General features: G+C 50.8%; 50 protein-coding genes, 1 tRNA gene, 1 pseudogene and 1 riboswitch (1 of these 53 running past the window's edge). Of the genes and pseudogenes, 7 read left to right on the forward strand and 45 right to left on the reverse strand.

Annotated elements, in window-relative coordinates; all coding sequences use genetic code 11:
- Positions 1-203: 203 nt before the first annotated feature.
- A complete protein-coding gene (locus QJ036_RS07145) occupies positions 204-725 on the reverse strand; it encodes a pyridoxamine 5'-phosphate oxidase family protein (RefSeq protein WP_331487507.1) in 522 nt (173 codons plus the stop codon).
- Between the two features lie 28 nt (positions 726-753).
- Here QJ036_RS07145 and QJ036_RS07150 point away from each other — a divergent pair, with 28 nt between their 5' ends.
- Positions 754-957 carry a hypothetical protein gene (locus tag QJ036_RS07150; protein ID WP_283230701.1) on the forward strand — a complete coding sequence of 68 codons (204 nt, stop codon included), beginning with the start codon at positions 754-756 and terminating at the stop codon, positions 955-957.
- Between the two features lie 40 nt (positions 958-997).
- Here the strand turns inward: QJ036_RS07150 and QJ036_RS07155 are convergent, their stop codons facing one another.
- From QJ036_RS07155 to QJ036_RS07170, 4 genes and pseudogenes are all read right to left on the reverse strand, one after another.
- On the reverse strand, positions 998-2176 hold the full coding sequence (locus QJ036_RS07155) for a phosphoribosylaminoimidazolecarboxamide formyltransferase (protein WP_283230702.1): 1179 nt from the start codon (positions 2174-2176) through the stop codon (positions 998-1000).
- A gap of 23 nt (positions 2177-2199) precedes the next feature.
- A complete protein-coding gene (locus QJ036_RS07160; protein ID WP_283230703.1) occupies positions 2200-2913 on the reverse strand; it encodes an IMP cyclohydrolase in 714 nt (237 codons plus the stop codon).
- A 542-nt stretch (positions 2914-3455) separates the two neighbouring features.
- Positions 3456-3537, reverse strand: a riboswitch (ZMP/ZTP riboswitch).
- Positions 3538-3663: 126 nt separating this feature from the next.
- Positions 3664-5130, reverse strand: coding sequence for a sortase B protein-sorting domain-containing protein (locus QJ036_RS07165; protein ID WP_283230704.1), 1467 nt, complete (start codon positions 5128-5130; stop codon positions 3664-3666).
- A 210-nt stretch (positions 5131-5340) separates the two neighbouring features.
- Positions 5341-5628: pseudogene (locus tag QJ036_RS07170) on the reverse strand (sigma-70 family RNA polymerase sigma factor); the annotation flags it as partial.
- Between the two features lie 212 nt (positions 5629-5840).
- On the opposite strand from QJ036_RS07170, the gene QJ036_RS07175 reads away from it, so the two are divergent.
- Positions 5841-7220, forward strand: coding sequence for an MATE family efflux transporter (locus tag QJ036_RS07175; RefSeq protein ID WP_283230705.1), 1380 nt, complete (start codon positions 5841-5843; stop codon positions 7218-7220).
- Positions 7221-7294: 74 nt separating this feature from the next.
- On the opposite strand, the gene aspS is transcribed toward QJ036_RS07175, so the two are convergent.
- The 5 genes from aspS to QJ036_RS07205 form a co-directional block, all read right to left on the reverse strand.
- The gene (gene aspS / locus QJ036_RS07180) at positions 7295-9040 is read right to left on the reverse strand and encodes an aspartate--tRNA ligase (RefSeq protein WP_283230706.1); all 1746 of its coding nucleotides are present in this window, start codon (positions 9038-9040) and stop codon (positions 7295-7297) included.
- 369 nt (positions 9041-9409) lie between these two features.
- Positions 9410-10777 (reverse strand): amino acid carrier protein, encoded by a 1368-nt coding sequence (locus QJ036_RS07185; RefSeq protein ID WP_283230707.1) that lies wholly within the window; start codon positions 10775-10777, stop codon positions 9410-9412.
- Positions 10778-11106: 329 nt separating this feature from the next.
- Complete coding sequence (locus QJ036_RS07195; RefSeq protein WP_283230708.1) at positions 11107-11247, reverse strand: hypothetical protein; 141 nt, start codon at positions 11245-11247, stop codon at positions 11107-11109.
- Positions 11248-11356: 109 nt separating this feature from the next.
- Entirely contained in the window at positions 11357-12076 is a 720-nt protein-coding gene (locus tag QJ036_RS07200) for a hypothetical protein (RefSeq protein WP_283230709.1), read from the reverse strand.
- The gene (locus QJ036_RS07205) at positions 12073-13455 is read right to left on the reverse strand and encodes an MATE family efflux transporter (protein ID WP_283230710.1); all 1383 of its coding nucleotides are present in this window, start codon (positions 13453-13455) and stop codon (positions 12073-12075) included. The genes QJ036_RS07200 and QJ036_RS07205 overlap by 4 nt, the downstream gene beginning before the upstream one ends.
- 369 nt (positions 13456-13824) lie before the next feature.
- On the opposite strand from QJ036_RS07205, the gene QJ036_RS07210 reads away from it, so the two are divergent.
- Complete coding sequence (locus tag QJ036_RS07210; protein ID WP_283230711.1) at positions 13825-14850, forward strand: aldo/keto reductase; 1026 nt, start codon at positions 13825-13827, stop codon at positions 14848-14850.
- A 92-nt stretch (positions 14851-14942) separates the two neighbouring features.
- Here the strand turns inward: QJ036_RS07210 and QJ036_RS07215 are convergent, their stop codons facing one another.
- The 19 genes from QJ036_RS07215 to mtaB all read right to left on the reverse strand — a co-directional run bounded on the left by QJ036_RS07215 (position 14943) and on the right by mtaB (position 33378).
- Complete coding sequence (locus tag QJ036_RS07215; protein WP_283230712.1) at positions 14943-15356, reverse strand: EamA family transporter; 414 nt, start codon at positions 15354-15356, stop codon at positions 14943-14945.
- A 68-nt stretch (positions 15357-15424) separates the two neighbouring features.
- Positions 15425-16207, reverse strand: coding sequence for an aminotransferase class IV (locus QJ036_RS07220; protein WP_283230713.1), 783 nt, complete (start codon positions 16205-16207; stop codon positions 15425-15427).
- A complete protein-coding gene (locus QJ036_RS07225; protein WP_283230714.1) occupies positions 16204-16971 on the reverse strand; it encodes a GNAT family N-acetyltransferase in 768 nt (255 codons plus the stop codon). Before QJ036_RS07225 ends, QJ036_RS07220 begins: the two co-directional genes overlap by 4 nt.
- A 15-nt stretch (positions 16972-16986) precedes the next feature.
- Complete coding sequence (locus tag QJ036_RS07230) at positions 16987-17124, reverse strand: hypothetical protein (RefSeq protein ID WP_283230715.1); 138 nt, start codon at positions 17122-17124, stop codon at positions 16987-16989.
- Positions 17125-17211: 87 nt separating this feature from the next.
- Positions 17212-19194 (reverse strand): aminodeoxychorismate synthase component I, encoded by a 1983-nt coding sequence (pabB, locus tag QJ036_RS07235; protein WP_283230716.1) that lies wholly within the window; start codon positions 19192-19194, stop codon positions 17212-17214.
- A gap of 199 nt (positions 19195-19393) precedes the next feature.
- The gene (locus tag QJ036_RS07240; RefSeq protein ID WP_283230717.1) at positions 19394-20782 is read right to left on the reverse strand and encodes a glycine--tRNA ligase; all 1389 of its coding nucleotides are present in this window, start codon (positions 20780-20782) and stop codon (positions 19394-19396) included.
- Between the two features lie 27 nt (positions 20783-20809).
- Positions 20810-21448 carry a hypothetical protein gene (locus QJ036_RS07245; protein WP_283230718.1) on the reverse strand — a complete coding sequence of 213 codons (639 nt, stop codon included), beginning with the start codon at positions 21446-21448 and terminating at the stop codon, positions 20810-20812.
- Positions 21449-21538: 90 nt separating this feature from the next.
- Positions 21539-22228, reverse strand: a complete 690-nt coding sequence (gene recO / locus QJ036_RS07250; RefSeq protein ID WP_283230719.1) for a DNA repair protein RecO — start codon at positions 22226-22228, stop codon at positions 21539-21541.
- Between the two features lie 14 nt (positions 22229-22242).
- On the reverse strand, positions 22243-23142 hold the full coding sequence (gene era / locus QJ036_RS07255; protein ID WP_283230720.1) for a GTPase Era: 900 nt from the start codon (positions 23140-23142) through the stop codon (positions 22243-22245).
- A 34-nt stretch (positions 23143-23176) separates the two neighbouring features.
- On the reverse strand, positions 23177-26119 hold the full coding sequence (locus QJ036_RS07260; RefSeq protein WP_283230721.1) for an insulinase family protein: 2943 nt from the start codon (positions 26117-26119) through the stop codon (positions 23177-23179).
- Positions 26120-26146: 27 nt separating this feature from the next.
- Complete coding sequence (locus QJ036_RS07265; protein ID WP_283230722.1) at positions 26147-26899, reverse strand: YdcF family protein; 753 nt, start codon at positions 26897-26899, stop codon at positions 26147-26149.
- 12 nt (positions 26900-26911) lie between these two features.
- Positions 26912-28150 (reverse strand): peptidase U32 family protein, encoded by a 1239-nt coding sequence (locus QJ036_RS07270; protein WP_283230723.1) that lies wholly within the window; start codon positions 28148-28150, stop codon positions 26912-26914.
- 3 nt (positions 28151-28153) lie between these two features.
- The gene (locus QJ036_RS07275) at positions 28154-28801 is read right to left on the reverse strand and encodes an O-methyltransferase (RefSeq protein ID WP_283230724.1); all 648 of its coding nucleotides are present in this window, start codon (positions 28799-28801) and stop codon (positions 28154-28156) included.
- Positions 28798-29163, reverse strand: coding sequence for an endolytic transglycosylase MltG (locus QJ036_RS07280; RefSeq protein WP_283230725.1), 366 nt, complete (start codon positions 29161-29163; stop codon positions 28798-28800). The genes QJ036_RS07275 and QJ036_RS07280 overlap by 4 nt, the downstream gene beginning before the upstream one ends.
- A gap of 24 nt (positions 29164-29187) precedes the next feature.
- Positions 29188-30882: a ribonuclease J gene (locus QJ036_RS07285; protein WP_283230726.1), complete on the reverse strand. Its 1695-nt coding sequence runs from the start codon at positions 30880-30882 to the stop codon at positions 29188-29190.
- A gap of 69 nt (positions 30883-30951) precedes the next feature.
- Positions 30952-31209, reverse strand: a complete 258-nt coding sequence (locus QJ036_RS07290; protein ID WP_283230727.1) for a DUF1292 domain-containing protein — start codon at positions 31207-31209, stop codon at positions 30952-30954.
- A 36-nt stretch (positions 31210-31245) separates the two neighbouring features.
- Complete coding sequence (gene ruvX, locus QJ036_RS07295) at positions 31246-31665, reverse strand: Holliday junction resolvase RuvX (RefSeq protein ID WP_283230728.1); 420 nt, start codon at positions 31663-31665, stop codon at positions 31246-31248.
- Positions 31666-31672: 7 nt separating this feature from the next.
- Positions 31673-31936: an IreB family regulatory phosphoprotein gene (locus QJ036_RS07300; RefSeq protein ID WP_283230729.1), complete on the reverse strand. Its 264-nt coding sequence runs from the start codon at positions 31934-31936 to the stop codon at positions 31673-31675.
- Positions 31937-32004: 68 nt separating this feature from the next.
- On the reverse strand, positions 32005-33378 hold the full coding sequence (mtaB, locus tag QJ036_RS07305) for a tRNA (N(6)-L-threonylcarbamoyladenosine(37)-C(2))-methylthiotransferase MtaB (RefSeq protein WP_283230730.1): 1374 nt from the start codon (positions 33376-33378) through the stop codon (positions 32005-32007).
- A 155-nt stretch (positions 33379-33533) separates the two neighbouring features.
- Here mtaB and QJ036_RS07310 point away from each other — a divergent pair, with 155 nt between their 5' ends.
- Positions 33534-33764, forward strand: a complete 231-nt coding sequence (locus tag QJ036_RS07310) for an HPr family phosphocarrier protein (protein ID WP_283230731.1) — start codon at positions 33534-33536, stop codon at positions 33762-33764.
- Between the two features lie 39 nt (positions 33765-33803).
- Here the strand turns inward: QJ036_RS07310 and thiI are convergent, their stop codons facing one another.
- The 4 genes from thiI to prmA all read right to left on the reverse strand — a co-directional run bounded on the left by thiI (position 33804) and on the right by prmA (position 37987).
- On the reverse strand, positions 33804-35000 hold the full coding sequence (gene thiI, locus QJ036_RS07315; RefSeq protein WP_283230732.1) for a tRNA uracil 4-sulfurtransferase ThiI: 1197 nt from the start codon (positions 34998-35000) through the stop codon (positions 33804-33806).
- A 17-nt stretch (positions 35001-35017) separates the two neighbouring features.
- Positions 35018-36172: a cysteine desulfurase family protein gene (locus tag QJ036_RS07320; protein WP_283230733.1), complete on the reverse strand. Its 1155-nt coding sequence runs from the start codon at positions 36170-36172 to the stop codon at positions 35018-35020.
- Positions 36173-36274: 102 nt separating this feature from the next.
- Positions 36275-37012, reverse strand: a complete 738-nt coding sequence (locus QJ036_RS07325) for a 16S rRNA (uracil(1498)-N(3))-methyltransferase (RefSeq protein ID WP_283230734.1) — start codon at positions 37010-37012, stop codon at positions 36275-36277.
- 18 nt (positions 37013-37030) lie between these two features.
- Positions 37031-37987, reverse strand: coding sequence for a 50S ribosomal protein L11 methyltransferase (gene prmA / locus QJ036_RS07330; RefSeq protein WP_283230735.1), 957 nt, complete (start codon positions 37985-37987; stop codon positions 37031-37033).
- Positions 37988-38191: 204 nt separating this feature from the next.
- Here prmA and QJ036_RS07335 point away from each other — a divergent pair, with 204 nt between their 5' ends.
- The gene (locus QJ036_RS07335; protein WP_283230736.1) at positions 38192-38833 is read left to right on the forward strand and encodes an orotate phosphoribosyltransferase; all 642 of its coding nucleotides are present in this window, start codon (positions 38192-38194) and stop codon (positions 38831-38833) included.
- A gap of 67 nt (positions 38834-38900) precedes the next feature.
- On the opposite strand, the gene QJ036_RS07340 is transcribed toward QJ036_RS07335, so the two are convergent.
- From QJ036_RS07340 to QJ036_RS07360, 5 genes are all read right to left on the reverse strand, one after another.
- A complete protein-coding gene (locus tag QJ036_RS07340) occupies positions 38901-39383 on the reverse strand; it encodes a heme-degrading domain-containing protein (protein WP_283230737.1) in 483 nt (160 codons plus the stop codon).
- A 173-nt stretch (positions 39384-39556) separates the two neighbouring features.
- Positions 39557-39628, reverse strand: a tRNA-Gly gene (locus QJ036_RS07345).
- 94 nt (positions 39629-39722) lie between these two features.
- Entirely contained in the window at positions 39723-40487 is a 765-nt protein-coding gene (locus QJ036_RS07350) for a nitroreductase family protein (RefSeq protein WP_283230738.1), read from the reverse strand.
- A gap of 90 nt (positions 40488-40577) precedes the next feature.
- Positions 40578-42422 carry an oligoendopeptidase F gene (gene pepF, locus QJ036_RS07355; RefSeq protein ID WP_283230739.1) on the reverse strand — a complete coding sequence of 615 codons (1845 nt, stop codon included), beginning with the start codon at positions 42420-42422 and terminating at the stop codon, positions 40578-40580.
- 3 nt (positions 42423-42425) lie between these two features.
- On the reverse strand, positions 42426-43316 hold the full coding sequence (locus QJ036_RS07360; protein ID WP_283230740.1) for a DMT family transporter: 891 nt from the start codon (positions 43314-43316) through the stop codon (positions 42426-42428).
- 208 nt (positions 43317-43524) lie between these two features.
- Here QJ036_RS07360 and QJ036_RS07365 point away from each other — a divergent pair, with 208 nt between their 5' ends.
- Entirely contained in the window at positions 43525-44388 is an 864-nt protein-coding gene (locus QJ036_RS07365; protein WP_283230741.1) for a GNAT family N-acetyltransferase, read from the forward strand.
- Positions 44389-44500: 112 nt separating this feature from the next.
- Here QJ036_RS07365 and QJ036_RS07370 read toward each other — a convergent pair whose 3' ends face one another.
- From QJ036_RS07370 to QJ036_RS07400, 7 genes are all read right to left on the reverse strand, one after another.
- The gene (locus QJ036_RS07370; RefSeq protein ID WP_283230742.1) at positions 44501-45988 is read right to left on the reverse strand and encodes a glutamate synthase subunit beta; all 1488 of its coding nucleotides are present in this window, start codon (positions 45986-45988) and stop codon (positions 44501-44503) included.
- A gap of 1 nt (position 45989) precedes the next feature.
- Entirely contained in the window at positions 45990-50573 is a 4584-nt protein-coding gene (gene gltB, locus QJ036_RS07375; RefSeq protein ID WP_283230743.1) for a glutamate synthase large subunit, read from the reverse strand.
- 376 nt (positions 50574-50949) lie between these two features.
- The gene (locus QJ036_RS07380) at positions 50950-52143 is read right to left on the reverse strand and encodes an acetate kinase (protein ID WP_283230744.1); all 1194 of its coding nucleotides are present in this window, start codon (positions 52141-52143) and stop codon (positions 50950-50952) included.
- Positions 52144-52281: 138 nt separating this feature from the next.
- Positions 52282-52917 carry an epoxyqueuosine reductase QueH gene (locus QJ036_RS07385; RefSeq protein ID WP_283230745.1) on the reverse strand — a complete coding sequence of 212 codons (636 nt, stop codon included), beginning with the start codon at positions 52915-52917 and terminating at the stop codon, positions 52282-52284.
- A gap of 89 nt (positions 52918-53006) precedes the next feature.
- On the reverse strand, positions 53007-54134 hold the full coding sequence (gene rpoD / locus QJ036_RS07390) for an RNA polymerase sigma factor RpoD (protein WP_283230746.1): 1128 nt from the start codon (positions 54132-54134) through the stop codon (positions 53007-53009).
- A gap of 116 nt (positions 54135-54250) precedes the next feature.
- The gene (locus tag QJ036_RS07395) at positions 54251-55162 is read right to left on the reverse strand and encodes a diacylglycerol/lipid kinase family protein (RefSeq protein ID WP_283230747.1); all 912 of its coding nucleotides are present in this window, start codon (positions 55160-55162) and stop codon (positions 54251-54253) included.
- A gap of 125 nt (positions 55163-55287) precedes the next feature.
- Positions 55288-56565, reverse strand: coding sequence for a homoserine dehydrogenase (locus QJ036_RS07400; protein WP_283230748.1), 1278 nt, complete (start codon positions 56563-56565; stop codon positions 55288-55290).
- A gap of 258 nt (positions 56566-56823) precedes the next feature.
- Between QJ036_RS07400 and QJ036_RS07405 the strand changes: the two genes are divergently transcribed.
- On the forward strand, positions 56824-57671 hold the 5' portion of the coding sequence (locus QJ036_RS07405; RefSeq protein ID WP_283230749.1) for a citrate/2-methylcitrate synthase. 532 nt of this gene lie beyond the right edge of the window; the window shows 848 of its 1380 coding nt (coding positions 1-848); it begins with the start codon at positions 56824-56826; its stop codon lies beyond the right edge, outside the window.

A 57671-nucleotide genomic window follows, 5' to 3' on the forward strand; every position in this document is an offset into this window, starting at 1 on the left:
CCAAACCCCGGCCGAGATATCCCAAAATGATATCTGAGCCGGGGTTTCTGAGCTAAAAACGAAGGAGCGTTGCTCCTGACCTACAATCGTTCAGATTTTAGGTCATTCTGCAACACTCCCTTACTTGTTTTTTCTGTTTCAATCTGGCTGTAGTTCAATAAAGTTCTGTGAAATTCTATCTTTTTCGCCAAATGACTATGGAACTACATTTTAATAACTTTGGGTTCCTCTGTGAACGAATAAATGGTTGCCGTTCCACCTTCAAAATACAATACAGTCATTAAATTATCATCTACAGAATACATACTACTAAGTGCAGCTGTATTGTTCTCCATCATTGCAACTCTGGCTTCACGACGCAAATCTTCTTTTACAGTTCCTTCTACACGTATCCATTTTCCATTATTCATACCGCAAATTTCCACTTTTCCATTCTTCAACATTTGCCGATATACTTTTTTCTGATTGTTTGTTACAATATATAATTTTCCTTCAAACTCACATACTGCACCAAACGGGCGAACATGAGGCTGGCCATTCTCCTCAGTTGCAAGATAAAACGTCCCACAATTCTTTAAAAACTCATATACTTCTTTCATAATAGTCATTTCCTTAGCAGAAAAATGGTTAATCCCCATATTTCTGATCGTCGCCTCACGGATGACAAAGGTTTTGAGGCAGGAAAACGGGGGCCCCAAGAGAATACCGGACAGCTTCTCCTTCATAGACTGAACCATCCGGGGAGGTTTTGATATGGGCAGAACAGGTGCTCCGATCCATGTGATTGTTTACGATCCGAAAACAGAAACGGGCAGACAGGAACTGGCCGAGAGAGCTGCTCATGTACATGCAGATATGATCATAGAATCTGTCAAAAAACTGAATTGTCCTTCTGAGCAGAAGGGGCGCCTTTTGAACTCGGTGATCAAAGCCGCATCTGTGCAGGAAGAACTCTGAAATTTAAAAGCCTGTCGGAGTGAACCGACAGGCTTTATATTTAGTGATGGAACAAACGGATTCCCGTGTATACCATCGCCATGCCATACTTATTGCAGGCATCGATTACCAGATCATCACGGATGGAACCACCAGGCTGAGCGATATACTTCACGCCGCTTCTTTGAGCCCGATCAATATTATCTGAGAAGGGGAAGAATGCGTCCGAACCCAGAGTAACATCCTGAAGCTGATCTAACCATGCCCGCTTTTCTTCTCTTGTAAACACCTCCGGCTTCTCCTCAAAGATCCGCTCCCAGGCACCGTCTGCCAGAACGTCCATATAGTCCTCTCCGATGTACAGGTCAATCGCATTGTCGCGATCCGCACGGCCAATGGTATCCTTAAACTTCAGTCCCAGTACCTTCGGACACTGGCGAAGGAACCAGTTATCAGCCTTGGAGCCTGCCAATCGTGTGCAATGAATACGGGACTGCTGACCGGCACCGATACCGATGGCCTGTCCGTCTTTTACAAAGCATACGGAGTTGGACTGTGTGTACTTAAGGGTAATCAGTGCAATCGCCATATCGATCTTTGCAGACTCCGGAATCTCTTTGTTCTCAGTCACGATGTTAGCCAGAAGCTCATCATCCACCTTCAGCTCGTTGCGGCCCTGTTCAAAGGTGATCCCAAATACCTGCTTGCGCTCTATCGGATCCGGTACATAATCCGGATCAATCTGAATCACATTGTAATTGCCCTTCTTCTTTGCTTTCAGGATCTCCAAAGCCTCATCGGTATAACCGGGAGCAATCACACCATCCGACACTTCACGCTTGATCAGAAGTGCTGTATCCTTGTCACATACATCAGACAGGGAAATAAAATCACCAAAGGATGACATCCGGTCTGCACCACGGGCTCTCGCATATGCACAGGCTAAGGGGGACAGTTCACCCAGGTCATCTACCCAGTAGATCTTTGCCAGCGTATCTGTCAGTGGCAGGCCGACTGCTGCGCCAGCCGGTGATACATGTTTAAAAGATGTTGCTGCCGGCAGACCCGTAGCTGCCTTCAGCTCCCGTACCAGCTGCCAGCCATTAAAAGCATCCAGAAAGTTAATATAGCCGGGGCGGCCGCTCAGTACCTGAATCGGAAGATCACTTCCATCCTCCATGAAGATCCGGGAGGGTTTCTGGTTAGGGTTACAGCCGTATTTTAATGCCAATTCGTTCATCTCAATCTTCTTCCTTTCCTGTTCTACACATTTTTATTTACAATTCTGGTCTCGTACTTCCCTGTTGCGATGTCAATATAGCGCACAAACAGAGAAACCTTATTATCCTCGTTCAGGCTCTCCCACAGCATCCCGGTGAACTCATCAATGTCCTCCTCGATTGCCACCAGCTTGGGTTCTCCCTCAAAGCTCGGCAGCGGATTGCCGTCATGCATGTACGTATGAATAAAGCGGCCTTCACCAGCCTTCGGATGCTCATAGGCAAATGTGAAACGATTGCAGCAGGACGGATCCCCCTGATCGCTCTTCAGGATCGACATGGCATAATTGTACTTTCCGTTCTCAATGTGCATCACACCGGAAATCCGAGGGGTATAGTTGGGGCCATCCGGTTCAAATTCACGGCTGCGCAGAGACTGTTCAAAGGTCATCTGATGGTCCATTCCCTCATAAATGGTATCCGTCTGATCCCCGTTGGTCACAATCGTCTTGTTGCCCAACACACGAACCGGTGCATAGATGATCAGGCTGGGGTCAGATAATTTGCTCGGATCGAAGGCCTGTGTCCGAATACCCTCGCCATCCTCAACAAATACACGGTTGCGGCTGTTTACACTCCGTCCCATAATGAAATACGCGGTTACAGCTTTCGTTCCGTCCAGAGACTTCCCGATCACGATCCCTCTTCCGGGATAAGCATTCTGACTTAACTCTTCTCTCAATGACAGTTTCTGCATGGTTACCTCCTAAATGTATGATGATTTCATTGCTTCGCATTTCCTCGCCGCCCCGCTCCAATTGCTTCGCATTTCTCGCTTGGGGCGGTCGCCTCGCTTTCTCTCCGCTCCTCGCCGCACTGCTCCAAATGCTTCGCATTTCTCACTTGGGGCGGTCGCCTCGCTTTCTCTCCGCTCCTCGCCGCACTGCTCCAAATGCTTCGCATTTCTCGCTTGGGGCGGTCGCCTCGCTTTCTCTCCGCTCCTCGCCGCCCCGCTCCAATTGCTTCGCATTTCTCGCTTGGGGCGGTCGCCTCGCTTTCTCTCCGCTCCTCGCCGCCCCGCTCCAAATGCTTCGCATTTCTCGCTTGGGGCGGTCGCCTCGCTTTCTCCCCGCTCCTCGCCGCCCCGCTCCAAATGCTTCGCATTTCTCGCTTGGGGCGGTCGCCCCATAGCTCAGAAAGCGAACAGCCTCACCGGTGAGCAAGCTCCCCGTGAGGCCTGTTCACTTTCTGAGCTGCGCGGCTCGTCGCTAACAAAAATACCGCCTGGGTTGCTCCTTTTCTAAGCGCCCAGGCGGTCGACATTCTTTCATAACGTGCTCCCTGTGGTTTCCCCACTGATCCGCCAGTCGCACGCTGCGATTTAACTATATACTACTCTTGCGAACTTTGCAAGTATTTTTTATTCTTTAACAGTAAGCGCCAAATATTCCTGCGGATTTTCTAATCTTCTGGATACCTCTATAATTGCAGGCGAAAGATATTTAGACTATTTTGCTCTTTTCTTCTTACCGTAAACCGTTGTTCCGATTACGCCTGCTCCGCTCACAAAGAGAAGTGCAATCCACAATGCCATGTTGCTGCTATCTCCGGTCTGCGGAGACTTGGTGTCATTATTTGCATTTTCTTCCGCTTTCGCATTCACGGTAAATGTTGTGGAAGCAGTACCGCTCTCGGATACAATGCCGATGCTATGCTTGCCGGCTGAAAGTGTGGCTACATAATCAGCCTTTAAGGTTACAACCGTACTGCCTTCCTTGACGGTATAATTCTTCTCATCAAGGGTTTTCCCGTCAAGCTGGGCACGAACAAAATCGCTGAACGCCGCATTTGATTTGAAAGTAAGCTCTTTCTTATCTCCTGCGGTTATGCTCTGTCCTTTGCCCTCAATGATTTCAGGCGAGAACTTTGAAATTACCGTGTCCTCAAGCTTAATTTCGTTTGTGCCTTTTTCATCGGCGAAGTATTTTCCGCAATCTTTACAATGCCAATACTCCTTGTTTCCTGCTGCGGTTACGGTTGCATCCTTTGCAGGAATCTTTTCAAGATTATGATTTGTGCTGTCAAGCTCATCGTACTCTTCGCCACAGGTATCGCAGACCGCCTTGCTTATGCAGGTGGCTGTGCCGCCGGTGTGCTGGGATAATATTTTTCTGCAAATGTCACACTTATGATCTTTCGGGTCTTCATCGACACACTCATGACCTGCAGTATCAAAGCTGATTTTATCTACGGCAATAAGTGCCGTATAAGCCGGTACGGTAAAGGTAGAGCCGCTGACCTCGTCAAGCTTTTCTACGCCGGCTGAGACGCCGTTGGCGATTACTACCCACTCGGTAACGGAAGTATCCTTAAGCGTTATCTCGGTAGGAGCGGAATCACTGTTATAGATAACCGCCATCTTACTCCACTCGCCGGGCGTGTCGTTGGCGATAGTGAAGGCGATTTGCTTTGAAGCGTCGGTCATATTACCGTTAAAAATGTACGCATCACTGTACGAATTATCCGCACAGGTCAAAGGAGTAAAGTGTTTTCTTATATTAGAAAGTCCCTTGTAGTATGAAACAACGTCAGCATAATCAACTACATTCTGCCACTTAATCATATTAACTTCAGGATGTGACTTGAAGCTGTTTGTGTCGCCGTCCTTGCTGCGGCACATTTCCTCGCCTGCGAGCATAAATGAAATACCCTGTGATGTGTAAACAATTGCACCGCCGAGCTTGTTCATCTTCACTGCTGTTGACTCACGAACTCCGTAAGAAGCCAGTCCTGTTGAACCGAGAATCTGGTCGTAGAGAGTTGCGTTGTCGTGGCTGGATGCATATGATACGCACTGTGAGGGTGCGCTTGCAAGCCACTTGTTTCCGCCGGATGAGTTGGCGCTTACACCATATCTGATGTCGGGAGCAGAAGTTTCTGCACCCTGAACGAAGCCCTGGTTTGAAATGCTCATACAACCGCCCGTGATACCGTCACGGATTGCATCGTTAAAGAGAGCGATTCTGTCGCTGAGCTTTGCAGCGTTAGCCTGTGTAGCAGGATAGAACTTTTCACCTGTGCATGTATTTGTGGGATGATATGAGGCACCGCCTGCCCAGCCTTCGCCCCATGTTGTGATTCTTGCTCCGGTTTGCTATTCGGGGGGATTGGCTTGGAACCATAAACGCATCTGTGAGAGGATAGCATTATCAATGCACTTGGCGGCGTAGGTTCCCAGCCTGCTCGAACGCTCCGGATTAAAGGTATCCACCGCCTTAATAAGCCCAATGGTTCCAATGGAGATCAGATCCTCCAGCTCGTGATCTGTCTGACTGTATTTTTTCACAATGTGGGCCACCAGACGCATATTTCGCTCGATCAGTACATGCTTCGCTTTCTGTTCCCCCTGTCGCAGCTGATCTAAAAAAATCCGCTCTTCCGAAGCGGTCAGGGGTTTCAGGAAAGTTTTCATGGAAACTGCTCCTGCAGGTTCTTTCTTTATATTTTATGCCGGGACAGCTTTCGCAGTGCTTTTACAACTTTTTTATTTTTTTGACAATCCCTGTCCCTGTTCTGCACTTGTGAAAGGATACTGTCTATGTTTTTTGTCAGTACTCTCTTGTCCCCCTTTCATTTTTCTGCTATACTCCCTTAGGCAGTAAAATGAAAAGAGGAATTCCTATCGTGAAAACACATTCTGATCTTGGAAAGGACCCGGTCTTTTCCCTGGTACTGCATCTGGCCGTACCGGCCATGATTGCAAATTTTGTCAATGTTTTATATAACATCGTAGACCGCATGTTTATTGGAAATATTCCCGGCTCGGGCGGTCTGGCCCTGGCAGGAGCAGGAATCTGCGGTCCCATCGTGACCCTGCTTTCTTCCTTCGGCACTCTGGTTGGCCTGGGCGGCTCCATTCTCTTTTCCATGCGCCGCGGCGAAGGAAAAGAAGAAGAGGCCAAACGGATCCTCGCCAACAGCTTCCTTATGCTGTGCATTTTTTCGTCTGTGCTGACCGTCTTATTTCTTCTTTGCAAAAACAGGCTGCTCATGTGGTTCGGTGCCAGCGCAGAGACCTTCCCCTATGCCAATACCTATATGACGATCTATACTCTCGGCACCTTTTTTGCCCTGATGGCTATCGGCCTCAACTATTTTATCACCTGTCAGGGCTTTGCCTCCATCGGTATGATGACCGTGCTGATCGGCGCCGTATCCAATATCCTTCTGGACCCTTTGTTTATTTTTGTCCTGAACATGGGAGTTGCCGGAGCTGCCATCGCCACGGTCCTCTCCCAGCTGTTTTCCTGCCTGTTTGCCGCCGGCTTTTTGTTCAGCAGGCGGGTTCCGATCCGGATCTCCTTTGGCAATTACTCATTTTCCCTGATGAAACGGATCATTGGCCTGGGGCTTTCCCCCTTTCTGATCCTGGCAACGGACAGCGTCATAATGATCGTTTTGAATGCCTCTCTCCAGCGCTACGGCGGACCTTCCGAAGGGGATCTTCTCATCACTGCCGCCGCGATCATCCAAAGCTGGCTCCTGACTGTGACCTCCACAATGCTTGGAATATCCAGCGGGACTCAGGCCATCTTAAGCTATAACTATGGGGCAGGTCGTATTGACCGTATCAAACAGGCAGAAAAATACATTCTGCTCCTCTGCCTCTGCTTCACGGTCTTTATGTTTATCCTGTCCCGGATCGTTCCGACAGTTTTTGTCCGTATTTTTACAAAGGAAACTGCCACCGGGCAGATGGCTGTCCGCGGCATCCGCATTGCTACCCTGGCCATCATCCCGCTGAGCTTCCAATATGCCTTTGTGGACGGACTGACCGCACTTGGCAGGACAAAAACAGCCCTCGCTCTCTCCATGCTCCGAAAAGGGATCTACATTTCGTCTGTTCTGCTCCTTCCAGCCTTTTTCGGTGCCAGAAATACCTTCTTTGCCGAACCGATCTGTGACGGACTCGGGGCCATCGTTTCCACGATCACCTTCCTTCTCGTCTTTCAAAAGCACCTGGACAGGCGGCTTAAAAGCGGCGGTATTGATAAAGCTGCTTAAACAAACCAGCATTTAAAAAACAGGCAGAGAAGCACGATCCGCTCCTCTGCCTGTATTGCGTTTACTCTGAATCATCAATCTCTGATCTTAATATGCACTTCTCTCAGCTGCTGCTCTGTCACTTCATTGGGTGCGCCGCACATCAGATCCTGCGCCGTTCCACTCATAGGGAAGGCGATGACTTCACGGATATTCTCCTCGTTTCTCAGGAGCATGATCATGCGGTCAACGCCGGGAGCCATACCTGCATGAGGCGGTGCTCCAAACTGGAAGGCGTTGTAAAGTGCCCCGAATTTGGACTTTAAGGTTTCCTCATCGTAGCCTGCGATCTCAAAGGCCTTCACCATAATATCCATATCATGGTTTCTCACGGCGCCGGATGAAAGCTCCACACCGTTGCAGACAATGTCGTACTGATATGCAAGGATATCCAGAGGATCCTTCTCGTTCAGTGCCTCCAGACCGCCCTGAGGCATGGAGAAGGGATTGTGGGTAAAGCCGATCTTCTTGGTCTCCTCATCCAGCTCATACATGGGGAAATCATTGATATAACAGAATCTGTAGGCATTCTTTTCGATCAGATCAAGGCGTTCACCCAGCTCATTTCTGATCTGTCCCGCATATTTGGAAGCGCGCTCCTCATTGTCGGCAATGAAGAAGATCACATCGCCGGGAACAAGACCTGCAAGGGAGGCAAGCTCGCTCTTCATCTCATCGGGAATGAATTTATCAATAGGTCCCTTGTAGGACAGATCTTCCTTCACTTCCAGATATCCAAGGCCGCCCATGCCGATGGACTGGGCAAATTTCAAAAGCTTCTCATGGAAGCCCTTGGAAAGCTGTGCATGTACCTTGAGGGCGCGCACGGTCTTCTTGTGGAAGGGCTTGAAGGTACATCTCTGGAAGAATTCCGTCACGTCAAGGATCCGTAAGGGGTTTCTAAGGTCGGGCTTATCGGTGCCGAACTCCAGCATAGCCTGTTTATAGCTGATCACAGGATAAGGCGCCTCTGTGATGGCATATCCTTCCGGAGCAAATTTCTTAAAGGTGCTGGTAAGGACCTCCTCGCCGACCCGGAATACATCCTCCTGGGTGGCAAAGCTCATCTCGAAATCCAGCTGATAAAACTCTCCCGGAGAACGGTCTGCACGTGCATCCTCATCACGGAAGCAGGGAGCGATCTGGAAGTATTTATCGATTCCGGACACCATCAGAAGCTGTTTGTACTGCTGCGGTGCCTGGGGAAGGGCATAGAATTTTCCTTTATATTTTCTGGAAGGAACGATATAATCTCTTGCTCCCTCAGGAGAAGAGGCACAGAGGATCGGGGTCTGAATCTCCACAAAGCCCAGCTCTGTCATTTTTTCTCTCAAATAGCTGATGACCCTGGATCGGAACAGGATGTTTTCCTTTACCTTATGGTTCCGAAGATCCAGATACCGGTATTTCAGACGGACATCCTCCCGGATCTCCTTGGAGGTAGTCACTTCAAAAGGAAGATCCCTGTATACCTTTCCGAGGATCGTGATCTTATGAGCCTCCAGCTCGATGGTACCTGTGGGGATCTTGGGATTGTAGGTTTCCTCATCCCTGTGCTCCACCAGACCCTCAACGGAAATACACTCTTCCTTGCGAATGCCCTTTAACAGGTCTGTATCACGAAGAACCACCTGCATGACGCCATACATATCACGCAGATCAAGGAAGGAAACACCGCCGTGGTCACGGATGTTTTCCACCCAGCCTGCAATTTTAAGCTCGGAGCCCACATCACTCTCGCTGACCTGGCCCATATTTTTCGTACGGTACAAATCTGACATTTTTTTCTCTCCTTTTCTGTAAGCCTGTGCAAATAAAAAAAGCCGTCTCCTGAAAAATTTCTTCAGGACGAACAGCTTTCCATGTCCGCGGTGCCACCTGATTTACCGCCGCTCTCTGCGGCAGTCGCCTCATCGCTGCCGGTTGACGCCCGGCTTACGGCGCACCTACTGCCCGCACAGCGGGGTTCAGATTGCAGCTCGGGAGTGTTATTCATGCGGATTCACTTTGCGGGGTTCTCACTGTCTCCCGCTCACTGGGAACGATAATCCGTACTACTTCTCTCCGTCATCGCTTTTGCCTGTTTCTTACCGTATTTTATACTAGGAAAAACAGTTTGTCAATTCAATTTTTCCCATAATTCCGTCTTTCTATGCCTTTTTTGCAGCCGCATCCTCCTCCAGACGTCCGCCCCAGAGATAATAATCAGTCTCCGCTGCAATGACCCGTTGTAAACCCAAAAGGCAGATCAGATTCGGCACTGCCATAAGTCCGTTCAGAAGATCCGAGATTTTCCAGATCACCCCCATGGAGGCCACGGCTCCGCCAAAAGCTGCCGCCAGATAAAGAAGACGGTAGTATTTCACAGCCGATTCTCCAAACAGATAGGATACTGCCCGCTCTCCGTAAAAGCACCAGCCCAGAATGGTAGCAAAGGCAAAGACGATCAGGGAAACAGCAAATATCACATGACCGTACCGGTTCATCAGCCCAAAGGACTGTTCTGCCAGAGCACCATCTGTAAGACCGGCAAAAAGCTCCGGCTTATGGAGCATGGACGACACGATGACAAGGCCTGTCACCGCGCAGAACACCACCGTATCCCAGAAGGTACCCGTCATGGCCACAAGGGCCTGACGCACCGGATTTCTCGTTCTGGCTCCGGCCGCCGCCATAGGGGCGGTTCCAAGCCCCGACTCATCGGAAAACAGTCCTCTGGCAATGCCCTGCCTGGCCGCCTGTATCACCGTAGTTCCCACGAAGCCCCCGGCTGCCGCCCTCGGAGTGAAAGCCGCCGTGACGATCAGGCGGAGAGCAGAAGCCAGATACCCTCTGTTGATATAAAGAAGGGCAGCGCTCCCGCCCAGATAAAAAACTGCCATAAAGGGAATGAGCTTTTCACAGACTCCCGTGATTTTCTTTGTACCCCCAAGGATCACCACCGCCGCCAGACTTAAGATCACAAGCCCGGTGATAAAGGGCTTCACGTGAAAGGCAGTCTCCATCACTCCGGCAATGGCATTAGCCTGGACACTGCACCCTGTCCCAAAGGCTGCAAAAGCCGCAAACAGAGAAAACACAACTGCCAGTGCTTTCCTGTGGAGCACCTTCTCCATCACATACATGGGGCCACCCATATACCCTCCGTTTCTGTCCCGTTCCCGGTACTTGACGGACAAAAGAGCTTCCCCGTACTTTGTCGCCATGCCAAACAGCCCGGTGAGCCAGCACCAGAGAACCGCTCCCGGCCCGCCCAGGGCGACCGCCATGGAAACGCCGATGATATTGCCGGTTCCGAGGGTGGCCGCCAGGGCCGTCGCCAGCGCTCCAAACTGGCTCATTTCCCCTTCGCTTCCCTCATCCTCCGTCACAGAAAGCCTGAGAGCCTTCCCGATTTTTCTCTGAGGTACCTTCAGGCGCACCGTAAACAAAAGATGAGTTCCGAAAAGCAGAACCATCATCGGGATGCCCCAGACAAATTGATTTAAGGTGTCCAGAAAACTCTTTAATCCGCTCATGGAACAATATATGGAACGGGGAGATTTTCTATTCCTTCGGAAGAGACACTTAAGACTTTCTTGACAGTGTTCCTGGAAACACCGGCGCTTCGCGCGATGTTCCGCTCGCTGAATTCCAGACTGCGAAGTCTGAGAATTTCACGATACTTGGTCATAGTCGTGACCTCCTTTATCTGTAATCACATCGAAAGGTGCGTGATTACAGTATAAAGGAATGATCAGTTATGAGCCTGTCAGAGTGGCTCTCAATCTCTGGATTTACTGGCTCTGAGGCACCGGAATGATGGCGCTCAAAGTCCGGACTGGTGGCTCAAAGGGGGCTGGAATATTCAGTATCCGGTTAGTTGATCAGTCACGACCATAAGATCACAAATTGAATTGACGATGCTTTTCTCCTGATAGATACGCATTTCCATTCCTTGGGTTTGTAGATATGCAATTAAAATTTTTCTTATTTCCTTGTCATTCATATACTTCTCCTCCTACGATACGGCCAGCATAACTATTATACTGTTTGTCATGTGCCAAAAATGGGAGGTTTTTATTCGCGAAAAAAGCAAGTTGTAGTGAAAACAACTGTCATTTTAAATATTCAAATGAATTTTTAAATCTGGAACAGGACGGATGATAAACATAATAAAGCCTCACATTTTTATCTCCAATATTCCCATAGACAAAGTTTCCGTTCCATTTAGATTCTATATTAAATAACTGATCGGCAATCCCATCAAAGCAGCCACAAAATACTACAATTTGCGGATCGTGCAGCTCGATTTGCCGTTTTATAAAATACTTGTATTTATTCACATAGTTTTTCAACTGTTTAGAATCAGTACTGCCAAATCCGCCTCTTTTATTGAGGTTCATATACCCAAAAGGAATTTTTTCTATTTCTTCCTCAGATTTTTCCTTGCTGAACTTTTCCAAAATCATTTTTAGCCTATTTGCATAAGTATCTCTTCTTTTTGAACTTCCAGAATCCGGATCATTAAACCAAAAAGCTTTATCTGATTTGTTGAGTTTCCCATCAGTATTTGCTTCTTTTAAAATGAAAAGCACATCAACCTTCGGATCTATCTTTTCCTGACACACCCTTCCATTTATCGATGTCACCCCATCCCAACAAAAATTATTCTTATATTCTTCTTTATCACCTGGATATTTTCCATCTTTGGGATTTTTAGGAAGAGTTTCTCCAAAATTCTCTTCTGTTTCATGTGCCCTTTTCCAGTAACCAAACAGTTCCTTTAAGGTTTTTGCTTGTATTGCTTTATCTTCCCAATTTTTAAAAGTATTCATATTGTTTTCCCTTTCTCTCCGCCGTTTCGAAACAATCTCCGCACCGTAAAGAGCATTGTGGTAAAGCTGGCCGTACCGCCGATAAAATTGGAGATGGGCTCCGCCAGAAAGACGCCCTGCACTCCCATGCCGGCCAAATGGGGAAGGATCAGAGTCAGCGGCACAACAATGATGATCTTCCGAAAGAGGGAGAAGAAAATGGAATGCTTTGACATTCCAAGCCCCACAAAGGTGGATTGTCCCACAAACTGAAACGCCATCATAAAAAATCCGAAGAAATAAAGATGAAGGGAGGGAATTCCTTTCGTGATCAGCTCCGGATCCGAATTAAAGATCCGCATGATCGGCTCCGGGAACAGAAACAACAGAAGCCATGCCGCCAGCATATACGACACGCCGATGGCTGTCACAAAGGCGATGGCCTTTTTGATTCTCCCGTATTCTCCTGCCCCGAAATTAAAGCCCATCACCGGCTGGGAGGCATGGGTCACCCCCTGGATCGGCAGAGAAACCACATCCCGCACCGAGTTTAACACCGTCATGATTCCCACATAAATATCGCCGCCAAAGCTGCGAAGCGTGGCATTGCAGGCGATCTGCACTGCCCCGTTGGAGGCCGACACCACAAAGCCGGCTGTTCCCAATCCCAGGATCTCCCGCACCAGCTTTGCCTCCGGCTTCAGATAGCATTTTCGGATGGAATACAGCGTCTTCTTTCCGGTGAGAAACCGAAGGACCCACACAGCCGACAGGCACTGGGAAATCACCGTTGCCAGCGCTGCTCCGGAAACACCCATATCAAGGACATAAATAAAGACAGGATCCAGAATGATATTGGTGACAGCTCCGATCAGTACCGTCAGCATACCGGTGCGGGCAAAGCCCTGGGCGTTGATAAAGCCGTTCATTCCTGTCGCCAGCATGGCAAAGGGTGTCCCGATCAGGTAGATTCTCAAATACTGCCAGGCAAAGGGATAGCTTTCATCACTGGCTCCAAAGAGATATAAAAGAGGACGCAGAAAGCCATAGCTGACGGCCATGAGAAGGATACAGCTGATACACAGCAGGGTAAAGGTGTTTCCCATGATCTTTCCTGCCCGCTCCTCCTGCCGCCTTCCTCTGGCAATGGAGAAAAGAGGCGTACCGCCCATACCGAAGAGATTGGTGAAAGCCAGGATCAGGGTGATCACCGGAAAGGTCAGTCCCAGTCCTGTCAGAGCCAGAGAAGAGGCACCCGGCAGGTGGCCGATATAGATCCGGTCCACAATATTGTAAAGCATCTGTACCAGCTGGGCGATGGTAAGCGGAACAGCCAGCGATGTGATATGGCGATACACGCTGCCCTTTGAAAAATCACTTTTATTCTCCTCCTGCCTCACAGCATACACTCCCTTTCGCAAAAGAACCCCGAAGCCTCATACGGCCTGGAGTTCCTCTCAGAATCCGGCTCGCCGGATTTATTTCTTATGATCAATGGCGGGCATCAAAGATACCCTTCCGTACTCCCTGCAGCTACTCCTGACTTCCGCCTGTTGCACGGCTTCCTGTTATCAACTGTATGTTACAATAAAAAACCAAAACGCACAACCGTTTTTTACATTCCGGGAGTCAGGATTGACTTTTCTTCCCACTCTTACTATACTTTTCTTAGGAAAGTAATTCTTCTGTAACAGAGCCGGTTCTCAGAGAGTGTATTATCTCCTGTTCACCGACTCTGATCATCCACAATTATTTACGGGAGGGATCTTATGGTAACAGTAACACTCGGAAAAACAGGTATCACCGTCAATAAAAACGGCTTCGGCGCTCTGCCTATCCAGCGGATTTCCAAAGAGGATGCCGCCTGTCTTCTTCGAAAGGCCTACGACAACGGCATCAATTTCTTTGACACGGCCCGTGCCTACTCTGACAGCGAGGAGAAGGTCGGTTATGCCTTCAAGGGTATCCGGGATCAGCTTTACATCTCTACAAAAACCGGCGCCTCCGATGCGGAGGGCTTCTGGAATGATCTGCACACCAGTCTGAAAAATCTTCAGACGGACTATGTGGATATCCTTCAGTTCCACAATCCGGCCTTCTGCCCCAGGCCCGGCGATGAATCCGGCCTCTATGACGCCATCCTGAAGGCAAAGGAACAGGGGAAGGTCCGTCACATCGGTATCACCAACCACCGGCTTCATGTGGCAAAGGAAGCCATCGAGTCCGGCCTCTATGAGACCATGCAGTTCCCGTTCTGCTATCTGGCTACGGAAAAGGATATTGAGATCGTCGAAGCATGCAAAAAGCAGAACATGGGCTTCATTGCCATGAAAGCGCTGTCCGGCGGACTGATCACCAACTCTGCTGCCGCCTATGCCTTCGAGGCTCAGTATGACAATGTACTACCTATCTGGGGTGTTCAGAAAGAAAAGGAACTGGATGAATTCCTGTCCTACATCGACAATCCGCCGGCCATGACTGACGAGATGGCAGCCTATATTGAAAAGGAAAAGAAGGAGCTGGCCGGAAGCTTCTGCCGCGGCTGCGGATACTGCATGCCCACCTGCCCGGCCCACATCAACATCGCCGACTGTGCCAGAATGTCCCTGCTTCTGCGCCGGTCTCCCTCTGCCGGTCACCTGACTCCGGAAGGACAGGCGATGATGGCCAAAATCGATGACTGCCTCCACTGCGGTGCCTGCATGAAAAAATGCCCTTATGGACTCAACACACCGGAGCTTTTGGCGGAAAATTACAAGGATTACAAAGAGGTTCTGGCCGGAAAGCCCCTCTAAGCTTTCCTGACCGAATATCCTCGGAAATCCCATATAAAGTGTTTTCAGGGGGATTGACCGCCAGTCCGGTCAATCCCCCATATGCTTTTCAATCACAAAACCATCACCAGCGTGCCAGCCGTGATCAGTACCGCACCGATGGCCGACTTGGCCGTAAAATCCTCGTGAAGAAAAACAAAGGCCAGAATCAGGGTGATGACCACACTGAGCTTATCCACAGGGACGACCTTCGATGCCTGACCGATCTGCAGCGCATGATAATAGCAAAGCCAGGAGGCTCCCGTCGCCAGACCGGATAAAATGAGAAACAGCCAGCTTTTCCTGCTGATCCCGGCGATCCCGCTCTGGGTCCCGGTCAAAAACACCATTCCCCAGGCCATGAAAAGGACCACCACAGTCCGGATGGCAGTGGCCAGATTGGAATTGACTCCCTCGATTCCTATTTTAGCCAATATCGAGGTGAGCGCCGCAAACACTGCCGACAAAAGTGCAAAAACGAACCACATAACAACCCTTCTTTCTTTTGTATCGTTACAACCTTCTTTACTGAATGACTCCCGCAGTCATTTTCTTTTTATCGCATCATCTCCTCCCTTTTGACTGCTTCATAGAATCGTCTGATCTGCTCTGTCACCGTTCTCTTTCCAAAGCTTATGACTTCACCGCCTTGGCCGATGATTTTTGAAACCGGCATGATCCCCATGAGAGAATTTGTCAGAAATGCCTCTGAGAAGCTTCCCAGTTCCTCCGGAAGGATCACCGCCTCGCCGGCCATTCCATGCTCCAGAAGCACCCGTCGGACCACCCCCGGCAAAAGACCGCAGGACACCTTCGGTGTTGCCACGGTTCCGTCCTTTCCCACAAAGAAAAGATTGGATACAGCACCCTCGCACAGCTCATTTCTCTCATTTAAAAACAGCGGCTCGTCGATGCCGGTTTCCTTTGCCCGCCGTTTCTCCAGAATGCAGTCCCCGTAATTCAAAGATTTGATATAAGTAAAAGGCGAGGTGGAATTTCGCCTGATTTCCGAAACAGCAGCCTGAAAGCCCTGTACATAATGGGCCTCCGTATACGGATTTCCCCGCTCCAGAAAAAGAATATTTTTCTGCGACACCACAATTTTCAAAGCTCCCCGATCCACAGGATGCGTATCCAGCCAGGAATCCACCTGCCCGGCTGTGACAAAGAGCGCTCCGTTTCGGGCTCCATCTGAAAGGCCCAGGGTTTTGAGCGCCTGTCCGAGGCGTTCCAGATGCTCCTTTAAAAACAGCGGGCGATTTTCTTCCACCGCAATGGTTTCAAAAGCTCCAAGTCCAAAATAATATCCGTCATCCGGCTCGATCATTCCCCTCTTCAAATGTCCGTTCCTCCAAAAAAATCATATGCCCGGTAAGGATGAGCCATATGATATCCCAGCTTTTCGGCAAGTCCCACCGAATAGAGCGTCCTGGCATCCCAGCTGGGGTAAAGCCCCCGGTCCAGGCACGCGAGGATCAGTGCTGCACAGCAGGCATAGGCCAGTCTCTTTCGCCTGTGGGATTCTTCCGTCACAACCTCGATTTCAATTCCATCCAGACAAGTGGAATAGGAAGAAGATCCCGCCGCCGGCTTTCCGTCTTTGAGCGCCAGAACTCCCAGACCCAACCGGCTGAAGGTCTCATAATCCGGATAATTTGCCACAAAATCCCGGCTCCACTCCTCCCTCCGGCACACTTCATAAAGCTCCTCATCAATGAACCTTAATTGATAGCCGGAAGGCAGAGACGCTGCTGCCTTCTTCAGCTTTTCCCGGTCAAAGATCCCCGGCTCTTTTTTTATGGCATAACGGGTCACCGGTTTTACCCGCTCTCCAAAGCAGCTCTCGATAAGCTCTTTCCATCCTTCCGTCACCGGGACCAGAATATGAAATTCTCTGTCCGATTCCAGGCGCAAAAGCTCCTGCTCCGGCTCTCCGGCAAGGAAACTGAAATCTCCCAAAATGGCTCTCGCCGCCGTCGGCTGCAATTGATCATTTCCATAGACCTGACCCATGATACCCTGCAGACAGGAACGCAGGGAACCGTCCTGCCATCCCTCATATAAATACGCCGCATGCTTTGGTTCTTTCAGTCTGGCGATCATATCCGTTTTGCCTCCTCATACCGTTTTTTCGCTGTATTTAAGAAAACCAGGAACAGAACCGATGAAATCCGGTATGAGACCGATAGTGAAATCCCCGAAATTCAGATTAAAATCCAACAGAACAAGCAAAAACCCAACAAAAAGCTTTCCCATACATCTCCTCCCTCACTGGTCCTGGCGTCGGTAGACAGAAAGCAGCAGGCCTCTGTTATCCGACACTGTTCTGTGCCCATTATACCATCACTTGAGCGCCTCCACAAGAGCTCTGGCCTTCTGCCAGGTCTCCTCATATTCAAATTCCGGCTCCGACTCGCAGGTTATGCCTCCTCCTACGCCCAGATGGTAGCTTCCGTCCTTATAGACCAGCGTGCGGATCACAATGTTCAGATCAAGGCAGCCGTCCAGGGTCAGATAACCCATGGAGCCTGTGTAAAGTCCCCTTCTTCCCCGCTCCAGCTCATCGATGATCTCCATGGAGCGGATCTTCGGCGCCCCGGTGATGGAACCGCCGGGGAAGGCTGCCCCGATCAGGTCCATCACATCCCGATCCTTTTGCAGAGTACCGGTAATAGTGGACACCAGGTGAAATACTGTTGCATACTCTTCAATGGCAAAAAGCTCTGGCACCTTCACCGTATTCTTCTCACAGACCCGGCTCAGATCATTCCGTTCCAGATCCACGATCATGAGAAGCTCGCTCCTGTCCTTTCCGGAATCCACAAGCTCTTTTCTGAGAGCCTCGTCCTCTTCCTTCGTGGCCCCTCTTTTTCTCGTTCCCTTGATAGGTCTGGTTTCAATATATCCCTTTTTCATTTTCAGGAACCGCTCCGGCGATGCAGACACCACCTGAAAATCTCCATACTGGAAATAGCCGCCAAAGGGCGACGGATTGATCCTTCGGAGCTTCAAAAAGGTCTCATACGGCTCCTTTTTGCTTTTCAGGACCAGCTGTCTCGTCAGGTTGGTAATGTAAATATCCCCCTCCACGATATAATGCTTCATGTCCTCCACTGCCTTCAGATATTCCTCCTCGGTGGAGTCTGCCTTCACCTCAACAGAAAAACCTTCCGTCTGAATACCGTCCTCCTGTTCCTCATGAAGCGGATCACGCCCCTGTTCCCAGGCCCCGATCAACGCCTCCAGCTCCGAAAGCCCCTGTTCTGCCGGACAGGTACGGCCGCCTGCCACCAGAAATACCTCCTTTGCACTATGATCTTCAATCAGATAATTGTCATAAAAATTCCAGACTGCCTCGGGAATCAGCTCCTGTTCATCGGGAAAACGGCTCGAGATCCCCTCTTTTCGCCTTCCATAATCGTAGGTAAAATATCCGATGGCTCCGGAGATCATCGGAAGAGCCGTAGGATTTTCTTCCCGGTTTTCCGCCAGATAACGCTTCAGGAAGGATTCCAGTGTCTCATCGGCTGCTTCCCCGTTGACATACAGCTTTTTCTCCTTCCGCAGAGTCAGATAGGGCTTTCTTCCGATGATGGAGAATTGTCCCAGTTCATTCTGCAGGGAGGAATCCAGAAAGACCGCCTGATCCTCTTCTTTGAAAATTTCAAACAGCTCTGCCAGAGGACGGTAAGGTTCCAGCTTTTTTATCCTGGTTCTGCCTGATTCCTTCTTCTTTCGCGTTTTCCACTCCTCACAGATCTTCACAAAATTGTGTAAAAGCTCATGACCGTATTCTGTGAGCACTGCTTCCGGATGAAACTGAACCCCGTATACCGGAAGGGTTTTGTGAGAAATGGCCATGATGACCCCGTCATCAGTCCTGGCATCCACCTTTAGCACCTCCGGGAAGCTTTTTTCCGAAACCACCAGGGAATGATATCTTGTCACGGAAAAGGCCAGGGGAAGTCCGGCAAACAATCCCGTTCCGTTGTTTGTGACGGCTGACACCTTTCCGTGCATGGGACAGGTGCCCTTCTCCACAGCTGCCCCGTATACATGACCGATGACCTGATGACCCAGACATACGCCGAGTATGGGAACCCGGCCGGCAAACCGCTCCACCACCTGACAGGAAATCCCGCAGTCCGCCGGACTTTTCGGTCCCGGAGAAATCAGGATTCCGTCAAGCCCGTCCCGGAGCAGCTTTTCAATTTCCTTCAGAGAGATCCTGTCGTTTCGCACCACCAGGACCTCCTCACCAAGCTCCCGCAGATATGCGTAAAGATTATAGACAAAAGAATCATAATTATCGATCATCAGATACATGAACATTCTCCTTTTTATGGAATCCAATCTGTCTCCCTGCAGAGAGAAAAAAAGCCGGAAACAAATGTATGGTCTCTCACCACACATCTGTTTCCGGCAGTCTTCTCTTTCCGTCTGCAGCATCCGGCTGCAGGGCTTCTGCGCTCCGTCACCTCTGACAGCCGCTGGAAAAAGGCACACCTTATATAAGTTTTATCTCTTAAAATGTAAACTTGTCTGCGAAATATGCATCCAGCTCTTCAATGGGAACACGAACCTGCTCCATGGAATCGCGGTCGCGGACGGTCACTGCATGGTCCGTCTCAGAATCAAAATCGTAGGTCACGCAGAATGGAGTACCGATCTCATCCTGTCTTCTGTAACGCTTTCCGATGTTTCCTCTGTCATCAAACTCGCAGTTGTACTTTTTGCAAAGCTGTTCATAAACCTTGAACGCACCGTCGTTTAACTTCTTGGAAAGAGGCAGAACGCCGATCTTTACAGGTGCCAGCGCCGGATGGAAATGAAGTACGGTACGAACATCGCCGCCCTCCAGAGTCTCCTCATCGTAAGCACTGCACAGGAAGGCAAGAGTCACACGGTCAGCACCCAGGGAAGGCTCAATGACATAGGGAATATATTTTTCCTTCTTCTCATCATCAAAATAGCTCATATCCTCACCGGAAGTATTCTGATGCTGCGTCAGATCGTAATCGGTTCTGTCTGCGATACCCCAGAGCTCGCCCCAGCCGAAGGGGAACAAAAATTCCAGATCTGTGGTTGCCTTGGAGTAGAAGCAAAGCTCCTCAGGAGAATGATCTCTGGCTCTCATCTCGTCATCCTTCATGCCAAGGGACTTCAGCCAGTTGATGCAGTAGGATTTCCAGTAGGAGAACCACTCCAGATCGGTGCCCGGAGCACAGAAAAATTCCAGCTCCATCTGCTCAAACTCTCTTGTACGGAAAGTAAAGTTTCCGGGAGTGATCTCATTGCGGAAAGACTTTCCGATCTGGCCGATGCCGAAGGGAATTTTCTTTCTGGAGGTACGCTGTACATTCTTAAAGTTTACGAAAATACCCTGAGCAGTCTCAGGTCTTAAATATACGGTATTCTTGGCATCCTCGGTCACACCCTGGAAGGTCTTGAACATCAGGTTGAACTGACGGATATCAGTGAAATCATGCTTGCCGCAGCTGGGGCATGCAATCTGATGCTCGTCGATATAGGCCTTCATCTCCTCCTGGCTCCAGCCGTCCACGGAGCCCTCGATGGTAATGCCGTTTTCTTCCATATAATCCTCAATGAGCTTGTCGGCACGGAAACGCTCCTTGCAGCTCTTGCAGTCCATCAGCGGATCGCTGAATCCGCCCAGATGACCGGAGGCCACCCAGGTCTGAGAATTCATCAGGATCGCACAGTCCACACCCACATTGTAGGGATTCTCCTGAATGAATTTCTGCCACCAGGCCTTCTTCACATTATTTTTCAGCTCCACACCCAGATTGCCGTAATCCCAGGTGTTGGCCAGGCCGCCATAGATCTCGGATCCGGGGTACACAAACCCGCGGGATTTGGCCAGGGCCACAATTTTTTCCATCGTCTTTTCCATAATCTCTGTCCTCTTTCTATTGTCTTTCTATTTAAATACAATATAGCTGACGCTTCCTGCGGGAGTCGTCACGGTACGCTTTCCGTCCACAGTCACACCGGTGCTCACAAACTGTATCGTTCCCTCCACCTGCATGGTGACAGGGCCCTCCACGATCACTACAGGATTGCTGTCCTTCTTTGTAACCCCATCCAGAGTCACATCCTCCCCCTTGGCGTTTTTAAAGGTTCCCTCAAGGGTCGTTTCGCCGACGGTGGAAAGCTCCAGCCTGTTGATCCCACCTTCCGTTCCGGCAGTTCCCGTAAAGGTCAGGTAATCTCCGCATCCGGCATATTCCAGAAACAGGGAAGCAGTTCCCTTGTCCACCTTCAGAGAATTCACCTTGACAGGAAGGACCGTATCCTTATCCTTTTCATCCGCATAAGCCTCAGCAGGGGCTCCCTTTGCGGAATTGTATGCCTTCACAGCATTCTCCACATATGTTTTCAGTTCATCTTCGCTGTAATTGCTTCCCTCGAAGGGCTCCATATCCGCGCTGATGACCGTTCCGTCCTTCTTTACATAAATACTGCTGGTCTCCGGTTCAAACTTTATCTTTCCGCAGCCGGCAAAAACAGTCATTACCACCGTCATGATCAGCAAAAGACCTGTTACTCTTTTTTTCATGATTCTCCTCCTCATAACAGACTTTAATCATTGTACCTTGTTTCGAGGATATTTTCAATATGTTTTCTTACGGTAAAGTATAAGATTTTATTACGAAACTATTATATTTATGCTGTTCAGCACCTCTTCCGACTTAAAGCTTCTTGTAATATAGCGGGCCTTGTTCTTTGCCGCAGCCTTCAGAAGCTCTTCGAGGACAGGCTCCGACAGGGCAAAGGTAAAAAGCTTTTCCACCGGAGTATTGATGATAAAATCAACGGCATACCTTGCAGTGCCGCTCAGCAGAGCAAACAGGCTGCCGTCAAAATCCCCGTTCATGGCCATCATGCGAAGCTCGTAGACAAGACGGACCAGCCGGTTATCAAGGCTCTCCTTTGGCAGAGCGCGAAGAGCCTGATAAAGAAGCTTCAGGGTCGAAAACTCATCCCCGTTTTCCCTGGAATAATAATCTGCAAACTCCAGAAAATAATATCCCAGATACACATACTCCACGCTGGAGGTGACTTCCTCGAAATAATTGGTGATGGAAAGCTGCTTTAACGTGTAGGAGCTCCTTCCCTCATACAGGGTAAAGGTTCCGAAGCAAAAAGGGCGGATTCCGGCAATCAGCGGACTGTTCTGTCTTCTGGCTCCCCTGGCAAAGGCATGGAGCTTCCCTCTTTCTCTGGTGAGAATCACGACCCGCTTGTCATATTCTCCCACCGGAGACGCCGAAAGGACAATGCCCGTCACCTGTATGAGATTGTCGCCGCCGTCTGCACCGAATCCTCCTGCCACCATTTTCCTCCCCGGCTTTACATATCCTTATGATATCCGTAATTCTTCAGATACGTATCGTTGTCCCTCCACTCTTTTCGGACCTTGACCCAGAGCTTTAAATTCACTCTGGCTTCCATCATCTTTTCAATGTCATAACGGGCACTGCTTCCGATCTTCTTGAGCATAACACCGCCCTTTCCGATGATGATGCCCTTATGGGAATCCTTCTCACAGACGATCTCCGCCTCAATGTCAAAAAGACCGTCCTCCCGCTCCTTCATTTTTTCAATGGTCACCGCGATCCCGTGGGGAATTTCATCCTTCAGACAGCGAAGGGCCTTCTCCCGGATGATCTCCGCTGCGATCTGCCGCATGGGCTGATCTGTCACCGTATCCTCGTCATAATACTGGGGGCCGCAGGGCAGATATTTCATCAGCACCTCCAGCACCGTATCCAGATTGGAATTTTTAAGGGCCGATACGGGAATGATCTCCGAGAAGGGATACACCTTTTCATACGCACCAATATAAGTCAGCACCTTTTCCTTCTCTACCGTATCAATTTTGTTGATAACAAGCACCACCGGCACCTTCACCTGTTTCAGAATTTCCACAATATGCTGCTCGCCTGCACCTATGTAGGTGGTGGGCTCCACCAGCCAGAGGACCACATCCACCTCTTTCAGGGTCCGCTCTGCGGCTCCCACCATATATTCTCCCAGTTTGTTTTTCGCTTTATGGATTCCGGGGGTATCCAAAAATATGATCTGGCCCCTGTCATCAGTGTAGACCGTCTGAATCCGGTTTCTGGTGGTCTGTGGCCTGTCCGAAGTAATGGCGATCTTCTGACCGATCAGATGGTTCATCAGAGTGGATTTTCCCACATTTGGCCTGCCTATGAGCGCTACAAAGCCCGATTTTTTTGTGTATTCCATATTGACTCCTTTTTCCGCATCAAGCTTTTTTTCGTCAGCTTAAACGGACTGTGGTTCCGAAAAGCTCCTGGTTTGCAGAGATCTTCGTGTCGCCTCCCAGAGCGCAGATCACGCCCTCCGAGAGCACCGCACGGACCAGATCCGCCAGTGCCCGGATATCCTCCTTCGTCGCCGTAAGCACCTGTCTTCTCTCCTCATCCAGATCCTTCTGGGTCACGCCGGCCAGATACATCACCATGTTTCTGGCTCCCTTTGCCGAAGGATTCATGGGGGTATCCATACCGCTGATGGTTCCGATAACATATTTTGTCATCTCACGCTCATCGGCATCAAAGGTCTCCAGATATTCGGGAACCCCCTCAAAAACCTGCACCGTCTTTCCGAGATTGGGATCCCTGTAGGAAACAAAATATCCGTCCCCGCTGCGGCCGAAGCCGTTCATCACACCGTAGGCGCCGCCCTGCACGCGGACCTTGATCCACAGGTATTCATATCCCAGGATCACCTGCAGGATCCGAAGAGCTCCCGTATAGGCAAATCCCTTTTTGCGGAAGTTGCCGCACCGTGCCACATACTGCACCTGGGAGGAGGTCCGGATCCCCTCGTTTTTCTTCTCCATAGAAACCTGACCGGCCAGGATCCGGCCAATGGGAAAGCTCTTTTTTTCCCCGCCTTCCGAAAGCTTTGCGGCAAATTCGGAAAACGGCTGTTCAAATGCCAGATACCCTTCCTCATCTCCGGTAAAGCTCACAAACAGATTTTCCTTCCGGAAGATCCGTTCGGAAAGCTCCCGCAGCTTTTCCCTTAGCTTCTCCTTCCCGCCGTCAAAATCCGTTTCCAGCCCCTTTAAAAGCTCATAATACTCCATGCCTGCCGTTGCATCGCCAAAGGCCGACACCGGCGAATAGTAGGAGCCTGCCCGAAGCACCGCTGTGGAGTGTCCTGCACCCAGCAGCCGCTCCTTCGCTCTGGACCGGGCTCTGGCGGCCAGTTCATGAAGACGCTTATCGTCCTCAAACGAGGAGCTGTAAATAATTTCATGGATCAGCTCCAGGGCTTTTCCCAGCTTCCCATAAAATGCCTTGGCAGAGACCTCAAGAGCCGCGCGGAAGGTGCCCACCTCGTCCCCCGTCACAGGATAGGTGCCCAGGTAGGTGTCAATACCGCCGGTCTCAATGTTGATCTCATTGGAAAGCTCTTTATAGCTGTAGTTTTTCGTATTGACAAGGCCCAGCACATATTTGAGGAAGCCGAGATACGGCCAGTCTTCCTGGGAGATTCCGCTCACATCGAAGGCCAGTCGCAGATACCCGATGCGGCTTGTAAAGAGCTCTGTATGAAGCACCGGCACACCGGCCGTCTCCTTATTTATGCCGCCCAGCTTCGCTGCCTCTCTGCCGATATCTTCCCTGGAAAGCATGGGAATGGTTTCCAGAGCCTCTCTGGGCGAGGGCTCCTCCTGATACCGTTCCAGCTCCTCCGTCTTTCTGATCAGCGCCCGGCGCTCGTCTGTAGTCATGGCCGCAAGCTTTTCGGCCAGCTTCTTTTCCAGAGCTTTCTCCCGTTCCTCCTCCAGTCCTTTCTTCGGAGAAAGAATGATGACCGCCTGATGAAGGCTGTTCAGCAGATATTCGCGGATCAGATTTTCAAAATATCCTTCATCCTTCTTTTCCTTCAGATAAGCAAAGGTATCCTCAAATTCCAGATGCATGAAGGGATCGTTTTCTTCATACAGCCAGCTGTCAAAACACTGAAGGCCGTACATCAGTCCCTTAGGGTAAGGGCCGAAATCCGCCTCCCGGTATTTAAATTCGAAATAATTGATTCCGGCTTCCAGCGCCTTTTCTCCGATGCCGTCCCGGACAAGCCGCTCAAGGGTCTCCCGGATCACTGTGAGGAACTGCTCCCTTTTATCCTTGTCCGTATTCTTTGCCACTACGGAAAATACCGGCTGCAAAATGCCGCTGTCATAGCCTCCGTACACATCAGTGCCGATCCCCGCATCCACAAGCGCCTCTTTAAGCGGTGCGCCCGCTGCCGACAGAAGCACGTATTCCAGGATCTGGAATGCCACGTAAAGCCTGGGATTCAGATCGGTTCCCACCACCGTGTTTACCGAAAGGAAGGTCTTTCCCTTCTCCTCCTCCTCTTCGGCAATGGGATAAAAGATCTCATACTCCTCTTTCGGAACAAACGCCTTCTGCATGGGAATTTCCGAATCGACCGTGCATCTGTCATAGTGACTCAGGTATTCCCGGTCCAGAAATGCAAGCTTCTCCTCCATATCCATATTTCCGTAGAGATAAATATAGCTGTTGGAGGGATGATAATAAGTCCTGTGAAAATCAAGGAACTGCTCATAGGTCAGGGAAGGGATCTCCTCCGGGTCCCCGCCGGATTCATTGCAGTAAGGGGTATCCGGGAACAAAACCCTTCTCGTATACCGGTCCAGAACGCTTTCCGGCGAAGAAAAAACGCCCTTCATTTCATTATAGACCACACCGTTGATGGCGAGAGGGCCATTTTCCTCCTTCAGTTCATAATGCCAGCCCTCCTGCATGAAGATCTTTTCATTCAAATAAATATTGGGATGAAACACTGCATCCAGATAGACATCCATCAGATTCTGAAAATCCTTATCGTTGGTGCTGGCCACCGGATAGACCGTCTTGTCCGAATACGTCATTGCATTCAGAAATGTATTTAAGGAGCCCTTCACCAGCTCCACAAACGGATCCTTCACCGGAAATTTCCGGGATCCGCAGAGTACCGAATGCTCCATGATATGGGGCACCCCGGTGCTGTCGCTGACCGGTGTCCGGAATCCGATGGTAAACACCTTGTTCTCATCGTCGTTTTCCATGAGAAAGATCCTGGCACCGCTCTTTTTATGGCGCAGCACCGTGGCAGTAACCTGGAGTTCTTTGATCTCCCGGGCTTCCACCTTTTCATATGCTTCAAAAACAGTTTCCCTCATTATTAAAGACTCCTTTCCGAAAAACCGTCAGATATTCCCCAAAAACTTATCCTTCATCACTGCAAAAAATTCCCGAACCAGCATATTGGGAAACAGCAGGCCGTCCGAAGGAGCTGCAATTCCCGTCGCCTTTGACATTCCCAGTTTATTCGCCAGACTGACGGAGCGGAACACGTGAAAATTATTGGTCACGATCCCCACCGATGCCTCCGGATCGCCGATGAGCGCTCTGCTGTAGTTAATGTTTTCCCTTGTGTCGGTGGCGAACCTCTCCACGATGATCCGGTCCTTCCCGATCCCCAGCTCCATCAGGTATCTTCGCATGGCAATTCCCTCGGCCACATCCTCCCCGGCGCCCTTTCCTCCGGTGACAACGACCTTCGTGTCCGGATGGGTCTCCAGATAATCGGCGGCTTCATCCAGCCGGTAACGCAGGGATTTGGTGATGGTCTCTCCCCTCACCTGGGCTCCCAGCACCACGAGATAATCCAGATCCTCCTCCGGTTCGGAAAACATGTGAAAAACAATGAACCCTTCCACCAGAAGAAACAGGAAGATTCCCAGAGCCACGGTGGTCCGGACCGGGATCTTTACCCACATAGGAAGACCCCTAAGAAACAGCCGGAACCGCTTCATACTGAAAAGGACCGCAAGAATGCCGCAGAAAACGGAAAGGGCCAGCCAGAATACAGAAAAAGAGGCCTGGAAACCGGCATAGCCCACGATCACAATGTAATAAACCAGAGATAAGAGTGCAATCACTCCAAATAGTATGTTCACTCGCTCACCTTCCTATGCGGATACGCCCTTTTTTCTCAGTATATCATATTTCTCAGGACTGTGGGACAGTTTTATCTGAAGCCTCTGTCTGGCATGGGGCGCACTTTCCTGAGAATTTCCTTCCTCATCAAAAATCCCCTCCACAAGGGTCTCGATGTTTTCACCGGAGGGCTTCATGATCTCGATGGTCTCCCCCACGGAAAACTTATTTTTCTGTTCCAGGGAAAATCGGCCATCGGAAAGCAGCTCCCCTGCAATGCCCAGATAAATGTATTCCTGATTATAGGTGCTGTTGTCATAGATCTGGGTGTCGCTGCCCGGCTTTCCATAGAAAAAGCCGGTGGTAAACTGCCTGGTGGTACACTTTCCGATCTCCGCCCGATACCAGTCCAGATTCTTCCGGTAAGTCTCCTCCGATTCAAAATAATCATCGATGGCGCGCCGGTAGGTTCTTGCCACGGTAGCCACATAGAGAGCCGTCTTCATCCTTCCCTCGATCTTCAGGCTGTCGATCCCCGCCGTGAGAACATCCGGCATATGCTCGATCATGCACAGATCCTTGGAATTAAAGAGAAAGGTCCCCCGCTCATTTTCATAGACCGGGAGGTATTCCCCCGGTCTGCTCTCCTCCATGACCGCATACTTCCAGCGGCAGGGATGGGTGCAGGCTCCCCGGTTGGCATCCCTTCCTGTAAAGTAATTACTGAGAAGGCATCTGCCCGAATAGGAAATGCACATAGCTCCGTGGATAAAGGTCTCGATCTCCAGATCGTCCGGAATATGCTCTCGTATTTCCTTAATTTCCTCCAGAGAAAGCTCCCTGGCGGAAACCACCCTCTTCGCCCCCTGTCCGTACCAGAACAGGTAGGTACCGTAATTGGTGTTGTTGGCCTGGGTGCTGATATGACGCTCCAGCTCCGGTGCCTCCTCCTTCGCAATGGCGAAGACGCCGGGATCCGAAATGATCAGCGCATCCGGCCCAATCTCCCGAAGCTCCCGGAAATAACGGCGCACCCCGGGAAGATCCTCATTGTGTGCCAGAATATTGGCTGTCACGTAGACCTTCACGCCGCGCTCATGGGCAAAACGGATGCCCTCCGCCATCTCCTCCATGGAAAAATTCTTTGCCTTGGCCCTGAGCCCGAAGGCCTCACCGCCGATATAAACCGCATCGGCACCGTAACGGACAGCAGTTTTCAAAACCTCCAGGCTGCTGGCCGGGATCAAAAGCTCCGGTTTCTTTCTGTTCATTGTCTACTCCTTTATCTTCACACTGACCGTAACACCGTCTCCGATGGGAACCACAGCCGTCTGAAGACAGTCCATATGCTTGATGGTGTACAGATATTCCCGCATCCTTGCATGGATGGTCCTGTCCCTTCTGGCAACTGCAAAACGGGATTCTATGATGTCTCCGTCCTGCAGCACATTGTCGGAGACCAGCACGCCTCCCACCGGCAGAAGCCGCAGCACCTCCGGCAGAAAATGAATGTACTGGCCCTTGGCCGCATCCATGAAAATAAAATCATAAGGTGCGTCCAGGGTCTTTAAAATATCCGCCGCGTCCCCTTCCAGCAGGGTAATGACCGATTCCTTCCCGGCCCGCTTAAAATTCTCTCTGGCAATGGGGATCCTCTTTTCATATTTTTCTATGGTGGTAATGGTACAGCCCTCCGGCATGCCCTCACTCATAAAAAGAGCCGAATATCCTGTGGCAGTCCCCACCTCCAGGATCCTCTTCGGCTGCTTCATGACCACCAGCGTCCGCAGAAAGCTGGCAGTCTCTTTTCGGATAATGGGAACAAAAGAGGCAGCCGCCTCCTTTGCAATGACGCTTAAGATTTCGCTGTCTCCCTGTTCCAATGAATTGATGTATGTGATAGTTCTCTCGTCTACGATCATGATGCTTCCTCTGTATCGACGGCTGCTCCGGAAAGGATGTCGAGAATGTCGGTCCCCGTCATATTGGAATTGAGCCTGTACTCTCCGGGCAGAAGCTTTGCACTGTAAAAATATTTCTGAACGATGAACACCCATTCGCTGTCGATGAGCATCTCCTCTTTAAGGGCCTCCGCCACCTGCCGGACACCGTCCCCCTCATTGACCGTAAAAGTCACGACCCTGGGATTTTCCGCGGTCCCCGGATTCTCGTCGAAAACCGCCTTTCCAAAATCATAGGCCTTCACCGCGACCAAAAGGAGCACGGACAGAATGGCCGCGGCCACCATAAACTTAACGATCAAGCCGAAAATACGTGTCTTCATGCCCGTCCTCCTCTCTCAAAATTATCAGATCTCCATGATGATCGGCAGAATCATGGGATTTCGCTTCATCTTCTTCCAGATATAATCGCTCAGGCTGTCCCGGATGACCGATTTGATCTTGCCCCAGTCGCTGACACGCTTATCCAGACATTTCCATACAGCCTCCTCCACGACGGCATGGGCCTCTTCCATGAGATTCTCCGACTCCCGCACATAGACAAAGCCTCTGGACACGATGTCCGGACCGGCCATCAGCTGGTTTCCCTTTCTGTCCAGGGTAAGAACCACGATGATGATCCCGTTCTGAGCCAGATTCTGGCGGTCACGAAGCACAATGTTCCCTACGTCGCCCACACCGAGGCCGTCCACCAGCACAGGGCCCGCCGTCACATTTCCGGTGATCTGGGCGCTGTCCTCAGAGAGCTCCATCACATTGCCGGAACGCATAATGAAGACATTGTCCTTGGGGACCCCCATCTCCTGGGCGATCTCCGACTGGGCCATCAGATGGCGGTATTCTCCGTGTACCGGCAGGGCGAATCTGGGCTTTACCAGGGAATAGATCAGCTTCAGATCCTCCTTGCAGGCGTGGCCCGACACATGGGTATCCTGGAAGATCACCTTTGCCCCCTTGGCTGACAGCTCGTTGATGACCTGAGCCACCGCTTTTTCATTGCCCGGAATGGGCGTGGAGCTGAAAATGATAGCATCGTTGGCGCTGATGGAAACCTTTTTATGAATATCTGCTGCCATTCTGGAGAGGGCTGCCATGGATTCTCCCTGGCTTCCCGTGGTGATCAGAACCGTCTTCTCCAGCGGATAATTATTTAACTGGGAAATATCCACCAGTGTGCCGTCGGGGATCTGGATATAGCCCAGCTCGTTGGCAATTCCGATGATATTTACCATACTGCGGCCTTCCACCACCACCTTCCGCCCGTATTTATAGGAGGAATTGATGATCTGCTGGACCCGGTCCACATTGGAGGCGAAGGTGGCCACAATGATGCGCCGGTCCTTATTCTCCTCAAAGAGCCGGTCAAAGGTCCGCCCCACAGCCCGCTCGGACATGGTAAAGCCCTCGCGGATGGCGTTGGTGCTGTCCGCCATGAGGGCCAGCACGCCTTTCTTTCCCAGCTCTGCAAACCGGGGCAGATCCACCGGGTCACCAAACACCGGCGTATAATCGATCTTGAAATCCCCCGTATGGACGATGGTGCCCACCGGAGTGAAAATGGCAAAGGCCGCTGCGTCGGCAATACTGTGGTTGGTGCGGATAAACTCCACCCGGAAACAGCCCAGATTCACCGACTGGCCGTACTTCATCACCTTTCTCTTGGTGGAACGGGTCATTCCCCGCTCCTTTAGCTTATGCTCAATGATCCCCATGGTCAGCTTCGTGGCATAAATGGGTACATTGAGTTCCTGAAGCACATAGGGCAGTGCCCCGATATGGTCCTCATGTCCGTGGGTAATGACAAAGCCCTTAACCTTCTGTATATTGTCCTTCAGATAAGTGATGTCCGGGATAACCAGGTCAATGCCCAGCATATCATCGCTGGGAAAGGCCAGTCCGCAGTCCACCACAATAATGCTGTCGTCGTATTCAAAAACCGTCATGTTCATTCCGATCTGCTCAAGACCTCCCAGCGGAATGATCTTCAGTCTCGGTTCATCTGACTGTCTCTGCTTTTCTGCCTGTTTTAATACTCGTCTCAATCTAACACCTCTAACTTTCCGTTCTAAAAATTCACAAACGGGCCCTTCCTTCCGCCCGCCTTCCGAATGCTACTGAATATCCACATCCTCCAGAAGCTCATTAAAAATCCGTGCGAGATACTGCTGCTCCTTTTCGTCCTCCACGATCTCATACACGGCTTCTGCGTCCTCTGCCTCCGATATGTCCTTCAGAATATAGCACTCACCGTCTCCTTCTTCCGAATCTGTCACAAGCACATAATTACAGCCGGCTACTCTCGTCTCCTCCAGCACGTAGCAGGGAAGCTCCTCGCCGTCCTCCGATGTCAGAATAATCATCTCATCCATAGTTTCACCAATCTTTCTGATTTTGTGCATCAAAAATCACAGGGAATCCAGATATCCCTGCAGGATCAATACTGCTGCAATTTTATCCACGTAGTCCTTTCGGTGTTCCCTGCGGATCCCGGCCTCCATCATGGCACGGTCCGCCGCCACCGTCGTGAGGCGCTCATCCCAAAGCACCACGGGAAGTCCGGTCCGTCTTTCCAGTTTTTTTGCAAACTCTGCCGACTTTTCCGCCCGCTCTCCAAAATCTCCGTTCATGTGCCTCGGACAGCCCACAACGATCTTCTCCACCTGGTATTCGCCAATCAGCTCCTCCAGACGTGCCAGGGTACGCCTCAGCTTATTCTCCTCCGGTCTCCTTACAATCTCCACGCCCTGAGCTGTAATACCGAGAGGATCGCTGACAGCTACTCCGACCGTCTTTGAGCCGAAATCCAGTCCCATAATACGCGTCATGTGGCACTCAGCCTTTCAGCTTGCTTTCAATGTAAACCTGTACCAGTTCCTCCAGGATCTCATCGCGCTCAAGCTTGGTGATCAGGCTTCTGGCGCTCTGATAGCTGGTGATATAGGTAGGGTCTCCCGACATGATATAACCGACAATCTGGTTGATGGGATTGTAGCCCTTTTCCTTCAGAGCTGCATATACCTTTGCAAGGATCTCTCCTGCTTCCATCTTGCCTTCCTGTGATGTATTGAAATATTGTGTTCTGTGTATATCTCCCATGTTCTCACGTCCTTACATGCTTGTATCTCTATTCTAATACAAATCCCACCGACTGTCGAGGCCTTTTTTTAACTGCAGAGGCTTCCCTCCTCCTTCTTTGCCAGAACTGCCTCCAAAGCCTCGCCGCCGGCTGTCACCAAGCTGTCTGTGAATCGTCCCTTCACCAGCTGTCCCGGCACAAGTGCAGCCTTGTTTTCCTCAGTCACTCTTATGGCTGCCTTCACATATTCCCGCGTAAAACCGGTCATAAAGGAACCGGTTTCCGTTTCATGCACCTCCTCCAGAAGGATCGCCTCGGTTTTCCCGGTATAATAGCGCCTGAAATCAGCCGAAAGCTCCGCCTCCAGGGAAAGGGCAATGCGGCTCCTCTCCGTCTTAAGCTCCTCAGGCACCTGATCGGCCATTGCCGCCGCCTTTGTCCCCTGCCTTCTGGAATACTTGAACACATGCATCTCATAGAAACCGATTTTCTTTAAGAATGTCATCGTTTCGCAAAATTCTTCTTCCGTCTCCCCCGGAAAGCCCACGATCACATCGGTGGTAATGGCCGGATGACTGTAATATTTTCTCAAAAGCCCGCAGCACCGGGCATATTCCTCCGTGGTATAATGACGGTTCATGCGCCGCAGCGTCGCATCACAGCCGCTCTGCAGCGACAGATGAAAATGAGGGCACACCTTTTTCATGGCGGAGATCTCTCTCACAAATTCCTCCGTGACGATCCTCGGTTCCAGAGAACCGAGACGGATCCGTTCGATCCCATCCACGCCGCTTGCCAGACGGATGATGTCGAGAAGGGAAACCGGTTCCTCAAAATCCTTTCCGTAGGAGGACAGGTGAATGCCGGTGAGGACAGCCTCCCGGTAGCCTGCCTGGGCAAGCCGCACAAGCTCATTTTGGATATCCTCCGGCTTTCTGCTGCGGATCCTTCCTCTGGTAAAGGGGATGATGCAATAGCTGCAGAACTGGTTGCATCCGTCCTGGATCTTGATAAATGCCCTTGTGTGCTCCGCCGTTTTTTCCAGGGTCAACTCCTCATATTCCTTCGTATGGGCAATGTCAATGACCGATTCCCAGGCTCCTTCTTCCTTCCTGTAGGCTGCAAGGAGTTCCGGCAGCCGGTTTTTCTGATTATTTCCGATGATCAGATCCGCATCCCCGTTTTTCAGGATCTCCTCTGCAGATGCCTGCACATAGCAGCCGGCCGCCACAATGACTGCTTTTGGATTTTTCTTTCTGGCCCGGTGGAGCATCTGCCTGGACTTCCGGTCCGCCATATTGGTCACACTGCAGGTATTGATCAGATAGACATCGGCCTCCTCCTCGAAGGGAACGATCTCGTAGCCATTTGCTTCCAGAAGCTGTCCCATCGCTTCCGTCTCGTAGGCATTGACCTTGCAGCCCAGATTATGGAGGGCCGCCCGCTTTTTCCGGACATCCATAGTTTTTCCTCTTTCCTATCGTCAAATTCACCAATGATTTCCGTAATTCTTTCTGTGCTCCTCTTGACTTTTAACCGGATTCTGACTAGTATTATAGTAAGTGCAGACGACCTGTTTAAAAGGCCGAAATGCAAGAAAAGGAAGGGAGCATTTTCATGAAAACAGTTCAGATTTCTTTAAATTCCATCGATAAAGTTAAATCTTTTGTAAACGATTTAACCAAGTTTGATTACGACTTCGATCTGGTTTCCGGCCGCTACGTCATTGACGCCAAATCCATCATGGGGATCTTCAGCCTGGATCTTTCCAAGCCCATCGATTTAAACATCCATGCGGACGACAATGTGGACGCCATCATGGAGACCCTGAAGCCTTACCTGATCTGAATTGAGCTTTAAGAATCCCGCAGAAGCGGGATTCTTTTTTTATTCCACCCGGATCACTTCTCTTGTTTCCAGTGCCGTCTTTACCATCTCATCGATCTTTTCGGCAAGCTTTTCCTCCGACCGGCGGATCACCTTCCGGTTGGGCTTCGTCACCGGGTGCTTCGCCACAAAAATGGTGCAGCAGTCCTCGAAGGGCTGGATGGAGGTCTCAAAGGTATTGATCTTCAGTGCAATATCCACAATATCCTGTTTATCAAAGCCGATGACAGGCCGGAATACCGGAAGCCGGCAGACCTCGTTGGTGCATGCCAGGCTGGGCAGTGTCTGACTCGCCACCTGCCCGATGCTCTCTCCGGTAATGAGACCCAGCGCACCGGTCTCCTCAGCAATGGCCTCTGCGATCCTCATCATATAGCGGCGCATGATGATCGTCAGCTCCTCATGGGGACACTGATCGTAAATATAAAGCTGAATGTCTGTAAAGTTGATCACATGGAGATCCATGGGGCCTGCATATCTGGACACCAGCTTTGCCAGATCCACCACCTTCTCCTTGGCTCTTTCACTGGTATAGGGCGGTGCGTGGAAATAAACCGCATCGATCTTCACGCCCCGTTTCGCCACCATCCAGCCTGCCACCGGGCTGTCGATGCCTCCCGACAGAAGCAGCATGGCCTTTCCGCTGGTTCCCACCGGCATTCCGCCAGGGCCGGGAATGATCCTGGAATACAGATTGATCCGTTCCCGCACCTCCACATAGAAAAACACATCCGGCTCATGGACATCTACCCGCAGTCCGGGATAAGCCTCCAAAAGGGCCTCTCCAAGAGCCGCATTGATCTCGTTGGAGTCCATGGGAAACCGCTTGTCCGCCCGCTTTGTCTGCACCTTGAAGGTGAAATTTCCCTCCGGATGCACCTTTCCCACATAGTCGAGAAGCCGTTCCTTCAGATCCTCAAAGCCGTTGTTGTCAAACTGTACCATGGGACAGATCCCGGCGATTCCGAATACATGGGTCAGACATTCCACGACCTCATCGAAATCAAAGGGCGTCCTGGCCTCCACGTATATGCGCCCGGTCACCTTTCGAACTGCGAACTCTCCCTCAGCAGCCTTCAGTGCAAACCGGATCTGGCGGATCAGGGCATCCTCAAACAGATAGCGGTTCTTTCCCTTGATGCCGATCTCCGCATATTTAATCAAAAAAGCATGAAACAAATCTTCATGTGCAAACATGTCTTATCCTCCTTTGTTTACATTCTGCGGTATCTGCGAAGCATGGGAAGAAGCTCCGCAAGCACCCCGGCACAGTAACGGATCTCTTCCTCCGTGGTAAAAACGCTGAAGCTGAACCGGAGAGTCGAGTCCAGAAGCTCTCTTTTCACGCCGATCCCCTTCAGAGTTCCGCTGACTGCCGGATGGTTGGAGGAGCAGGCCGATCCCGACGATACATAGATCCCTCTTTCCTCCAGACTGTGGAGAAGCACTTCGCTGCGGATCCCGTCGAAGCTGACGCTGACCACGTGGGGCGCACTGTCCTCGCCGGTCAGGCCGTTGACTGTGGTGCCGGGAAGCTCCCTCACAAGGTCCACAAACAGCTTTTTGACCGCATACATGGCCCTTCTCTTCTCCTCATAGTTTTCATAGATCTGGGCAGCTGCCACGCCCATTCCGGCAATGCCCGGCACGTTGTGGGTTCCGGAACGCATTCCCTTCTGCTGGCCTCCGCCGTAGACCACCGGCACGATCTTTGTACCGTTTTTTACATAAAGAAAGCCCACCCCCTTCGGTCCATGGATCTTATGACCACTCACCGAAAGAAGATCGATGTGCTCCTTCTTCGGATTGATCCGGTACTTTCCATAGGCCTGGATGGCATCCACATGGAAAATGGTCTTTGGATTTTTCTGTTTGATCAGCGCTCCGATTTCCCCAATGGGATTGACCGCTCCGATCTCATTGTTGACATACATCACCGATACCAGCGTAGTCTCCTCATCAATGGCCGCCTCCAGCGCCTTCTGATCCAGATGGCCGTTTTCATCTACGGGAATGTAATCCACCCGCCAGCCTTCCTCCTCCAGCCAGCCAAATACATTGTATACGGAGGCATGCTCAATGGTGGAGGTAATGATATGCTTTCCTGCCCGCCGGTTTGCCCGTGCCGCTCCGATGATGGCCATATTGTTGGATTCCGTTCCTCCCGATGTAAAAATGATCTCTGAGGGATCCGCTTTCAGGGTTTTTGCGACGGCCTCTGCCGCTGCTTTCACATACCGTTCCGCCTCCACACCTTTTTTATGGAGGGATGAGGGATTTCCAAAATCCTCCATCATGGTTTTAACCACGATATCTTTTACGGATTCAAACGCTCTTGTTGTGGCAGAATTATCCAAATACGCTTCCATTATTGTTTCTCTCAATACTTTCTTTTTTATTTTGCACAATAAAGCCTTTATTTCAGCCATTTGTGCAATGGTTTATAAAGTTACAGCAGTTCCGAAAATCCGTTATTTTTCCAGCCGGAACATCAGCGCCGAAAGCAGCGCAAGACCGGCCGTCTCCGTCCTTAAGATCCTGCGGCCCAGGGTAATAGGAAGAAATCCCCGCTCTTTTGCATAGATCACTTCCTCCTCCTCGAAGCCTCCCTCAGGGCCGATGAAGATGGCGATCCTCATCCCCGGCTTCACCTCTGAAAGGATCTTCCTGGTGTAATCCATTCCCTCCGCATTCTCATAGGGAAACAGTCTGCAGTCAAAGGCTGCTGCCGAATCAATGGCCTCCCGAAAGCCCATCACCGGAGACACCTCCGGAATCACCGTTCTTTTGGACTGTTTTGCCGCGCTTTCAGAAATGGCGTTCCAACGGCGCACTCTGGCCTCAGCCTTTTTCGCATCCAGCTTCACCACAGCCCGCTTCGTCGCCACCGGCACGATCCGGTGGATCCCTAGCTCCACTGTTTTCTGAATGACAAGCTCCATCTTGTCGCCCTTGGGAAGCCCCTGAAACAGTACGATCTCAGCCGGAAGCTCCGTGCCGTCCTCATCCTTCGAAAGAAGCTTCACTACCGCCTCTCCCTCCGAAAAGCTTTCGATGACACAGTTGTAGCACAGGCTTTCCCCGTCGCTGATACGCACCTTGTCCCCCGGCTTCATCCGCAGCACATTTTTAATATGGTTCACATCCGGCCCGGTAATTCTGGCAGTTTCTTCCCCGATATCCCGGCCGTCCACAAAAAACAAATACATGTTCTGACTCCTTAACCCTTACCGCTTCCTTGCGATAATGGATACCCAATCATTCTGATACGTGGTTTCCAGAAGCTCCCACTGAGGATTTGCCGCAAAGGCAGCCTTCACATCTGCCTCCTTCGTGTTGATGATCCCCGATGTGATGAAGATCCCGCCCTTTTTCAGATGGCTTGCCGCCTCTCCTGTCAGCAGGATAATAACCGGAGCCAGGATATTGGCCACTGCCACGTCGAAGCATTCTATTCCCGCCTGCTCCTTAACTGCCGGATCGTCAATTATATTTCCCGCCGTCAGGATAAACTGCTCCTCCGTAAGGCCATTGACCTCCGCATTCTCTCTTGCAGCTGTCACAGCGTTTTCATCCAGATCTGTTCCGAAGGCATAGGAAGCTCCCAGTTTCAAAGCTGTGATCGCCAGGATCCCGCTTCCTGTTCCGATGTCCAGAACCCTGTCCCCCTGTTTCAGATATTTCTGAAGCTGGCGGATACAAAGCTGCGTCGTTTCGTGGGAGCCGGTACCGAATGCCGTCCCCGGATCGATCTCGATCATCAGCTTGTCCCTGTGCTCCGGCGGAACCTCCTCCCAGGTGGGCTTGATCAGGATCTCATCCACCGTAAAGGGATGAAAATACTGCTTCCAGTTATTGATCCAGTCTTTGTCCTCTGTTTCGGAACAGGTGATCGTTCCCTCGCCGATATCCACAAACATACGAAGCTCCGAAAGGCCGTCCTGCACTCCGGAAAGGACGGCCGCATCGTCGCAGTCCTCCTCCAGATAAAAGGAGACCCTGGCCTTTCCCTCGTCAGGGGGAAGCTCCGGCAGAATATCAATAAACATTCCCTTTGTCTCTGCTTCTGTGAGCGGTACATTGTCCTCGATCTCAATGCCCTCAACACCCTGCTCCTCCAGCATACTGCTGATCAGATCCACCGCCTCGGTGGTCGTATCTATGGTATATTTTTTCCACTTCATGAAGCGTCCTCTTTTCTTTAACGGATTCTAACTATAAAGTATAACCGAAAGTACGTGTCAGAGCAAGTGCCTCACAAAAGCTTTTCTCATTCCTTGTATTTTTCAAATTATTCAGAATACTTCTTGCGCATCTTTTCCTTATACGTTAAAATACAAGTAAGGACTTCCATTTGTACTGCACAAATACTGGAAAGGGGGCTTTTTATGGAAACTCGTGTTATGAAGTATTATGCAAAGGACAACAAAAAGGTCATTCTCCGTGCCATTCCCGGTCATTTCGCAACCAGCCATTCTCATGTAAATTATTACATTGATATGACCGGATTAAGGACCAGATGCAGCGAGGCCTCAGAAGTAGCCAATTATCTGGTGTCAAAAATCCTCAATACCACAGTTATTGATACCATCGTCTGCATGGACGGCTGCGAGGTCGTAGGTGCTTTCATGGCCTCCGAGCTGGAAAAGCATGACTTCATTTCCACCAACAGCCACGAAACCGTGTACGTGATCACTCCGGAATTCAACTCCAACAATCAGATGATCTTCCGCGATAACCTGATTCCCGCCATCCGCAACAAGCATGTGCTGCTTCTGCTGGCAACCACCACCACCGGAATGACCATCGACCGCAGTCTGGAATGTATCCAGTATTACGGCGGCACTGTTACCGGCATCTGCTCCCTGTTCAGTGCCATTGATTCCATCCGCGGCTTCCCTGTTGTTTCCGCCTTCACCACCAGAGATATCCCCGGCTACCAGGCCTATGAATACGGGTCCTGCCCCTTCTGCAAGGGCGGACATAAGCTGGATGCCTTCGTCAACGGACACGGCTATTCCAGACTGTAGGCTTCAATGCAAAACCGGTGTGACCCCGTGAGGAGCTGCACCGGTTTTTCTTGTCTCATCCGCCGTTTTAAAGATCCAGACGCGGAACATTCTCCACTCCCAGATAACCGGCCAGACATCCCACAATAAATTCATGATCGCATTCATGAGGCAGTGCTGATACCAACACCACGCCGATATTTCCTACTCCCCGCACGCGGATTGGGAATCCACCGCCGCAAAGCACATACTCCTCATCGGTAAGCCCATGATCCTTAAGGGTCTGTCCCTTAGCCTCCATGGCATACAGACTCCTCAGCGAGCTTCTGTCCATCAGCTTAACCGTATTGTATTTCCGCTCCATCCATGCCTGATTCAGAATACTGGTTCCGCAGGGGCCATACTGAAATACCCGGTATCCGTTATTCAGGCGAATACACATGGCAATCTGGATTCCCTGTTTTCTGGCCTCCTCCACCATGTAACAGCCAAGCTCCCAGCCATCGTCATTTGTAAAATGGGGAAACCATAAAAGTTCCTCCTGCTTTTCCACAATTTCCAGTTTTGTCATACCTTTTCCTCCTTCAGCTTTTTGGACTCAGGCAGCCCTTTCTGAATATAAGCATAGCATATTTCTGCTGCTCCGGCACCTGTTTTCTGTCTCTTCCCTTCCCGGCATCTGCAAGGATAACTCAGGGGCAATTACAGACAACAAAAAAACCCTTGAACATCAAGGGTTTGAAGAGCGCGAGACGGGATTCGAACCCGCGACCCTCGCCTTGGCAAGGCGATACTCCACCACTGAGCCACTCGCGCATATCTTTTTTTGTTTCCGTTTCTCTTATCTCTCACGGACAAGTAATATAATACTACGCTCAGTTGTTTTTGTCAACACCTTTTTTAAATTTTTTTAAATTAATATAATGCTTAAAAAATATTGATTATTTTTAAATTCCTTAGCTGCAATATTGTCCTTTCTCTCAAAGTCAATATCCCTCCAGCATTCCTCTGCCGCCAGACTGATATGGCACAGCATAATACCCATATTCATCCAGACCAGATTTTTCTTGCCTCCCATGGGAATCAGCTCTTTTCTGACAAACACATGGATCCTGTTCTGATAAACCATGAATCTCCAGGGCTGGCTGTTGAAGGACGACGGCGCCAGCCGTGCTGCCTGCATCATGAGCCTTGTCTCCTCTGTGGGCTCCTCCTTGAAGACGCTGATCTCCTTGAGAGAAAGCCTCTTGGCCCGAAAGGACTCCCGGTACAGCTTCTCATCGGCATAACCAAAGGCAACCACCATTAAAGGCTCCATTCCCTCCGGCCCCTGGATATCGGTCACCCTGATCCCGCCCTGATAGCAGGTGCCGACCCCGTGGCTGGTCATATAAAGAACGATCTGCTCCAGAATGTAACCGGCATTGATCATGGCCTGCTCCCCGGGTTCTGAAAAAAACACCAGATAATAAGGGGCCTTCACCCGAAACATCCCCTTCACCTTTGCCTCTCCGTCCATGGCGTTATAAAGCTCCACCGAATAGCGAAGCCCGGGTACGAAAGCCTGAATACCATGCTCAAATTTTCTGAAATTCCGAAAGAAATCCTGAGGCAGAAGCTCCATCCTGTAATGTCTCACAGATTTTCTGTTAAAAACCGTCTCGTATAATGTCATCGCTTCCACCCCCCTCTCGTATATGCTCTAGCATACCATATTTCCTCAAAATTCACACGAAAAATCTCACAAAAATTTATTAAGATTTCACTAAGAATCACTTTCTTCCCGGGAAAGCAGCTCTTCTAGCTCTGTAAGTGCCCGGCGGAAGGCCTCCATAGCAGCCCGCACCGGTTCCGGCGTCCTCATATCCACGCCTGCCTCCGCCAGAAGATCGATGGGATCCTTGCTGCAGCCGCCCTTTAAAAAGCCCATATAATCCTGTACCGCTGCCTCCCCTTCTGTCAGGATCCTTTCCGACAGCGCCACTGCCGCCGAAAAGCCGGTGGCATACTGATAAACATAATAGGGCGTATAGAAATGGGGAATTCTGGCCCATTCCAACGCGATCTCCTCATCGATCACGATGCCGTCTCCAAAATAATCCTCATTGAGCTTTTTGTAAATGCCGCAGAGCACATCGGCAGTCAGTATTTCTCCCGCCTGACATTTTTCATGGGCCGTCTTCTCAAACTCAGCAAACATGGTCTGACGGAACACAGTGCCTTTAAACCCGTCCAGAAAATGATTGAGAATATAAGCCCGTTCCCTTTTATCCACGGCGTGCTCCAGAAGATAATGGTTCAGCAGATTTTCATTGCAGGTGGAAGCCACCTCAGCCACGAAAATTTTATACTGGGAATTGGTAAACGTCTGATTTTCATTGGAAAACCAGGAGTGCATGGCGTGTCCCATCTCATGGGCCAGGGTAAACACATGATCCAGAGTGCCCTGATAGGACATCAGGACATAGGGATGAACGCCGTAAGGGCCGCTGCAGTATGCGCCGCTTCGCTTTCCCTCATTCTCCATAAAGTCGATCCATCTGTTTTCCAGTCCCTCCCGGAAGGCCGCCAGATATTCCTCTCCCATGGGAGAAAGGGCCCTGAGCACCAGTTCCTTCGCCTCTTCGAAGGGTACCTTCCTGCTGCTCTCCGGCACGATGGGCGTATAAAGGTCATACATGTGAAGCTCATCCACCTGTAACATCCGCTTTCTGAGAGCCACATACCGGTACATCAGAGGCATAAATTCCCGTACGGTTTCGATCAGGGTATCATAAACGCTCTCCGGTACATTGGCATCCGACAGATAATAGGCCCTCGCGGACGGGAATCTCCTGGCCTTCGCATAGAACAGAGCCTGTTTGGCATTGGCCTGAAAGGCTGCCGCCAATGTATTTTTATGCCGTCCGAAGGTCTCGTACATGGCAGTGAAGGCCGCCTTTCTCACCTGTCTGTCCCTGCTCTCCAAAAAGGAAACATACCGCCCGTGGGTCAGCTCCATCGGCTCGCCCTCTTCATTTTTGATCACCGGAAATTTTGTATCTGCATTGTTGAACATCTTAAAGATCTGGGAGGGTCCGCCGGCCATCTCAGAGGCGTCGGCCAGAAGCTCCTCCACCTCGGGACTTCTCGTATGTGCCCTGTCCCGAAGGATCAGATCCAACTGCCGCTCAAAGCTGTCCTTTTCCTCCTCCTTCCAGGGAAGCAGCCGCCGGTCTCCTCTGATGGAAGCAAGCCGTTCCTCCGGAATCGTGAGGATCTCGGAAGCAATAAAGGAAGAGGCTGCCGAGGCTCTGGCATAGAGGGCCGCAGCCCGTCCCACCATCTGCTGATAACGGGAATTTCCCGTGTCCACATCGGATTTCAGATGGGCATAGCCATAGATCTGATCAAGCTTTTCTCCTATCTCCTCATCCAGCTTCAGGCAGCCATACAACGCGTCTGCCGACTCACCCAGACGGCCCCTGTACGCCTCATAGGAAGAAAGTTCTTCTGTCACCTGGGAAAATGCCTGTTCCCACGCTTCCTCCGTCGGAAAAATGTCCTCCGTCGCCCAGGTGTATTCCACAGGCACGTCCGCTCTCTTTCTGATTGTATTCTGTTTCTCCATTTGCTATTCCTTCCTTCTTATAAAAGAAAACTTTGTTTCTGCCATAATGATCGCCGCAAAAATAAGGACACAGCCCGCGGTCATCCGCGCCGTCAACGCTTCATGAAGGAAGATCATAGAGAACAGCACCCCGAATACCGATTCCAGGGAAAGGAACAGGGACGCCGAGGTGGGCGTTGTATATTTCTGGCATACATTCTGCAGAAGAAATGCCACCATCGTGCTTCCCAGGCCCAGGTACAGCATTCCCGACATGATCCGCATGGAAAAGGCCGCAGCCGGAAAACCCCCGTCAAATAAAGGCGCCGTTGCCCAGGAAAGGATCGCAGCCGTGCCGATCTGCAGCACCGTCATGATGATCGGATCATGAGTCTCCGTATACTTATCAATGTAGATCATATGAAACGCATAGCCAAAGCCGCAGACAATGGTCAGAACATCACCGATATTCATGGTCAGATCTCCCTGCAGCGACAAAAGGCCGATTCCGGCAATGGCAAGAAAGGCTGCCGTAATACAGTATTTATCCGGTCTTTTTTTGTTGATGGCCCAATGGAGAAACGGCACGATCACCACATAAATCGTAGTGAGAAATGCATTTTTTCCTGCAGTCGTATACTGGATGGCAACAGTCTGAAAAAAATAGCTGATAAACAGCCAGAAGCCGAGAAAGCCGCCGCAGACCAGATCACTCTTTGTGATCTTCGGAAGCTTTCTGCAAAACACAAGGGAAAGCCCCACAAAAGCTATTGTAAACCGAAAAGCCAGCATATATACCGGCGGAATGCTGTCAACGGAATCTTTTACCACCACAAAAGCAAAGCCCCAGATCAGGGCAGTAAAAATCATTCCAATATTTGCAAGCCACATTACCTTCTTTTTTCCGATGCCCACCGAGATGTCCTCCCTGCTTATCCTCTGTATTTTTTAATCAGAGTTCAGTATACTCTTTTCTTCGGCGGTTGTCCACCATCTGCGAAAGAAAACATACCGCTTTTCTGCCCATCCTTCTCATGGTATAATACTGTCATATTCATATCGCTGCAGCGTCAGTATTCAGAGGGCGGCGCCCGAACACAGATGCTGCTGCAGGGAGGTTTTCATGAACCGTCATATTTACCGTAAGCTGACAGAAAAACAGCGCAGCCAGATCTCTTCCCTATTCTCGGAATGCACCGGAGATCTTTCGGGCCCCGATGCCCTCAGCCTTGTTCTTCCCGACGAAGAGAGCGAGGAGGAGGACACCTTTTACGCCCTTTATTATATAGAAGATTCTCCGGTAAGCTTTCTCTCCCTGTTCTGCCCTGACGGAAAGACAGCAGAGATCTCCGGCTTCACCCACCCCGCCTTCCGAAACCGGGGATATTTTTCCGTGCTTCTAAAAGAAGCGCTCACGGAAGCCAAAAAGACATTCGACGAACCGGAGTTTGCCTTCCAGGCCCTTTCTTCTGACCCGGATACCGCAGCCTATTTAAGAGCCCGCGGTCTTTCCTTCTCCCATTCGGAATGCCTCATGGTAAAGGATATCCCAGAAGTGCCCGCCGTATTCTCCGGCGATCCTCTGTCGCCTGTCCGCCTCGTTCCCTCCTCAGACAGAAAGCTTCTGGCCCGTCTCCATGAAACCAGCTTCACGGAGGAAGCCCTTCCGGTACAGGGCTACATTGACACCGTTCTGGCCGATGACCAGACCACCTCTTATCTCATCCTCGGTGAAGATGAAACGGCTGTCGGTCTGTTCCATCTGACAAATGACGGCACAGACAGGATCTTTTATTTTATGGGACTCGGCATCGTTCCCACCCTTCGCCGGAAAGGACTGGCAAGGGCATCCCTTATCGCTCTTTTCCAGGCGCTTCCCGGAAGCTCCCGGCTCTATCTTCAGGTATCCACAGAAAATGAGCCCGCCTTCCGGCTCTATGAAGGCCTGGGCTTTCAGATAGAGACAAAGCTGGATTATTACAGATGAACAGCAAAAAAGTGACCGCCCAGCCACGGGATGGCCACTTTTTTATTTGTCCCTTATCGCACGAAGTGCGCCTGCAGGGCATGTATTGATGAGTATCCTCGGGTATCTCTTTCTACACCGGATTGGAATAGCCCATCAGGCTCTCGTCCACAGCCCGCGCCACTTCGCGGCCTTCGCGGATGGCCCAGACCACCAGGGACTGACCCCGGTGCATATCGCCTGCCGTAAAGACATTCTTCACGTTGGTCTGGAATTTACCCGGCTCAGTCTTCACGTTGGTGCGCTCATTGACCTCCACGCCGAAGGCCTTGGTGACATATTCCTGGCTTCCGAGGAAGCCCGCAGCGATGAGCACCAGATCCACCTCGATCTCCTGCTCGCTGCCCTCGATGGGAACCATCATCATCCTGCCGGTCTTCTCGTCCTTTTTGCTCTCCAGCTTCACAAGGACCGCTTTCTTCAGATTTCCCTTTCCGTCGGCAATGAATTCCTTCACTGTGGTCTGGTACACTCTGGGATCCTTGCCAAATACGGCAATGGCCTCCTCCTGACCGTAATCGGTCTTCAGGATACGGGGCCACTGAGGCCAGGGATTGTTTGGAAGTCTTGTAACAGGAGGCTTCGGCATCATTTCCAGCTGAATGATGGATTCACAGCCATGGCGGATGGAGGTTCCCACACAGTCATTTCCGGTGTCGCCTCCGCCGATGACCATAACCTTCTTTCCCTTGGCGGAAATGAATTTTCCGTCCTTAAGATTTGAATCCAGCAGGCTCTTTGTGGTAGCTGTCAGGAAATCCACCGCAAAATAGATTCCCTTGGCCTCCCGGCCCGGCACCTTGATGTCCCTCGGATTGGACGCGCCGCAGGCCAGTATCACGCTGTCAAACTGGTTCATAAGATCTGCCGCCTTATAGTTCTCTCCCACATTGGCGTTCGTCACAAACTCCACGCCCTCGGCCCTCATGATATCCAGCTTCCTGTCAATGATCTTCTTATCCAGCTTCATATTGGGAATGCCGTAGCGCAGAAGGCCGCCGATCCGGTCTCTTCGTTCAAACACCGTCACCTGATGTCCTCTCTTGTTGAGCAGGTCAGCGGCAGCCAGGCCGGAGGGGCCGGAGCCCACAATGGCCACCCGCTTTCCGGTCCGTACCTTGGGAGGCATAGGCTTTACATACCCCTCCCGGTAGGCCGTCTCAATGATGCTCATCTCATTTTCCTTGATGGAGGTGGGCTGGCCATTGAGATTGCAGGTGCAGGCCACCTCACAGGGCGCCGGACATACCCGGCAGGTAAATTCCGGAAAGCTGTTAGTCTTGTGGAGACGGTTGTAAGCCTGCTTCCAGTTTCCACAGTAGACAAGATCATTCCACTCAGGAATCAGGTTGTTTAAGGGACACCCGGACACCATTCCATTGAACAGTACACCCGACTGACAGAAGGGCGTCCCGCAGTCCATACATCTCGCTCCCTGAAGCTTTTGTTTCTTGAGCGGCAGGGGCAAATGAAATTCATTGAAATTTTTGATTCGTTCCAGCGGAGGAATCACCTTTCCCGTCTCTCTCTCATAATCCAAAAATCCCGTAGGTTTTCCCATTTCAGTGTCCTCCTTCCTCTTCACCCTTTGCGTTGGCGAAGAAGGCTTCAATCTGTGCCTGCTCGCTGCTGAGTCCCTTCTCCTCCATCTGAACGATGGTATTCAGCATCCTCTTGTAGTCATAAGGGATGATCTTCTTAAACTTGGGCAGGTATTCGCCGAAGTGGTCCAGGATCTCCTTGCCTCTGGAAGAATTGGTGTATGCCACATGATCCTGAATCATTTTCTTAAGCTCCAGTACATCGTACTTGTTGGTAAGTACCTCCATGGAAACCATTTCCCTGTTGAGTCTCATGTAAAGATCGTTGTCCTCATCCAGCACATAGGCGATACCGCCGCTCATACCTGCCGCAAAGTTTTTCCCGGTCTTTCCGAGAACGACCACGCAGCCGCCGGTCATATACTCACAGCCATGATCTCCGACTCCTTCCACAACAGCGCTGGCTCCGGAGTTGCGGACGCAGAACCGCTCGCCCGCCAGACCGTTGATATAGGCCTTTCCGCTGGTGGCTCCGTAAAGAGCCACATTACCGATGATAATGTTGTCCTCCGCTGCGAAGCCGGCTCCCTGAGGAGGATAAATGATCAGCTTGCCGCCGGAAAGTCCTTTGCCAAAATAATCATTGCTGTCGCCGGTCACTTCCAGCGTCAAACCTGCGGGGATGAAGGCTCCGAAGCTTTGGCCGCCGCTTCCGTTGCATTTGATGGTAAAGGTATCTTCCGGAAGGCCATCGGGGAACCGTCTGGTGATCTCCGCTCCGAAGATCGTTCCGAAGGTCCGGTCCGTATTCTTAATATCCACTTCGATGCTCTTCTTCTGACCGCTCTCCAGGGCAGGCAGCAGCTTCTTTACAAGAACACGTTCATCCAGGGTCTTCTGAAGTTCAAAATTGTAAGCCTTCTTTTTATAATAACCGGCCAGCTTTGCTCCCACATAAGGGTTGTCGAGGATCTTTGACAGATCCACGGTCTTAGCCCGTTCAAAGTCAAAATCGGTCTTCATTTTCAGAAGGTCGGTCCGGCCCACCAGCTCATCCACTGTGCGGATACCCAGCTTAGCCATGTATTCCCGAAGTTCCTGAGCCACAAAGTGCATGAAATTGATGACGTATTCCGGTTTGCCGCGGAACCTCTTGCGAAGCTCCGGATTCTGAGTCGCAATACCAACCGGGCAGGTATCCAGACTGCACACTCTCATCATGACGCAGCCCATGGTTACCAGGGGAGCCGTTGCAAAGCCGAATTCCTCGGCGCCCAAAAGGGCTGCCACCAGCACGTCCCGTCCGTTCATCAGCTTTCCGTCCGTCTCCAAAATGACCTTATCCCTAAGGTCGTTCATGATCAGGGTCTGATGGGTCTCAGCCAGTCCCAGCTCCCAGGGAAGGCCTGCATTGTAGATGGAATTTCTCGGTGCCGCTCCGGTGCCTCCGTCAAATCCGGAGATCAGGATGACCTGAGCTCCTGCCTTGGCAACGCCGGCAGCTACTGTGCCCACGCCGGCCTCGGAAACAAGCTTCACGGAAATTCTCGCATTTTTGTTGGCATTCTTCAAATCGTAGATCAGCTGGGCCAGATCCTCGATGGAATAAATATCGTGATGAGGCGGCGGCGAGATCAGACTCACACCGGGAGTCGAATGCCTCGTCTTTGCGATCCAGGGATAAACCTTCTTGCCGGGAAGCTGGCCGCCCTCGCCGGGCTTTGCCCCCTGAGCCATTTTGATCTGGATCTCATCAGCACTCACCAGGAAACGGGAGGTTACGCCAAACCGGGCGGAAGCCACCTGCTTGATGGCCGAACAGCGGTCCTTGCCGGGAATTCCTTTGGTGGAAAGTCTCTCCAGCGCTTCGCCGCCCTCACCGGTGTTGGATTTGCCGTGGATGGCATTCATGGCCAGGGCCAGCGTCTCATGAGCCTCCTGGGAAATGGAGCCGTAGGACATGGCGCCGGTCTTAAACCGTCTGACAATGGAATCAACACTCTCCACCTCTTCGATAGGAATGCCCTTCCTGGGATATTTGAAATCAAGAAGGCCACGGAGGTTCATGGGATTTTTCTCCTCATGAAGAAGCTCCGAATATTCCTTGAACATCTCATAATTGCCTGTCTTGGTAGACTCCTGCAGAAGATGGATCGTCTTCGGATTGTAAAGATGCTCCTCCTTGCCGGAGCGGGACTTGTGGCTGCCCACACTTTCCAGGGTCAGATCCACCTGCAGTCCCAGAGGATCAAAGGCTGCCGAATGGAGCGCATCCACATCGGCTGCGATATCCTTTAAGGTCACGCCGCCCACACGGCTGACCGTATCGGTAAAGTATTTGTCCACGACCTCCTTGCAGATGCCGATGGCCTCGAAGATCTGGGAGCCCTGATAGGACTGGATGGTGGAAACGCCCATCTTGGATGCGATCTTTACGATGCCGTGAAGGACTGCCGAGTTGTAATCGTCCACCGCCGCATAATAATCCTTGTCAAGCATTCCGCTCTCAATGAGGTAACGGATGGATTCGTGGGCCAGATAGGGGTTGACCGCACAGGCGCCGTAACCCAGCAGGGTGGCGAAATGGTGAACCTCTCTCGGCTCACCGCTTTCCAGAATCATGGCCACCGAAGTACGTTTCTTGGTCCGCACCAGATGCTGCTGGAGCGCGGAAACCGCAAGCAGGGACGGAATCGGCACATGGTTCTCATCAATGCCCCGATCGGAAAGGATCAGGATATTGGCTCCGTCCCTGTGGGCTCTGTCCACTTCCAGGAACAGATGATCAATGGCCTTTTCCAGGGATGTATTCTTATAATAAATGATCGGGATCACCACCGGCTTAAGGCCAGGGACCTTCATGTTCTTGATCTTCAGAAGATCAGTACAGGTGAGGATCGGATTGTTGACCTTTAAGATCCTGCAGTTTTCCGGTACCTCCTTCAGCAGGTTTCCGTCACAGCCGATGTACACTGAGGTGGATGTAACGATCTCTTCCCGGATGGCATCGATTGGTGGATTGGTTACCTGGGCAAAGAGCTGCTTGAAGTAATTGAACAGGGGCTGATGCTGTTTGGAGAGCACTGCCAGAGGACTGTCTGCACCCATGGAGGAAACTGCTTCAATTCCGTCTCTTGCCATGGGAAGAATCATGGTCCTGTACTGCTCATACGTATAGCCGTAAGCCTTCTGGAGCTTTGCCCGCTCCTCCGGCGTGTAGACCGGAACCTTCTGATTGGGGATCTTCAGATTTTTAAGCTCCACCAGATTGCTGTCCAGCCATTCACCATAAGGCTGGCGATTGATGTAGCGGTTTTTCAAAGTCTCGTCATCGACTACCTCTCCTTTGACCGTATCGATGAGGAGCATTTTCCCCGGACGGAGTCTCTCTTTTTTAATTACGTTTTCCGGAGGGATCTCCAACGCACCCACCTCGGAGGAAAGGATCATATAGCCGTCCTTTGTCAGGTAATAACGGGACGGGCGGAGACCGTTTCTGTCGAGAACTGCACCAATGATATCGCCATCAGAGAATACGATGGAGGCAGGTCCGTCCCAGGGCTCCATCATGGTAGCATAATACTGATAGAAATCCTTCTTCTTCTGGCTCATGTACTTGTCATTGGCCCAGGGCTCCGGGATGGTGATCATTACCGCCAGAGGAAGCTCCATACCGCTCATGACAAGAAATTCCAGTGTATTGTCCAGCATTGCGGAGTCGGAACCGGTCTCATTGACCACAGGCACTACCTTGAGCATTTCTTCCTTGGTGAACTCCGATTCCATATTTTCTTCCCGGGCGATCATCCGGTCCACATTGCCGCGGATGGTATTGATCTCGCCGTTATGTACGATCATCCGGTAGGGATGCGCTCTCATCCAGCTGGGAGTCGTGTTGGTACTGAACCGGGAATGGACCACGGCGATGGCCGACTCATAATCGGGAGACTGAAGATCTGCAAAGAAGAGGCGCAGCTCCTTTACCATGAACATTCCTTTATATACGATGGTCCGGCTGGATAAGGACACCACATAGGTATTGTCGTTGCTCTGCTCAAAAACACGTCTGGCCACATAGAGCTTCCGGTCAAAATCAAGTCCCTTTTCCACTTCCTCCGGCTTGCCGATGAAGCATTGCTCAATACAGGGCATGCAGTCCACCGCCCGCTTACCGAGAATCGAAGGGTTTGTAGGGAGCTTTCTCCAGCCCAGGAACTTCATTCCCTCCTTCTCCACAATGATCTCAAACATCTTCTTGGCCTGATTGCGTTCCAGCTCATCGTTGGGGAAGAAAAACATGCCGACACCGTATTCTCGCTCTTCTCCCAGGGTGATCCCGCACTCTGCGGCCGCCTTTTTGAAAAATTTATGGGAGACCTGCAAAAGGATCCCGACACCGTCGCCTGTCTTTCCCTCTGCATCCTTGCCGGCCCTGTGCTCCAGGTTTTCGACAATTTTCAGAGCGTTCTCAACGGTCTGATGGCTTTTGATTCCTTTGATATTCACCACAGCGCCGACACCGCAGTTGTCATGCTCAAAGCTTTCGTCATACAGTCCGGGCACTTTTCTCTTTTCCTCTGTCTGCACTGTCTGATTTCTGTCCATAGTCCAATTCCTTTCCACGTCATAAAAAAAAGTGCTGGTACGGACAATTTCCGTATCGGCACTCCTTCGTGACGTATTCTTATTCTTATGAATTTTCCACCTGCAGCTTTTGATCTGCAACCTGTGTCTTATCATACATCTGTTTTTTCCATTTGTAAATAAAAACTTTTTCTTAAGTTTTCAGATAATTAGAAAATTCTATTCCTTCTTTGCAATTTGTTTCTGTATTTTTTTATTTTTCTTGGTTTTCCATCGGTATCCAAACAATTCCCTCCCATAATTTTTTCAATATCAGGTGAGTTTCGCTGTTTCATTCGAGGAAAATCCGTAAAAAAAGGGCCCGTCCCACCGGACAGGCCCCAACAAAACGGATTCTTTATTTTACAAGAGCAACGGTCTCTCTCATGATAGCCAGCTCTTCGTTGGTAGGAACAACAGCCACCAGCTTTGCAGAATCGTCTGCAGAGATCACGACCTCCTTGCCGCGGCAGTTATTCTTTGCTGCGTCGATCTTCACACCCAGGAAGCCCAGGTACTCGCAGACCTTCTCACGGATGAGAGGTGCATTCTCGCCGATGCCGGCAGTGAAAGCGATGGCGTCCACGCCGTTCATGGCTGCCACATAGGAGCCGACGATCTTTGCTACACGGTAGCAGAAAATATCGATGGCATCTGCAGCCAGCTGGTTGCCGTCTGCCATAGCCTCCTCCAGATCACGGAAGTCGCTGGAAAGACCCTTGGTCAGACCGTAAACGCCGGACTTCTTGTTAAGAATATTCAGCATCTCGCTGACGGTCTTGCCTTCCTTGTTGCAGATGTACTCAACAACAGCGGGATCAATGTCACCGGAACGGGTTCCCATAACAAGACCCTCCAGTGGAGTCAGGCCCATGCTGGTGTCCACACATTTGCTGTCCTTCACGGCACTGATGGAAGCACCGTTTCCGAGGTGGCACACGATCACCTTGGAGTTGTCCGGATCAAGGCCCAGGAACTTGATGGTCTCCTTGGAAACAAAGCTGTGGGAGGTTCCGTGGAAGCCGTATTTACGAATGTGATATTTCTCATAATACTCGTAAGGAATGCCGTACATAAATGCCTTGGTGGGCATGGTCTGATGGAAGGCGGTATCAAATACAGCCACATTGGGTTTGCCGGGCATCAGCTTCTGGCAGGCATAAATACCCTTCAGGTTTGCAGGATTGTGGAGCGGTCCCAGATCGCAGCACTCCTCAACCACCTGAAGAACCTCATCGTTGATGATGCAGGACTGGGTGATCTTTGCGCCGCCGTGGAGCACGCGGTGTCCAATGGCATCTACTTCATCCAGAGACTTCAGCACGCCGGTCTTTTCATTTACCAGTGCGTCCAGAACCATCTGGATCGCCTCAGTATGAGTGGGCATGGGAGCCTCGGTCACTTCCTTTTCTCCGCCTGCCGGCTGATAGATCAGACGGCCGTCAATGCCGATTCTCTCACAGAGTCCCTTTGCCTGGACCTGTTCTGTCTCGGAATCGATGATCTGATATTTCAGAGAAGAGCTTCCGCAGTTGATAATCAATACTTTCATTGGTTTGTATCCTCCTAAATAATATTCCTCACACATTGTGTAAAAATACACAGACTACTTTTATTTTATCGCGTTCCGCTTCCGGTGTAAAGTCCATTTTACCCGAAGATTGGTTTTTTCCGGGAACAAACGCCTCTTTTAACCGCGCCTGGAAAAGACGCAGCCACAGTAATTCTGACGGTACAGTCCGTACTCTCCGGAAAGCTCGATGGACCGCTTGTAACCGTCCTTCTTTTTAAAATCCGAGGGAAGATAAGCCACCCCGTATTCCTCAGAAAGGCCTTCCCCGATCTCCATAAGCTTCCCCGCATTCTTTAGAGGGCTGATAGAAAGGGTCGTACAGAAATAATCATACCCTCCCGCCTTTGCAAGCTCTGCGGCCCTGCGAAGGCGAAGCTCATAGCAGCGAAAGCACCGTTCGCCTCCCTCCGGCACCTGCTCCAGTCCCTTTGCCATCTGATAAAACATCTCCGGCTCATAGGGCCCTGCTTCAAACCGGATGGGATGGAGGACTGAACCGTTGATGGCATCGATAAACCGGAGGAGCTCCTCCTCCCGCTTTCTGTACTCCTCCTCCGGACTGATATTGGGATTGTAAAAATAATCGGTGACGGAAAAATACCGGGATAAATACTCCAGCACATAACTGGAGCAGGGTGCACAGCAGCTGTGCAGAAACAGAGAGGGCACCCTGCCCGTCTCTGCCGTTTCCGATTCGATCTTCTTTAAAAGAGCATCCAGCTCTCTCTGGTAATTCCTCATACCGCCCGCCATATCTGTTTCTCCTGTTCTTCCCTGAAATCTCCCGAAAAAGAATCGAAAACGCTGTCCGGCCATTCCCGGACAGCGCCTCAGCTTTTGTATTACAGAAAATCCCGGATCCGTTTGCTTCTCACCGGATTTCTCAGCTTCCGAAGAGCCTTCGCTTCGATCTGACGGATCCGCTCTCTCGTAACGTTGAATTCCTTTCCCACTTCCTCCAGAGTCCGGGGATGTCCATCCTCCAGGCCGAACCGCAGGACAATGACCTGACGTTCCCGCTCCTTCAGATCCTCCAGAAGCGTATCGATATGCTCACGGAGCATGACAGATTCCACATTTCCCTCCGGCGTCACAGCATTGCTGTCCGCCACGAAATCTCCCAGATTGGAATCATCCTCCTCACCGATGGGAGTTTCCAGGGAAGCAGGCTCACGGGCGATCTGCATGATCTCCATGACCTTCTCCTCTGTCATATCAAGCGCATTGGCCAGCTCCGTAACGGAGGGCTCGTAACCCAGCTCCAGAGTCAGCTTTCTCTGCATCTTTGACATTTTATTGATGGTCTCCACCATATGTACCGGAACACGAATGGTTCTGGCCTGATCGGCCAACGCTCTCGTCACCGACTGACGGATCCACCAGGTAGCATAGGTACTGAGCTTGTACCCCTTCGTATAATCAAATTTCTCCACGCCCTTGATCAGCCCCAGATTTCCCTCCTGAACCAGATCCAGGAAACTCATCCCACGGCCCGTATAGCGCTTTGCGATACTTACCACCAGACGGAGGTTGGCCTCAATGAGCCGCTCCTTGGCCGCCTGATCTCCCTCTGCCTTTTTCTTTGCCAGACGAAGCTCCTCGTCCGCCGTCAGCAGGGGAACCGTACCGATCTCCTTCAGATACATCCTGACAGGATCCTCGGTGCCGATGCCGTCCAGAAAATCAATGGCATCCAGGTCAATATCCTCTTCCTCTTCTTCATCCAATCGGAATGCGTCATCATCCGCGTCCAGGACCAGATCCTCATCAATGGTCAGTTCGTCATTCATCACGCGCAGGACATCAATCCCATTGTTCTCAAGGTACGTAATGATATCCTCGATCTGCTCGACCGTCAGCGGAGTGCCGGCAAAGGCGTCGTTGATATCATTCATATCGAGGGTGGACTTCTTGCTCTTGCCCAGTTCTACAAGTTTCTGCAAATCTTCACTAAACTTTCCTTTTTCCACTTGCTAACTTCCTTTCGCACACACTTATCCACGTTAATTTTTTATTATACAAGCATTTTCAACAAAAGTAAAGTCAAGATTTCATTTTTCTTTTATTTTCCTCCCCAAATGCCAGTTTACGACTTTTTCGGAAGAGAATGAGTCATTTTCATGACCTGAACTGCCCGACAGAGATTGTCAATAGACACCTCCGTCCGCTTTCCGCCAAATTCTCCGTCCAGTACCCATTCCACCGGCTCCTCAAACTGAAACTTCACATGGGAGGCTGTGAAATGGCGCACCAGCTTGGATTTGTGCCCATTCTGCAGAAGATTTGTCACCACCTCGGGAATCTGGAAGATATTCTGGGGATTCTCCACCAGAAGGATCTCAAAGGCACCATCGTCAAGGCGCACATTTTTCCCGTTCAGGCCCTTAAAACCGGCGATCTGATTGGCATTGCTGACCATACCCACCAGCACGTCTCCCTCATAGCGCTCCGTCTCCGTCTCCATGATCACATGGTGAGCTTTGATGGCGCCCAGACCTTTCGCCGCCTCCAGGATATAGGCCGGATGACCCAGTACAGCCTTGAGCTCATGAGAGGTCTTGTAGGGCACATCGGTGAACGCTCCGAATGCAGCTACATAAACAAAATACCGCTCATCGAAGCTTCCCACATCCACAGGACATGCCGTACCCATGACAATGCGCTCGGCAGCCCGAAGCATATTTCTGGGGATCTTGTGGCTGGCTGCAAAATCGTTGGTGGTGCCGGCAGGAATATAACCGATACAGGGCTTTTCCGAAAATCCCATGACTCCGGAAACCACCTCGTTCAAAGTCCCGTCGCCGCCGCTTCCCACGATCAGATCCATTTCCGCTCCCCGTTCCTCCACGATCCGCTTTGCATCCATGGCTCTCTGGGTCACATAAACCTCGATCTGATAACCTGCCTTGGTAAAAATATCGAGAATATCCATTAATTTTGTACGAATCTGTGCCCTTCCCGAAAGAGGGTTAAAGACAAACAGCATTTTCCTGCTCATTTTTCTATCCTGTCCTTCCCTGCCGAAGTTCCGAAACGGTCTTCGGCAAACAACTTCGCAGGTAAAATTTTACTCTTTTCAAACATTTACGTCAATCATTTTACAAAAGCTTAAGATTTTCCGCCTTATAATACCCGAATAATTCTGGAAATTTTCCGAATCACCGACATTCCCTCAAGGACTGCCATGGCATCCTGAAAATGACGTTCTCTGACAGAATCGGTGACGATCACGATCTCCGCAAAGCCGTCCTGGGTATTTTTCTGGATCAGCTTCGCAATGCTGACGCCGTTGTTTCCGAATACAGCTGCAATAGTTGCCAGCACCCCGGGCCGGTCCTCGGCATGAAGACGCATGAAATACTTGCTCTCAATGTCGCCGATCTCCTTGATGGGCAGATCCCGGTAGCAGCTGCAGCCAATGCGGCCCGAAGAGCCCCATTCCATATTCCGCAGAATATCGATGACGTCTCCCACCACGGCGCTGGCCGTGGGCATCTCTCCTGCTCCTCTCCCGTAAAACATGGCATCGTCCACCGCATCCCCGTGGACAAAGACTGCATTGAAGGCATCCTTGACGGAAGCCAACGGATGGGAACATGGAATCAGCATGGGATGCACTCTGGCCTCAATGCCGTCGGGCGTATTCTTCGCCACGCCCAGAAGCTTGATGTCGCATCCCAGCTCTCTGGCGTATTTGATGTCCTTGGCACTGATCCTGGAAATTCCTTCCGTGTAGACATCGTTGAAGGTCACCCGGGAATGGAAGGCAATGGAGGCCATAATGGCCACCTTTCTGGCTGCATCATAACCCTCCACGTCTGCCGTCGGATCCGCCTCCGCATAACCAAGCTCCGTGGCAACCGCCAGGGCCTCGTCAAATTCCATATTCTCATCTGTCATTTTTGTCAGAATAAAATTGGTGGTTCCATTGACGATCCCCATCACATCGGAGATCTCATTGCCGGCAAGGCACTGCTTAAGAGGCCGTAGGATCGGAATCCCCCCTGCCACAGACGCCTCGAAGAGAAAGTCGCAGTGATTCTCCTTCGCTGTCATGAGAAGCTCCCTGCCCCGGACAGCGATGAGATCCTTGTTGGCAGACACCACATGGCGGCCCGCCTTCAGTGCCTCCATGATATAGGTGCCCGCCGGTTCCATTCCGCCCATGACCTCAATGATCACAGAGATGCTGTCATCTCCGATGATCTCCTGCCAGTCATTGGTCAAAAGGCTTCTGTCCGCCTTCTTTGCCGCCTTTTCGATGTTCCTCACAAGGATCTTCGCAACCTCTATCTCCACTCCTGCCCGCTTTGGCATCTCTGCTTTCCGCATTTCCAGAAGCCTGTAAACGCCTCCGCCAACGGTCCCCAGTCCCAAAATTGCTATCCTGATCTTCTTCATGCTGCCGCCTCCGTCTTATGTTGTTTCGTTCCTGATTTTTCTAGTAATGATTCTATGCAGGAATGCTCTGTTTGTCAATGATAAATGGCTCCGATGGAAAATCTGTTTTTATTAAAAAAACTTCCTATAATTTATTCCTAATTTTTTTAATCATTTTCCCCGAAAACCCACAAAAACGCCAAAAAATCGGAACGGGGATTGCCTAATTTGTAAAATGCTGTTAAAGTATTAAATAATATTTTAAGGAGGTTTTTTTCTATGTCCGACGATGAAAGATACAACCCCGCAGATGCCGACTTTGATGCTCGACTGGACCAGCTGGTGGAATACTGCAGAAATTCCAACCGCATAGATCTGAATCTCTACACCGAATATGATGTGAAACGCGGTCTGCGTGATTCCAACGGAAAGGGTGTGCTGACCGGTTTAACCGAGATCTCCGACGTCATCGGCTTCGACTCTGTCAAGGGCAAGAAGGTTGCCGCAGAAGGCCGTCTATATTACCAGGGATATAATGTCAAAGACCTGATAAATGGCTTTCAGGGCCGGAAGTTTGCCTTCGAGGAGATCACTTATCTGCTGCTCTTCGGCGATCTTCCCACCCGCGCCCAGATGGATGAGTTCCTGGAGCTGATGGGACACTACCGAAATCTGCCGGATACCTTCGTCCGCGATATCATTATGAAGGCTCCCAGCCGTGATATTATGAACTCCCTGCAGAAAAGCGTACTTACCCTTTATACCTACGATAAAAACCCTGATGACATCTCGGTTCCCAACGTGTTAAAGCAGTCTCTTCACCTGATTGCCCAGTTCCCGCTGATCTCCGTGTATGCTTATCAGGCCTACCGCCACTATCATCTGGACAAAAGCCTGGTGATCCGCAATCCGAAGCCGCAGCTTTCCACGGCAGAGAATATCCTGCGCCTTCTGAGACCCGACGGTCAGTACACCGAGCTGGAAGCAAAGGTTCTGGATGTGGCGCTGGTGATCCATGCCGAGCACGGCGGCGGCAACAACTCCACCTTCACCACCCACGTGGTTTCCTCCAGCGGCACCGACACCTATTCGGCCGTCACCGCTTCCTTAAGCTCCCTGAAGGGCTT

Source organism: Fusibacillus kribbianus, from assembly GCF_030053595.1.
Taxonomy (GTDB): Bacteria; Bacillota; Clostridia; order Lachnospirales; family Lachnospiraceae; genus Lientehia; species Lientehia kribbiana.

What these genes read in the sequence shown, in the direction of transcription:
- QJ036_RS07145 (WP_331487507.1), bottom strand. Translation starts at nt 725, where the DNA reads ATGAAGGAGAAGCTGTCCGGTATTCTCTTGGGGCCCCCGTTTTCCTGC.
- QJ036_RS07150 (WP_283230701.1), top strand. Translation starts at nt 754, where the DNA reads ATGGGCAGAACAGGTGCTCCGATCCATGTGATTGTTTACGATCCGAAA.
- QJ036_RS07155 (WP_283230702.1), bottom strand. Translation starts at nt 2,176, where the DNA reads ATGAACGAATTGGCATTAAAATACGGCTGTAACCCTAACCAGAAACCC.
- QJ036_RS07160 (WP_283230703.1), bottom strand. Translation starts at nt 2,913, where the DNA reads ATGCAGAAACTGTCATTGAGAGAAGAGTTAAGTCAGAATGCTTATCCC.
- QJ036_RS07165 (WP_283230704.1), bottom strand. Translation starts at nt 5,130, where the DNA reads ATGAGCATTTCAAACCAGGGCTTCGTTCAGGGTGCAGAAACTTCTGCT.
- aspS (WP_283230706.1), bottom strand. Translation starts at nt 9,040, where the DNA reads ATGTCAGATTTGTACCGTACGAAAAATATGGGCCAGGTCAGCGAGAGT.
- QJ036_RS07185 (WP_283230707.1), bottom strand. Translation starts at nt 10,777, where the DNA reads ATGAGCGGATTAAAGAGTTTTCTGGACACCTTAAATCAATTTGTCTGG.
- QJ036_RS07195 (WP_283230708.1), bottom strand. Translation starts at nt 11,247, where the DNA reads ATGAATGACAAGGAAATAAGAAAAATTTTAATTGCATATCTACAAACC.
- QJ036_RS07200 (WP_283230709.1), bottom strand. Translation starts at nt 12,076, where the DNA reads ATGAATACTTTTAAAAATTGGGAAGATAAAGCAATACAAGCAAAAACC.
- QJ036_RS07210 (WP_283230711.1), top strand. Translation starts at nt 13,825, where the DNA reads ATGGTAACAGTAACACTCGGAAAAACAGGTATCACCGTCAATAAAAAC.
- QJ036_RS07215 (WP_283230712.1), bottom strand. Translation starts at nt 15,356, where the DNA reads ATGTGGTTCGTTTTTGCACTTTTGTCGGCAGTGTTTGCGGCGCTCACC.
- QJ036_RS07225 (WP_283230714.1), bottom strand. Translation starts at nt 16,971, where the DNA reads ATGATCGCCAGACTGAAAGAACCAAAGCATGCGGCGTATTTATATGAG.
- QJ036_RS07230 (WP_283230715.1), bottom strand. Translation starts at nt 17,124, where the DNA reads ATGGGAAAGCTTTTTGTTGGGTTTTTGCTTGTTCTGTTGGATTTTAAT.
- pabB (WP_283230716.1), bottom strand. Translation starts at nt 19,194, where the DNA reads ATGTATCTGATGATCGATAATTATGATTCTTTTGTCTATAATCTTTAC.
- QJ036_RS07240 (WP_283230717.1), bottom strand. Translation starts at nt 20,782, where the DNA reads ATGGAAAAGACGATGGAAAAAATTGTGGCCCTGGCCAAATCCCGCGGG.
- QJ036_RS07245 (WP_283230718.1), bottom strand. Translation starts at nt 21,448, where the DNA reads ATGAAAAAAAGAGTAACAGGTCTTTTGCTGATCATGACGGTGGTAATG.
- recO (WP_283230719.1), bottom strand. Translation starts at nt 22,228, where the DNA reads ATGGTGGCAGGAGGATTCGGTGCAGACGGCGGCGACAATCTCATACAG.
- era (WP_283230720.1), bottom strand. Translation starts at nt 23,142, where the DNA reads ATGGAATACACAAAAAAATCGGGCTTTGTAGCGCTCATAGGCAGGCCA.
- QJ036_RS07260 (WP_283230721.1), bottom strand. Translation starts at nt 26,119, where the DNA reads ATGAGGGAAACTGTTTTTGAAGCATATGAAAAGGTGGAAGCCCGGGAG.
- QJ036_RS07270 (WP_283230723.1), bottom strand. Translation starts at nt 28,150, where the DNA reads ATGAACAGAAAGAAACCGGAGCTTTTGATCCCGGCCAGCAGCCTGGAG.
- QJ036_RS07275 (WP_283230724.1), bottom strand. Translation starts at nt 28,801, where the DNA reads ATGATCGTAGACGAGAGAACTATCACATACATCAATTCATTGGAACAG.
- QJ036_RS07280 (WP_283230725.1), bottom strand. Translation starts at nt 29,163, where the DNA reads ATGAAGACACGTATTTTCGGCTTGATCGTTAAGTTTATGGTGGCCGCG.
- QJ036_RS07290 (WP_283230727.1), bottom strand. Translation starts at nt 31,209, where the DNA reads ATGGATGAGATGATTATTCTGACATCGGAGGACGGCGAGGAGCTTCCC.
- ruvX (WP_283230728.1), bottom strand. Translation starts at nt 31,665, where the DNA reads ATGACGCGTATTATGGGACTGGATTTCGGCTCAAAGACGGTCGGAGTA.
- QJ036_RS07300 (WP_283230729.1), bottom strand. Translation starts at nt 31,936, where the DNA reads ATGGGAGATATACACAGAACACAATATTTCAATACATCACAGGAAGGC.
- mtaB (WP_283230730.1), bottom strand. Translation starts at nt 33,378, where the DNA reads ATGGATGTCCGGAAAAAGCGGGCGGCCCTCCATAATCTGGGCTGCAAG.
- QJ036_RS07310 (WP_283230731.1), top strand. Translation starts at nt 33,534, where the DNA reads ATGAAAACAGTTCAGATTTCTTTAAATTCCATCGATAAAGTTAAATCT.
- thiI (WP_283230732.1), bottom strand. Translation starts at nt 35,000, where the DNA reads ATGTTTGCACATGAAGATTTGTTTCATGCTTTTTTGATTAAATATGCG.
- QJ036_RS07320 (WP_283230733.1), bottom strand. Translation starts at nt 36,172, where the DNA reads ATGGAAGCGTATTTGGATAATTCTGCCACAACAAGAGCGTTTGAATCC.
- QJ036_RS07325 (WP_283230734.1), bottom strand. Translation starts at nt 37,012, where the DNA reads ATGTATTTGTTTTTTGTGGACGGCCGGGATATCGGGGAAGAAACTGCC.
- prmA (WP_283230735.1), bottom strand. Translation starts at nt 37,987, where the DNA reads ATGAAGTGGAAAAAATATACCATAGATACGACCACCGAGGCGGTGGAT.
- QJ036_RS07335 (WP_283230736.1), top strand. Translation starts at nt 38,192, where the DNA reads ATGGAAACTCGTGTTATGAAGTATTATGCAAAGGACAACAAAAAGGTC.
- QJ036_RS07340 (WP_283230737.1), bottom strand. Translation starts at nt 39,383, where the DNA reads ATGACAAAACTGGAAATTGTGGAAAAGCAGGAGGAACTTTTATGGTTT.
- QJ036_RS07350 (WP_283230738.1), bottom strand. Translation starts at nt 40,487, where the DNA reads ATGACATTATACGAGACGGTTTTTAACAGAAAATCTGTGAGACATTAC.
- pepF (WP_283230739.1), bottom strand. Translation starts at nt 42,422, where the DNA reads ATGGAGAAACAGAATACAATCAGAAAGAGAGCGGACGTGCCTGTGGAA.
- QJ036_RS07365 (WP_283230741.1), top strand. Translation starts at nt 43,525, where the DNA reads ATGAACCGTCATATTTACCGTAAGCTGACAGAAAAACAGCGCAGCCAG.
- QJ036_RS07370 (WP_283230742.1), bottom strand. Translation starts at nt 45,988, where the DNA reads ATGGGAAAACCTACGGGATTTTTGGATTATGAGAGAGAGACGGGAAAG.
- gltB (WP_283230743.1), bottom strand. Translation starts at nt 50,573, where the DNA reads ATGGACAGAAATCAGACAGTGCAGACAGAGGAAAAGAGAAAAGTGCCC.
- QJ036_RS07380 (WP_283230744.1), bottom strand. Translation starts at nt 52,143, where the DNA reads ATGAAAGTATTGATTATCAACTGCGGAAGCTCTTCTCTGAAATATCAG.
- QJ036_RS07385 (WP_283230745.1), bottom strand. Translation starts at nt 52,917, where the DNA reads ATGGCGGGCGGTATGAGGAATTACCAGAGAGAGCTGGATGCTCTTTTA.
- QJ036_RS07395 (WP_283230747.1), bottom strand. Translation starts at nt 55,162, where the DNA reads ATGAGCAGGAAAATGCTGTTTGTCTTTAACCCTCTTTCGGGAAGGGCA.
- QJ036_RS07400 (WP_283230748.1), bottom strand. Translation starts at nt 56,565, where the DNA reads ATGAAGAAGATCAGGATAGCAATTTTGGGACTGGGGACCGTTGGCGGA.